This is a genomic window from Sinanaerobacter sp. ZZT-01 (assembly GCF_035621135.1).
Lineage (GTDB): Bacteria > Bacillota > Clostridia > Peptostreptococcales > Anaerovoracaceae > IOR16.
This window is the reverse complement of record NZ_CP141728.1, coordinates 2,074,849-2,132,519: the sequence shown is the minus strand read 5'-3', so window position 1 is coordinate 2,132,519 and position 57,671 is coordinate 2,074,849. Positions and strand designations below refer to the sequence as shown.

General features: G+C 39.4%; 45 protein-coding genes, 2 CRISPR repeat arrays and 1 riboswitch (2 of these 48 only partly in view). Of the genes, 6 read left to right on the top strand and 39 right to left on the bottom strand.

Annotated elements, in window-relative coordinates; all coding sequences use genetic code 11:
* From U5921_RS10200 to U5921_RS10170, 7 genes are all read right to left on the bottom strand, one after another.
* Positions 1–388, bottom strand: the 5' end (the start) of a protein-coding gene (locus U5921_RS10200; protein WP_324823019.1) for a DUF1848 domain-containing protein. 557 nt of this gene lie to the left of the window's left edge; the window shows 388 of its 945 coding nt (coding positions 1–388); its start codon is at positions 386–388; the stop codon falls past the left edge of the window.
* Positions 389–481: 93 nt separating this feature from the next.
* Complete coding sequence (locus U5921_RS10195) at positions 482–1,249, bottom strand: CPBP family intramembrane glutamic endopeptidase (protein WP_324823017.1); 768 nt, start codon at positions 1,247–1,249, stop codon at positions 482–484.
* Positions 1,250–1,432: 183 nt separating this feature from the next.
* Positions 1,433–3,481 carry a hypothetical protein gene (locus tag U5921_RS10190; RefSeq protein ID WP_324823015.1) on the bottom strand — a complete coding sequence of 683 codons (2,049 nt, stop codon included), beginning with the start codon at positions 3,479–3,481 and terminating at the stop codon, positions 1,433–1,435.
* 164 nt (positions 3,482–3,645) lie between these two features.
* Positions 3,646–4,644, bottom strand: coding sequence for a hypothetical protein (locus U5921_RS10185; RefSeq protein ID WP_324823013.1), 999 nt, complete (start codon positions 4,642–4,644; stop codon positions 3,646–3,648).
* 123 nt (positions 4,645–4,767) lie between these two features.
* Positions 4,768–6,420 (bottom strand): hydroxylamine reductase, encoded by a 1,653-nt coding sequence (gene hcp, locus U5921_RS10180; protein WP_324823011.1) that lies wholly within the window; start codon positions 6,418–6,420, stop codon positions 4,768–4,770.
* Between the two features lie 293 nt (positions 6,421–6,713).
* Positions 6,714–8,198 (bottom strand): flotillin family protein, encoded by a 1,485-nt coding sequence (locus tag U5921_RS10175; RefSeq protein WP_324823009.1) that lies wholly within the window; start codon positions 8,196–8,198, stop codon positions 6,714–6,716.
* Between the two features lie 25 nt (positions 8,199–8,223).
* Positions 8,224–8,883: an NfeD-like protein gene (locus tag U5921_RS10170; RefSeq protein WP_324823007.1), complete on the bottom strand. Its 660-nt coding sequence runs from the start codon at positions 8,881–8,883 to the stop codon at positions 8,224–8,226.
* Between the two features lie 275 nt (positions 8,884–9,158).
* On the opposite strand from U5921_RS10170, the gene U5921_RS10165 reads away from it, so the two are divergent.
* The gene (locus tag U5921_RS10165; RefSeq protein ID WP_324823005.1) at positions 9,159–9,677 is read left to right on the top strand and encodes a helix-turn-helix transcriptional regulator; all 519 of its coding nucleotides are present in this window, start codon (positions 9,159–9,161) and stop codon (positions 9,675–9,677) included.
* 117 nt (positions 9,678–9,794) lie between these two features.
* Here U5921_RS10165 and U5921_RS10160 read toward each other — a convergent pair whose 3' ends face one another.
* The 10 genes from U5921_RS10160 to U5921_RS10115 form a co-directional block, all read right to left on the bottom strand.
* Complete coding sequence (locus tag U5921_RS10160) at positions 9,795–10,154, bottom strand: arsenate reductase family protein (protein ID WP_324823003.1); 360 nt, start codon at positions 10,152–10,154, stop codon at positions 9,795–9,797.
* Positions 10,155–10,228: 74 nt separating this feature from the next.
* Positions 10,229–10,783 carry a TIGR01440 family protein gene (locus U5921_RS10155; protein WP_324823001.1) on the bottom strand — a complete coding sequence of 185 codons (555 nt, stop codon included), beginning with the start codon at positions 10,781–10,783 and terminating at the stop codon, positions 10,229–10,231.
* 59 nt (positions 10,784–10,842) lie between these two features.
* Positions 10,843–11,931, bottom strand: coding sequence for a DUF2971 domain-containing protein (locus U5921_RS10150; RefSeq protein ID WP_324822999.1), 1,089 nt, complete (start codon positions 11,929–11,931; stop codon positions 10,843–10,845).
* A 24-nt stretch (positions 11,932–11,955) separates the two neighbouring features.
* On the bottom strand, positions 11,956–13,383 hold the full coding sequence (gene pyk / locus U5921_RS10145; RefSeq protein ID WP_324822997.1) for a pyruvate kinase: 1,428 nt from the start codon (positions 13,381–13,383) through the stop codon (positions 11,956–11,958).
* Between the two features lie 159 nt (positions 13,384–13,542).
* Positions 13,543–15,402, bottom strand: a complete 1,860-nt coding sequence (locus U5921_RS10140) for an ABC transporter ATP-binding protein (protein ID WP_324822995.1) — start codon at positions 15,400–15,402, stop codon at positions 13,543–13,545.
* Positions 15,402–17,159, bottom strand: a complete 1,758-nt coding sequence (locus U5921_RS10135; RefSeq protein ID WP_324822993.1) for an ABC transporter ATP-binding protein — start codon at positions 17,157–17,159, stop codon at positions 15,402–15,404. The genes U5921_RS10140 and U5921_RS10135 overlap by 1 nt, the downstream gene beginning before the upstream one ends.
* A gap of 3 nt (positions 17,160–17,162) precedes the next feature.
* Positions 17,163–17,633: a MarR family transcriptional regulator gene (locus U5921_RS10130; RefSeq protein WP_324822991.1), complete on the bottom strand. Its 471-nt coding sequence runs from the start codon at positions 17,631–17,633 to the stop codon at positions 17,163–17,165.
* Between the two features lie 243 nt (positions 17,634–17,876).
* On the bottom strand, positions 17,877–26,129 hold the full coding sequence (locus tag U5921_RS10125; protein WP_324822989.1) for a leucine-rich repeat protein: 8,253 nt from the start codon (positions 26,127–26,129) through the stop codon (positions 17,877–17,879).
* A gap of 362 nt (positions 26,130–26,491) precedes the next feature.
* Complete coding sequence (locus U5921_RS10120; protein WP_417765058.1) at positions 26,492–27,877, bottom strand: alanine/glycine:cation symporter family protein; 1,386 nt, start codon at positions 27,875–27,877, stop codon at positions 26,492–26,494.
* A gap of 129 nt (positions 27,878–28,006) precedes the next feature.
* Positions 28,007–28,105, bottom strand: a riboswitch (glycine riboswitch).
* A 79-nt stretch (positions 28,106–28,184) separates the two neighbouring features.
* Positions 28,185–28,706 (bottom strand): O-acetyl-ADP-ribose deacetylase, encoded by a 522-nt coding sequence (locus U5921_RS10115; RefSeq protein WP_324822985.1) that lies wholly within the window; start codon positions 28,704–28,706, stop codon positions 28,185–28,187.
* A 207-nt stretch (positions 28,707–28,913) separates the two neighbouring features.
* On the opposite strand from U5921_RS10115, the gene U5921_RS10110 reads away from it, so the two are divergent.
* Positions 28,914–29,039 (top strand): CDIF630_02480 family spore surface protein, encoded by a 126-nt coding sequence (locus U5921_RS10110; RefSeq protein ID WP_324822983.1) that lies wholly within the window; start codon positions 28,914–28,916, stop codon positions 29,037–29,039.
* Positions 29,040–29,089: 50 nt separating this feature from the next.
* On the opposite strand, the gene U5921_RS10105 is transcribed toward U5921_RS10110, so the two are convergent.
* Both U5921_RS10105 and U5921_RS10100 read right to left on the bottom strand, forming a co-directional pair.
* A complete protein-coding gene (locus U5921_RS10105; protein WP_324822981.1) occupies positions 29,090–29,890 on the bottom strand; it encodes a YibE/F family protein in 801 nt (266 codons plus the stop codon).
* Entirely contained in the window at positions 29,887–30,954 is a 1,068-nt protein-coding gene (locus U5921_RS10100; RefSeq protein WP_324822979.1) for a YibE/F family protein, read from the bottom strand. Before U5921_RS10100 ends, U5921_RS10105 begins: the two co-directional genes overlap by 4 nt.
* A 455-nt stretch (positions 30,955–31,409) precedes the next feature.
* Between U5921_RS10100 and U5921_RS10095 the strand changes: the two genes are divergently transcribed.
* Together U5921_RS10095 and U5921_RS10090 are read left to right on the top strand one after the other, a co-directional pair.
* Positions 31,410–32,057: a bifunctional 2-keto-4-hydroxyglutarate aldolase/2-keto-3-deoxy-6-phosphogluconate aldolase gene (locus tag U5921_RS10095; RefSeq protein WP_324822977.1), complete on the top strand. Its 648-nt coding sequence runs from the start codon at positions 31,410–31,412 to the stop codon at positions 32,055–32,057.
* 19 nt (positions 32,058–32,076) lie between these two features.
* Positions 32,077–33,099, top strand: a complete 1,023-nt coding sequence (locus tag U5921_RS10090) for a sugar kinase (RefSeq protein ID WP_324822975.1) — start codon at positions 32,077–32,079, stop codon at positions 33,097–33,099.
* Positions 33,100–33,257: 158 nt separating this feature from the next.
* Here the strand turns inward: U5921_RS10090 and U5921_RS10085 are convergent, their stop codons facing one another.
* Together U5921_RS10085 and U5921_RS10080 are read right to left on the bottom strand one after the other, a co-directional pair.
* A complete protein-coding gene (locus tag U5921_RS10085) occupies positions 33,258–34,427 on the bottom strand; it encodes a pyridoxal phosphate-dependent aminotransferase (RefSeq protein ID WP_324822972.1) in 1,170 nt (389 codons plus the stop codon).
* 56 nt (positions 34,428–34,483) lie between these two features.
* Positions 34,484–35,704 carry a dicarboxylate/amino acid:cation symporter gene (locus U5921_RS10080; protein ID WP_324822970.1) on the bottom strand — a complete coding sequence of 407 codons (1,221 nt, stop codon included), beginning with the start codon at positions 35,702–35,704 and terminating at the stop codon, positions 34,484–34,486.
* Between the two features lie 332 nt (positions 35,705–36,036).
* Between U5921_RS10080 and U5921_RS10075 the strand changes: the two genes are divergently transcribed.
* Positions 36,037–36,816: an IclR family transcriptional regulator gene (locus U5921_RS10075; protein ID WP_324822969.1), complete on the top strand. Its 780-nt coding sequence runs from the start codon at positions 36,037–36,039 to the stop codon at positions 36,814–36,816.
* 150 nt (positions 36,817–36,966) lie between these two features.
* On the opposite strand, the gene U5921_RS10070 is transcribed toward U5921_RS10075, so the two are convergent.
* Genes U5921_RS10070 through U5921_RS10060 form a run of 3 tightly spaced genes read right to left on the bottom strand, consistent with a single transcriptional unit; the run spans position 36,967 to position 38,933 of the window.
* A complete protein-coding gene (locus U5921_RS10070; RefSeq protein WP_324822967.1) occupies positions 36,967–37,482 on the bottom strand; it encodes a VanZ family protein in 516 nt (171 codons plus the stop codon).
* Positions 37,479–38,423, bottom strand: coding sequence for a nucleotidyltransferase family protein (locus U5921_RS10065; RefSeq protein ID WP_417765005.1), 945 nt, complete (start codon positions 38,421–38,423; stop codon positions 37,479–37,481). Before U5921_RS10065 ends, U5921_RS10070 begins: the two co-directional genes overlap by 4 nt.
* A gap of 27 nt (positions 38,424–38,450) precedes the next feature.
* Positions 38,451–38,933: a small multi-drug export protein gene (locus tag U5921_RS10060; protein ID WP_324822965.1), complete on the bottom strand. Its 483-nt coding sequence runs from the start codon at positions 38,931–38,933 to the stop codon at positions 38,451–38,453.
* A gap of 216 nt (positions 38,934–39,149) precedes the next feature.
* Positions 39,150–39,662: a CRISPR direct-repeat array (repeat unit 34 nt; unit sequence ATTTCAATCCACGCCCTCCTTGCGGAGAGCGACT).
* A gap of 602 nt (positions 39,663–40,264) precedes the next feature.
* On the opposite strand from U5921_RS10060, the gene U5921_RS10055 reads away from it, so the two are divergent.
* Positions 40,265–40,981, top strand: coding sequence for a polysaccharide deacetylase family protein (locus tag U5921_RS10055; protein WP_324822963.1), 717 nt, complete (start codon positions 40,265–40,267; stop codon positions 40,979–40,981).
* Between the two features lie 200 nt (positions 40,982–41,181).
* Positions 41,182–42,098: a CRISPR direct-repeat array (repeat unit 33 nt; unit sequence ATTTCAATCCACGCCCTCCTTGCGGAGAGCGAC).
* Positions 42,099–42,400: 302 nt separating this feature from the next.
* On the opposite strand, the gene U5921_RS10050 is transcribed toward U5921_RS10055, so the two are convergent.
* From U5921_RS10050 to U5921_RS09980, 15 genes are all read right to left on the bottom strand, one after another.
* The gene (locus U5921_RS10050; RefSeq protein WP_324822962.1) at positions 42,401–43,630 is read right to left on the bottom strand and encodes an ATP-binding protein; all 1,230 of its coding nucleotides are present in this window, start codon (positions 43,628–43,630) and stop codon (positions 42,401–42,403) included.
* Positions 43,631–43,785: 155 nt separating this feature from the next.
* Positions 43,786–43,941, bottom strand: coding sequence for a hypothetical protein (locus U5921_RS10045; protein ID WP_324822960.1), 156 nt, complete (start codon positions 43,939–43,941; stop codon positions 43,786–43,788).
* Between the two features lie 15 nt (positions 43,942–43,956).
* On the bottom strand, positions 43,957–44,322 hold the full coding sequence (locus tag U5921_RS10040; RefSeq protein ID WP_324825984.1) for an ATP-binding protein: 366 nt from the start codon (positions 44,320–44,322) through the stop codon (positions 43,957–43,959).
* Positions 44,323–44,804: 482 nt separating this feature from the next.
* Positions 44,805–45,590 carry a hypothetical protein gene (locus tag U5921_RS10035; protein WP_324822958.1) on the bottom strand — a complete coding sequence of 262 codons (786 nt, stop codon included), beginning with the start codon at positions 45,588–45,590 and terminating at the stop codon, positions 44,805–44,807.
* A gap of 23 nt (positions 45,591–45,613) precedes the next feature.
* The gene (locus U5921_RS10030) at positions 45,614–46,663 is read right to left on the bottom strand and encodes a DUF5050 domain-containing protein (RefSeq protein ID WP_324822956.1); all 1,050 of its coding nucleotides are present in this window, start codon (positions 46,661–46,663) and stop codon (positions 45,614–45,616) included.
* A gap of 10 nt (positions 46,664–46,673) precedes the next feature.
* Complete coding sequence (locus U5921_RS10025; protein WP_324822954.1) at positions 46,674–47,444, bottom strand: hypothetical protein; 771 nt, start codon at positions 47,442–47,444, stop codon at positions 46,674–46,676.
* 52 nt (positions 47,445–47,496) lie between these two features.
* Positions 47,497–47,943: a His-Xaa-Ser repeat protein HxsA3 gene (gene hxsA3, locus U5921_RS10020; protein WP_324822952.1), complete on the bottom strand. Its 447-nt coding sequence runs from the start codon at positions 47,941–47,943 to the stop codon at positions 47,497–47,499.
* A gap of 6 nt (positions 47,944–47,949) precedes the next feature.
* Complete coding sequence (locus tag U5921_RS10015) at positions 47,950–48,843, bottom strand: hypothetical protein (RefSeq protein ID WP_324822950.1); 894 nt, start codon at positions 48,841–48,843, stop codon at positions 47,950–47,952.
* Positions 48,827–50,239 carry a His-Xaa-Ser system radical SAM maturase HxsB gene (hxsB, locus tag U5921_RS10010; RefSeq protein WP_324822948.1) on the bottom strand — a complete coding sequence of 471 codons (1,413 nt, stop codon included), beginning with the start codon at positions 50,237–50,239 and terminating at the stop codon, positions 48,827–48,829. Before hxsB ends, U5921_RS10015 begins: the two co-directional genes overlap by 17 nt.
* Complete coding sequence (hxsC, locus tag U5921_RS10005; protein WP_324822946.1) at positions 50,233–51,354, bottom strand: His-Xaa-Ser system radical SAM maturase HxsC; 1,122 nt, start codon at positions 51,352–51,354, stop codon at positions 50,233–50,235. Before hxsC ends, hxsB begins: the two co-directional genes overlap by 7 nt.
* Positions 51,351–52,424 (bottom strand): prepilin peptidase, encoded by a 1,074-nt coding sequence (locus U5921_RS10000; RefSeq protein ID WP_324822944.1) that lies wholly within the window; start codon positions 52,422–52,424, stop codon positions 51,351–51,353. Before U5921_RS10000 ends, hxsC begins: the two co-directional genes overlap by 4 nt.
* Entirely contained in the window at positions 52,378–52,734 is a 357-nt protein-coding gene (hxsD, locus tag U5921_RS09995) for a His-Xaa-Ser system protein HxsD (protein WP_324822942.1), read from the bottom strand. The genes U5921_RS10000 and hxsD overlap by 47 nt, the downstream gene beginning before the upstream one ends.
* A gap of 396 nt (positions 52,735–53,130) precedes the next feature.
* On the bottom strand, positions 53,131–54,033 hold the full coding sequence (locus U5921_RS09990; protein ID WP_324822940.1) for a 4Fe-4S binding protein: 903 nt from the start codon (positions 54,031–54,033) through the stop codon (positions 53,131–53,133).
* Positions 54,033–54,176 carry a CD1871A family CXXC motif-containing protein gene (locus U5921_RS09985; protein WP_417765004.1) on the bottom strand — a complete coding sequence of 48 codons (144 nt, stop codon included), beginning with the start codon at positions 54,174–54,176 and terminating at the stop codon, positions 54,033–54,035. The genes U5921_RS09990 and U5921_RS09985 overlap by 1 nt, the downstream gene beginning before the upstream one ends.
* Before the next feature lie 221 nt (positions 54,177–54,397).
* A protein-coding gene (locus U5921_RS09980; RefSeq protein ID WP_324822938.1) for a cobaltochelatase subunit CobN crosses the window boundary here: on the bottom strand, positions 54,398–57,671 show its 3' portion. The gene runs 1,268 nt beyond the window's last position; the window shows 3,274 of its 4,542 coding nt (coding positions 1,269–4,542); the start codon falls outside the window, past its right edge — the gene reads right to left on this strand; the stop codon is at positions 54,398–54,400.

The following is a 57,671-nucleotide window of genomic DNA, read 5'->3' as shown; positions in this document are numbered from 1 at the left end:
ATTCCTTTGTATATAAGTGACTTAATAAAATTGGATCATATCGCCAAATGACTCTCTGCCTCCCAATCTGTTTCGACAATGCGATAAAAGCCGCAACTAAATCTTTTTTTGTCGTGAGATACCTTTCTATTGTTTTATCATAAGACGTCAAGGTAAACTGAAAATAATATTGGTACTCTTGCAATTCTTTCAGTCTCCTCAACATCGGTATTGGGTTTTTGGTCCAAAAAACGATACAGTCAACTACGTCAGGAGATACATCGATTTTACTGATCTGGTGTGGATTCATCGGATTACGTACGAGTATGTATCCTTCTTTTATCCGATTGAAAAACCAATCTGTATAAAAGGCAGGAATGTCCGTTCTTCTGCTTGCACTAATAATCAAAATTCCACTCCTAACTTTAAGAACCTGTATGAGCTGTCAAAGCTCATTGATTCGATCCTGAACACCTAAGAAATCAGATAATTTCTTAGAAAATCAACAGTACTCCTCCGTTGTGTATCGATAGAGCTGTATTGACTTTACCAATCCCGTAATCGCTGCCAGCACGCAGAAAAGCATCAGCAAAATACAAATCCTCTTATCCATAGTACGCAGTGTTTCTAGCATCCATGGCTTGAACTGTAAAAGCAGGTTCCAAGTAAAATGAACCGCTATCGTCAGATATAGACTGCAATGCTTTATCATCAATACGCCAAACATGACTCCCACAAATATGGTCAACACATTTAGTATATTAAAATGAATTGCATAAAACAAGAGAGCCGACAACCATACTGCTTTTTTTACAGAGTATTTTTTCAAAAATCGTTGAAGAATCATTCCCCTGCAAATAAATTCCTCTGCAATTGGAGCAAGCACCGCCAAAACAAGAACTCTCTGCCACTCTATCTCAGCATACGCAATTTCACCATTCTGAAACAGCAAAGCCTCTAACAATATAATTGCTGCGGAAACACCTATAAATAAAAGCCATACAAAAAAGGTATCTTCCAACGCTTTTACCTGTATGCTGGCTGTCCATAACCGAAGGGAAATGTGCTCTTTTTTCAGTTTCCAAAAAATCCATGCAGAAGGAAGGATGTAAAACACCATGCCTGATAATAATACTGCAAATTCTCCTCCTTTTACACGTAAAAAGGCGGCACATACTATTGCCAAAAAATATATTCCTATTAATTGGGTTAATTTTATTTTTCCATAGTCAGCCTTTTGTTCATTTTCTTTCATTTTACAATCACTCATTTTAATTGATTTTCCTGCCCTCTTATTTCAGCTACAACAGCAAATGATCTTATAAAAACTATAATACACCCTGTTTTCATGACCTTATATACCTTTTTTCCTGTCCTATTATAGCAACGAATTATTAAGAAATTCTTTCTTTATTATAAAAAAAATGGCTGCACCACTTTTTCTTATCATTCATTAAAAGATATCCTCTAAAAGCACCTCCGGCACACCCGCCTTGTGCAGTCGAAACCGCTGTACTTTAGAAAGCGGTATTTTATAAGGGTGTTTTTCCCCGGGAAAAAGGCTCTCCGTATTCGGAAATTTTCTATCTGTAATCCGCTTATACAGTTCTTCCATAAATGGCAGCCACCCCTGCATTCCAGGCGCATCTTCTTCTAAAAAACGGTGCAGCAAATAGCTGTATCCATCTGCCAGATAAAAAATATTCAGTGCAAGGGAGAGGTCGCATCCCGCATCGTTTAATAAAGAACTCGGAAACGAAAAATCATGGTTCCAATTAAAGCAGTCAAGCTGTCGGCAATATTCTTTATATTCTTCATTATTAAAAAGCAGTTTTGCATCATTTTCATTATTCTTCAAACTCTCTTTTGCGCTTGCATCTTCACCATTTTCATTCTCTTGTTTCAACGAAGACACATATCCAAAGCGCCGTTTAAGAGCGCTTTCCGCATCATTACTCCCCCACTCAGCAGCGGTGCAATAAAACTCATAATCTTCTTCACACAGCGTCCCCTTTAAGTAAACCTCCCCTAAATCACACATTGCCGGTGAGTAGCCCTGTTCACCAGAAAACGTATAAAGTTCCATTGCTCTTTGCAGATTGGGCTTTACCCCCCAGCCAAACTGATAACATTCGCCTAATAAATACTGCGCTCCAGCGTGTTCTTGTTTCGCTGCTTTTTCAAGCCATTTTAGCCCTATTTTCTGTTTATTTTTCTGCTTACTCAAATAAAATAACAGGCCAAGGCTGTACTGACACTCCATATCTCCTTGTTCTGCACCCTTACGATAAAATTCAATCGCCTTTATTCCGTCTGGTTTTACGCCAAAGCCATATTGGTAACATCCTCCCAGCATATTGAATGCGCCTAAAAACCCTTTATCCGCAGCACTCTGATAAAGGATAACCGCTTGATTCAAGTCCTTTTTTACGCCATAACCATACTTGTAGCATTCTGCTAAGAGAAATTCCGCACGGGCATATCCCCGCTTTGCAGCCGAAGAAAACCAGCGAATGGCTTCTTCATTGTTTTCCTGAACTCCAATACCTCTGTAATATAAGTATCCCAAATTGCACTGAGCCGGCGCATAATCTTGTTCTGCGGACAAGCGGTATAATTCCTGTGCATTATGTAAGTCCGGTTCTGTTCCATAACCAAATTCATAGCATTTTCCCAAAAGACACTGAGCAGAAGCTTCTCTTTTCTGTGCTCCACGAAAAAGCCATCCAAAAGCCTCCGTATAACTCTGCTCCACCCCTTCCCCTCGCAGATATAAATAACCTAGTCGGCTTTGAGCCGGCGCAAAATCTTGTTCCGCTGCAAGACGATAAAGTTCAATCGCTTTTACTGTATCTTTTTCGACATGATAGCCATAATCAAAGCACTCTCCCAATAAAAACTGTGCACGAGGGTACTTCTGATTCGCCGCTTCTGAAAACCAATACACAGCTTCTGCTTCATCTTCCTCTATAGCTATCCCGTGATAATAGAAAAAGCCTAAGTTGCATTGTGCGGGAGCATAACCCTGTTCGGCTGACATCCGATAGAGCTGCATGGACTCTTGCTTATTCATTTCCACGCCTTTTCCCAGCTCCAAAAACCAGCCCAATACGCATTGTGCAATCGAAAAACCTTGTTTTGCCGATTCTCGGTACCACACTGCTGCCTGCTTATCATCTTTTTCTACGCCAAAACCATTTTCATAGCAGATACCTAAATAATAAGCTGCCACAGCGTGTTTTTGTTCAGCAGCACGCCGAAACCAATACAAAGCTCTCTTATAATCCTGTTTAACATACTCTCCTTTGTAATAACAAAATGCCAATTCATATTGTGCGTGTGAATCTTTTTTTTCTGCATCCTTTACGAGATTCTGTAAATGCTCCTTCTGTTGCTTCATTTCCGCTACTGCATCTGCAATCAGCCGAGGAACTAAAATAAAAGCAGCAACGGCACTATTTTGTTTGATTTCAATATTCTCAAGAATATTTTTATCTTCCATTATGTAAAAGCTCCTTTATCCTATCAATTTTAAAATTTATCCTGAGGATAAGATCAGTAGTAAACAACATATTTCAATTCATCATAAATGAAAGTGTATTCCTTTATTTAGTATAGCATAATGGTAATATTTTGTCAGTATTTCCCTTTTTAGCATAGATTCCCCTATCTTAAGGACTCGACTACAGAATCTCTGATGCAGCTTTCCGGATCGAGCTGTATTAAACTCCATTCTCCATCTTTTTTCATATATTGTGCGATTTCAATATCTGTTCCATTTGTCAATTCATAAAACTCCACAAAATATTCCTTCCCATCCGTGCCATTAAAATAAATTTTCTTTACGTAGCCGTCTTGCTGCGTCGAAAGTCTATCTGCAACCAAACCGCACCAATCTCCATATTTAATATCTACAACAGTCTCTGCATCATAAGCCCATCCATGATAAGGTGCACATAAGTAATTTTCACCAAATAAATCGAAGTTGGCAATCTTATATGCTTCTCCTTCTTTTATTAAGTCTAAAAAACCATAATAATAAGCAAAATAAGACGCTTCTTTTTCAGAGCCTTCAATCGTTTCAAGCTCTATAAAATAGCGGATATATTTCGATGGCTCATAGGTCGGAACCTCCTTCATTTTAATTAAGTTGATGTGCAGGATATTTTGAAAGGTCTCAACATATTTTTTATAGGATAAATTTTTCTGAGCATCTGCTGATAAAAATTGATATGCAATTGGATATGGAAGCATTGCATTCCCAATGGTACCGCACCCTGCCAATTTACCTTCTTCAGGATTTGCAGCCTCTCGTAAGATGCTGAAATAATTAAGAATGGCATCTTCTTGTGTTTTAAACAACTCTTCTGGCAGCTTGATTTCAGATGTCTCTTTTCCATAAAAATCATCCATAAAGGAAGTCTCAAAATATCTATCATTTAGGATTGGCAGTTTAGAAGGTCTGAAATATTTCTCATTCTCTCGTACATCTGCCTCTATTTTGTTGCTCTGCATTTTCTGCGCATTGCCTTCTTTTAATTGGTCATGTAAGTTACCGCCCATCACCATACATGCTCGATTTGCCTCATAATAATTCAATGGCAATATTGCTAAAATAAATAGAAAAAAAACAAATAAAAGCACTCCTCTTCTCTTTTCTAACACGATAAACCTTCCTTTCATTTACCAACATTAAAGCGATCACAATATAATATATAAGGCATCGTGCTATTTTAAAACAAATAAGGCACTTGCGATGCAAATGCCTTATTTGTTTCTTTCACTATTTTATTTTTCCGTTCCCAATATTGCTTTCAAATCTTGCTCCGGAGTCGAAATTGGTTTCAATCCAAATTGATCAACCAACACCTGCATTACATTTGGAGACAAGAAAGCAGGCAGTGTTGGTCCAAGCCGAATATCTTTAATTCCAAGAGCAAGCAGTGCAAGAAGAATTCCAACTGCTTTCTGCTCATACCAAGATAGAACCAAAGAAAGGGGCAATTCATTCACTTCACATTGAAAGGCTTCCGCTAATGCCACTGCCACCTTAATCGCCGAATAAGAATCACTGCATTGTCCGCAATCCAAAACCTTTGGAAAACCGGCAACTGTCCCTAGATCAAGCTTATTAAATCGGAATTTTCCGCAAGCCAAGGTTAAAATAATCGTATCATCCGGTGTTTTTTCTGCAAACTCTGTATAATAGTTTCTGCCAGGCCTTGCTCCATCACATCCTCCAATTAAGAAGAAATGTCTGATCGCTCCACCTTTTACTGCTTCCACAATTTCATTTGCATGACTTAATATTGCATGATGTGCAAACCCAATTGTAATTTTCTTTTCCGGTTCGTCTTCTTTCCAGCCGCCTAATTCCAATGCTTTATTAATGATGGGTGAGAAATCCTTTTTCCCCTCTCGTTCTTCAATATGAGGGCAGTCTGGCATTCCCACTATACTCGTTGTAAACAAGCGGTCTTTATAACTATCTCGTGGCTTTTGTACACAGTTTGTTGTCATTAGAATGCATCCAGGAATCCCGTCAAATTCTTCTTGCTGTTTTTGCCACGCGCCGCCGTAGTTTCCGATTAAATGTTTGTGCCTCTTTAATTCCGGATACGCATTGGCCGGAAGCATTTCACAGTGTGTGTAAATATTGATCCCTGTTCCTTCTGTCTGCTCCAGTAATTCTTTTAAATCTTTCAAATCGTGACCCGATACAATAATGAACGGCCCCTTTTTGTATGTGACTAATACCTCCGTCGGTTCTGGATTTCCATAAGCGTCAGTAACCGCAGAATCCAATAACTCCATACATTTAAGATTCGTGTTTCCCAGTTCCATATTAAGCTTTAATAAGTCTTCAACAGTCAGACTGTCATCAATCGTTCCTGCTAATCCCTTATAGAAAAAATGATTCACCTCATCATCAAATTTACCTAAAATATAAGCATGGTGTGCATACGCCGCCATTCCTTTAAAGGCGTAAATCAAAAGCTCTCTTAAGGAACGAATATCCATATCTAACTGCTGATTAGACATGATGCCAACCGTGTTTTGCTCTTCTTCCATCTCTTCAATTGTATTTGGAGCTTTATAATTTGCAGCTTCCGGTACATTTTCAAGATTCCCTGCATTTTGTTTCAGCTCTTCTTTTATTTCTTCTGCTTTTTTGATATATTCCAAGAATCTGCTTGGATCAAAATTTACATTTGTTAAAGTAGAAAACATGGTATCTACTACAAATTTATTGATTTCACTTCTTATTTTTAATCCTTTTTCTAAGTTTTTCTGTCCAAAATAGCCAATTCCTTTTAGTTCATGTATCAAAACATCCTGCAAATTGGCCACATCAGCACTTTTTCCGCAGACACCCGATTTGACACAGCCTTTTCCACCTAATGTCTGTTCGCATTGGTAGCAAAACATTTGACTCTCCATTTCAAATCCTCCTATATAAGTGTTTTCTTATTTATATAGCTTCTCAAACTCTGGAAAATCTATTCTTTTAATTCTCGATAAAAAAATCTTTATTTGTATAAACTGTAAAAGTATTAACCCCAGATTCTCTCTCTTTTTATTAGAGGAGATAAGTACCCTAATAAAAAACCTCCTGAATCACGTAATCCAATTACGTCAATCAGGAGGAAAGATTTTTATATACCCCATTTAATTTTGATGAACCAATTTTAACCGCTTATGACTTTATTTTGTCTTCCCCTGGTCAAGCTTTTTTATCTTGTTTCGCCACTCTCAGCGTCAGTTCTTTCAGCTACAGCTTCTGTATGAATAGATTCACCTTTTTCATCCATATATTCTGCTGTATCTTCGATTATATCTTCTGCTTTTTTCATCCCATCCAGCTCTTTACCTAGAATTTCCGGAAGTTCCATACCTGCCTGATGAAATAACTCATTCATCGGCGGAACGGATTTCAGCAAACCTGATAAAAAGTTGGCTGTTGAAGTTTTCCCCTGTTCACTGCCTCCATTACTGTCCCAAACAGTAATCTTATCAATTTTAATATTCTTAATTGCTTCAACTTGAATTTTAGTCAATTCTTCCAGCTTATCGGCAATAATCAGCTTAACAGCTGCATCTGCATCTTTTCCGGCTGCGTCAACCAGCAGTTTCATACCTTCTGCCTGTTTTGCAAGTATTTCTCTGGAACCTCGTGCTTCTGCTTCCAATTTAGCATAGATAGCATCCGCTTCACCGCGAGCTTTTCGTCTCATTACTTCCGCTTCTGCTTCCGCAGCAATCTCAGCCTGTTCTTTTGAAATCTGTGCTGCTACGATAACGTCGGCTGTCTGCGTTGCTTTTTCTAATTCTGCACGTGTATGTTCTGCTTCCTGTTGCGCGATGTAAGCTTCCTGCTTTGCCTTAGCAGCCTGAACCGCTTCTGCAGCCATAGCAATCTTCAATGCTTCTGCTTCCTTTTCTCTACGTCTTGCTTCTGACTGCGAAATCTCAACCTTTGCTGTATTTTCACCGTCTACTGCCGATGCATTCGCTGCAGCCACGCTGACACGCTGGTCTCTATGTGCATTCGCCTGACCAATTTCACCGTCTCTATTTTTCTCTGCAACGCTCTTCTTCGCATCATTGATTGCTTTTGCAGCAGCCTCTTTACCAAGTGCTTCGATATATCCAGATTCATCGTTAATATCGGTAACATTTACGTTGATTAGTCTTAAACCGATTTTCTTCAGCTCGATTTCTACATTGTTAGATACTGCAAGCAGGAATTTATCTCTGTCTGTATTAATCTCCTCAATTTCCATCGTAGCAATAACCAAACGAAGCTGTCCGAATATAATGTCTTTTGCAAGCTCCTGAATTTCTTTCAGTCCAAGCCCTAAAAGTCTTTCGGCTGCGTTTTGCATCACGCCTGATTCTGTCGAAATACCAACAGTGAATCTGGATGGCACATCAATACGGATATTTTGCTTTGAAAGAGCCTGTGTCAAATCCACACTAATTGAAATCGGTGTCAAATCCAAATACTGATAAGATTGCAAAACCGGGATAATAAATGCGGCGCCTCCATGAATGCACCTTGCACTTCTTACCTGGCCTTGCTTATCCGATCCAACTTTTCCATAAATAACCATTATCTTATCAGATGGACATTTCCGATATCTTGACAAAATAATAATAATGGTTGCCAATAAGATTACTGCAATAATGCATACTGCGACTAAAACTTGAATTCCCATAAAATTTCCTCCCTTTTTCCTTTACTTATTTATCTATTTCTACAATAAGGACACCGTTTCTTACATCGGTAATCCTCACCATTGTCCCTGTGGCAATTTGCTCTTTTTCAAATGTAATTGCATCGCATTCCGCATATCTTCCTTGTAAATAAAGAGTCACTTTCCCTTCTCCGGTTGATTCCGCCGGAATCGGTATGTACACTTTTCCATTCTCACCGATCGCATTATTCAGGTTCAAAGTACCGTTCTCAGTTAATTTTCCTGAAATATGAATCAGCTTTGCCACGGCGAACATAGAAACAAAGCCAAGCGCGACTCCCACGATGATACTGATCGCCGCTGGCGTACCCGCACCAATGGCTACAATGGAAGTCCAGCCCATTACCGTAAGGAATGTTACAATACCTTGAAGGGTAAACATACTCATAATGGAAAAATCCGCTGGATTTCCTCCATCGCCTAAAAAATCATCTCCTCCCAAATCGGAAGCATCTGAAAGATCACCGATATCGGATCCTCCGTTAAAGTCAATGCCGGATGTATCACTGAAGTCAACACCGGCTCCACCTTCAAATCCTCCCACTAGGGAAAGAATCGTTTGTATTACCATAATTAAAGTTGCTGGTATTGCAATACAGTATAATATTTTCAGTATTTCATCCAGTTCATTCCACCATTCCACCATATCGTTTCCTCCTCGATCCTTACTCAATCTTTATATAAACTTATACAAAATATTTTTTTCAAATAACTATTTTATATATTAACATAAATATCATGAATAATAAATAAATTTCAATCGTGCTAAGGGGTAAATCAAATTTACCATAATTATATATTCATTTATAATATCTGTCAATATCTATCCTGAAAATAATAATAGTCATTAAAAACATTGATTTATCGGATAATACCTGATAAAATTTAAGTAAATTACATTTACGTATTTAAGGTGATAGTATGAATTCCATTGAATTAGGTAAAAGAATAAAAGAAGCTAGAATTGCTAAAAAAATGACTCAAAGCGAGCTTGTCGGTGATTTTATTACGCGGAATATGTTAAGTCAAATAGAAAATGGCAGTGCAACACCATCAATCAAAACATTAGCCTATCTTTCTGATGTCCTCGAAGTACCGCTCAACGAGCTTATGCCAAGTCCAACCGAAAGTGCACTGTCTCAGCTTACTTCTGCAAAGAGACATCTTTCAGATGGTGAGAATCAAAAAGTCATTGAGATGGAAAACACTTTTCCGCCAGAGCTTTCCGATGAATTTTCTGCCTTGCTTTCCTACGCTTATCGGAATCTCGCAAAGAAAACGCTGGAAGCCGAGCAGTATTTAAAATCTGCACAGTTTGCTCAAAAAGCAATCGAATTTTCCGCCAAAGGGCTGTATGCAAACGATATGGTCAAATCTGAAAGTATCCTTCTTCTCAAGCAATCTACAGAAGAATATAATTCTATCTATAGTAATCTATAAGAACTCACCGCCTACATCGTAAAATTCTTCAGTTATTTGGCACAAAAAAACCTCCTGACATTGTTCCTTACACAAGCAGGAGGTTTTTATGATAAGACTCATCTCTATATGATTTAATTATTTTTTTAAAGCGGATGTCCAGTCTGCTTCTTTAAATCCAATCAATATCTTTTCGTTTCCTAGCAAAATAGGCCGTTTCACAAGCATCCCATCGGATGCCAAAAGCTGTAACTGTTCTTCTTCACTCATATTTGGCAGCTTATCCTTTAACGCAAGCTCTTTATATAATTTTCCGCTTGTGTTAAAAAATTTTTTCAGAGGCAGTCCGCTCATTTTATAAAATGCACTCATTTCCGACTGATTCGGATTTTGAAGCTTAATGTCCCTAAACTGATAGGAAATTCCATTTTCCTTCAACCATTTTTTTGCCTTAAGGCACGTCGTGCATTTCGGATAACATATAAACTGATATTCCATTTCCCCTTCTCCTTTTGGTTTTTATGAAGAAGAGCAGGCACAAAATGTGTCTGCTCTTCTTAAAAATTCTAATTTTATTTTAAGGATTCATCGTAATGTGCACGCTCTCCACCTACAAATTTCAGGCGGGTGCGAGCGCAGACTAAATGTGCTTCTCCGATTTTTTTCACATTGAGCCTTACCGGAACTGCAACCTTTTTCAAATGCATGCCAATCAGGGTATTTCCGATATCCATCCCTGCTTTCGCACAATGCATTTCTTCTACTGCTACCGGATCAGAAAAAGTCTTATATGCATTGGCAGAAAAAGCTCCTCCTGCTTTTGGTTGCGGGATTACATTTACAATCTCTAAATTATATTTCTCCGCAGCTTCCCGTTCAACAATCAAAGCTCGATTCAGATGTTCACAGCACTGTGTTGCTAAAAATAGCTTTTTTTCTTTTACAATCGGGTAAATCCCGTCAAATACCGCTTTTGCAATTTCCACACTGGAATCCGATCCAATCTTATGCCCGCCTACCTCACTGGAAGAACAGCCTACTACAAGGATGTCCTGTTCTTTAAGGTTTGCAATTTCTAACAATTCACACACCGCATCGTGTGCTTCTTTTATAATTTCTTCATACATTATATTCACCTCTTTTCTTTCCATCTTATCACAAAATAAGAGAGAGAAACAGATCGATTTTAAAAACGCAGCGGGATTTCCGAACGTTTAATCTGACTGTATTTTAAATCATAGCCATAAATACGCAGAAACTCGTGAACTCCATATTGCAGAACATCTCTCATTTCCATTCCATCATCTGTATGAATCTGTTCTTCTCTCAGACGATATTCAGTTACGTACTTTTCACAGAGAGGACTCATACAAACGCCTTTCACTCCGGACGGCTTGAAACCCAGTTTTACATAAGGTGTAAACATATTGTTTGTAAATCGAATTTTATAAAGTTTCTCCACACCAGGCTCTCTACAAGAGCAGTACTTCGTCAGCTTACTATTGGGAAGTGCTAGGATAATCCGGTATTCTCTTTCAATTGCAAAACATTCATGTTTAAAAAATATACTCAGCCAGCGAGCTGCCGTTTTGATTGCACCTAAAAGCAATTTTTTTTGACTCTCGTTTTGATCTGGATTTGCTTTGTCCTGCTCTTCAGCCATTATCCAAGCTTCGTTTAATTCGGATAAGAAGGAATAAATAATACGGATTTTAGTTTCTTCATCGTATATGATGCGTCCAAAAGATAAGCTCATATCTTCCCCATAAAAGTTTCGATTGCACCTTTCAAAGGAATTCACTAACTCCTGTTGGTCAAAGGTAATATTGTATCCACCGTCATTTTCATTTCCTTTTGTATAGTAATTCCAAAGATTTAAGGAGTCTTCTTCGTAAGAACAGGCAAGAACAAAATATCGTTGGAAATCCTTCTCTTCGCTCCCAAAAAACAGATAATCAAAATCATCATGTTCAAGTAAATCAATCAGGCAGCAATAAAATTCTTCATCCAAGCTTGGCCGCAGAGTCTTTACTGTTGATTGAAATACGGTAATGATATTCGCCATTTCAGTGCTGTCATTTAAAAAAGCAACGTCTGTCAAAAAAAATTGTTTATTACGAATAATATTATGAAATCCTTCTGCGGAAGTATAATGAAAAATTTGTTTTCCTTTCCCATCTTCTATTTCATTGCACAGCCTGCTTCGTGCACGGCAATAGCACTGCTGGATCTTTTCCTGCATGCGTGCTGTAAACTCTTCTTCCCGATACTGCATTCTTACCTCCAGAATATATTTCTTTTATATTTCTTTTCCAACCTCGTGAATCCGCATCATATTTGTATTTCCGCTTTGAAGCATCGGAATCCCTGCTGTGAGAATTACGGTATCACCTTCATGAATATATCCTTTTTCTACCGCCATCTTAATCGCTAGATCAAACATTTCCGTTTCGCTTTCTACCGGTGAAAGAACTAAAGGTTCGGCGCCCCAGCAAAGAGCAAGACGTCTCGCAACCTTGTCATTGCCTGCAAAAGCTAGAATCGGTGTTTCCGGGCGGAATTTTGCAACTACAAATGCCGTATATCCGGAAGTTGTCGGAGTCAGTATCGCACTGGCTTCTAATCCATGTGCACTTGTGCAGGTTGCATGGCCAATTGCATTCGTAATACTATAATCTCTCATCAATCTACGTTCATGCAGAATCTCCTCATAATTTAAGGCTTTTTCTGCTTCCTCTGCGATTCGCACCATCGTCTTTACTGTTTCAATCGGATATTTTCCGGAAGCAGTTTCTCCTGAAAGCATAATTGCATCTGTGCCATCTAAGATCGCATTTGCCACATCGGTCACCTCGGCTCTTGTCGGACGGGGATTCCGTACCATCGAATCCAGCATTTGTGTCGCAGTTACGACAATATTTCCTTCAAAATTGCAAGAGCGAATAATCTTCTTTTGGATCATGGGCACCTGCTCTTCCGGAATTTCAACACCCAAATCTCCTCTTGCAACCATGATTCCATCCGCACAGTTTATAATTTCATGAATGTTTTTTACGCCTTCTTTATTTTCTATCTTTGCAATAATTTTAATGTCTTCTGCATGATTTTCCGTTAAAATATCTTTTATGGACTGTACATCTGAAGCTTTCCGAATAAATGAAGCAGCGATATAATCAATCTCATTTTTGATTCCAAATCGAATATCATCCTCGTCCTTTTCGGTAATCGGAGGCAATTGAATCTTAACTCCCGGTATATTGATTCCCTTATTATCTTTAACAATTCCTGCATTGCGAACAATACAGTGAATATTTTCTTTTTCTACCCGTTCTACCTGCAAAGCGATCAAGCCATCATCAATTAAAATCGTATTTCCTTCCTTCACATCTTTAGAAAGATTCTTGTACGTAACGCTGCAAATATCTTGATTTCCTTCAACCTCTTTCGTCGTCAGGGTAAATTTCTGTCCTTCTTTCAGCAATACCTGTGATTCAGAGAATTTTCCGGTACGGATTTCAGGTCCTTTTGTATCAAGCAAAATTGCAACCGGCAATCCCAGCTCTTCTCGAACCTCTTTGATCAAATTTATCTTTTGTTGATGATCCTTATGATTTCCATGTGAAAAATTCAGTCTTGCTACATTCATTCCGGCAAGCATCAGCTGCCGCAAAATTTCTTTATTATCACTCGCAGGACCAATCGTACATATAATTTTTGTTTTCCTCATGATACAGTCTCCCTTTCGCCTTTTTTCTATCATAGCAGGTCTTTGTTATGATATTATAAAAGCCGTGTAAAGAAACAGCTTTATGAATTATCTTGTCCACTCTTTTTATTTTATCATAAATTTTTAATAATGAAAATCTTTCCAAACCTTCTATGACTTTTAATCCAATTCCAAAACGCCGGTATACAGTTGATAATACCTTCCTTTCAACGCAAGAAGATCTTCATGTGTACCACGTTCTACAATTTCTCCTTGTTCCATTACCATAATCGCATTTGAATTACAAACTGTAGAAAGACGATGGGCAATAATAAATGTCGTTCGATTTTTCATGAGACGATCTAAGCCTTTTTCTATATGACGCTCTGTCCTTGTATCAACTGAGCTTGTTGCTTCATCTAAAACTAAAATCGGTGCATCTGCAATTGCTGCTCTTGCAATGTTCAAAAGCTGGCGCTGCCCCTGGCTGAGATTTGCGCCATCTCCTTCAATCACTGTATCATACCCATCCGGTAGTCTGCGTATAAAAGAATGCGCACTTGCCAGCTTTGCCGCCTGAAATACTTCTTCATCGATTGCCTCCGGTCTTCCGTAGCGAATGTTCTCTTTTACTGTCCCTGTAAATAGATGGGTATCTTGTAAAACAACCGACATTGCTCTTCTCAGTTCATCCTTCGGAATGGATTTGATTGGAATCCCATCAATTGTAATCATCCCTTCATTCACATCATAAAAACGAGTCAGCAGATTGATAACAGTCGTTTTTCCGGCTCCGGTCGAACCTACAAATGCAATTTTCTGTCCCGGCTTTGCATAAAGCGAAATATCTTTTAAAATAGTCTTTTCTTCATTATAGGAAAATGTCACATTTAAAAAACGAACATCGCCCTTAACCGGTACGCTGTGCTTTCCATTTTTCCAAAAATATTGATTGCCTTTTTCGCAAACTAAACAATACTCTTCTTCCGTCTGCTGAACTTCCGGTTTTTCTTCTATAACCTGAAAAATTCGTTCCGCACCTGCAATGGCAGTCACCACTGCATTATACTGATTGGATGCCTCGTTAATTGGCCGTCCAAATGCTTGCACCAATTGTAAAAAAACAACTAAGCTTCCCACAGTCATGTGCCCAAAAATAGTCAAAAGTCCTCCAACTGCCGCTACCATTGCATAATTCGTACTGTTAATATTTTTTGAAAGAGGCATCATCATGCCTGCATATCCCTGCGCTACGGTAGCTGCCTCTTGCAGTTTCTCATTTCTTTTTTGGAATCCTTGCATGGCGAGCTCTTCATAACAAAATGTTTTAACTACTTTCTGTCCAGTCATGATCTCTTCAATGTAGCCATTTACTTCTCCCAGGCTTTCCTGCTGCTCTTTAAAGTACTTGCTGCTCATCTTCATGACTTTTCCTGTTGCAAAGAGTAAAATGGGAGCAACCAAGACCGTGATTAAGGTCAAAATCCAGCTTTTATATAACATCAGCCCCAAGATACCGACCAGTGTAATTCCACTGGAAAAGAAGGTGGTCAAGCTGTTTTGCATCGCATCGTTTAAAGTATCTACATCGTTTGTAAAACGGCTCATTAGTTCCCCGTTGGTATGAGAGTCAAAATAAGGAATCGGAAGATTTTGCAAATGGTTAAATAAGTCTTCACGAATCTCTCTTATCGTCTTTTGAGTGAGCGAAACCATAATACGATTTTGCGCATAAGCTGCGACGATAGATACCAAATAAATACAAGCTAAAACTAAAACACCGTGAACCAGTCCCGCCAGCCGTTCTTCAACTGACAAACCCGATGCGACCGGCTGTAAAAAGCGGTCTATGATGGGCTGAAGATAGTTGGTTGCTGAAAGGGATGCTCCGATGTTGAGCAATACCATGAAAAATGCAAAAAATAGAAGAAGTTTTCTCTTTCTTATATAACCCCATAATTTTGCAATCGTACCCTTCGTATCTTGTGGTTTCTGTTTTATCAATACACGGTTTGATCCGTGCTTTCTGCCTCCTGCCATTATGCACTCGCCTCCTTTCCCGCTTGTGATTCATAAATTTCCTGATAAGTTTGACAGCGTTTCAATAACTGGTCATGTGTTCCAATATCTAAAATTTTGCCTTCATCCAATACAATAATTTTATCCGCATCTTGTACCGAACTGATTCTCTGTGCAATTAAGAACGTCGTTGTCTCCTTTAAGGATTCATGAAAGGATTCACGAATCTTTGCTTCTGTCGCCGTATCCACTGCACTCGTACTGTCATCTAGAATGAGAATTGCGGGCTTTTTCAACATTGCCCGCGCAATACATAGACGCTGTTTTTGTCCGCCGGATACATTGACACCACCTTGGTCAATCCAAGTGTCATATCCTTTTGGAAAGCTCATAATAAAACCGTGTGCTTGTGCGTTTTTTGCAGCGAGAATCACTTCCTCATCTGTTGCATTCGGGTCGCCCCATTTTAGATTATCTCGTATTGTTCCGGAAAACAGCGTATTTTTTTGCAGCACCATTCCAATTTGACTTCTCAATGTATGCAGATTATATTCTCTGACATCTTTTCCATCAATTAAAACGTTTCCTGCTGTGACATCATATAATCTAGGAATCAACTGCACAAAAGAGCTTTTTCCTGCTCCTGTACTTCCAATAATTGCAATCACTTCACCCTGCTTTGCAGAAAAATTGATGTCAGAGAGAATTTCGTCTCCCTGGCCTTTTAAATCATACGAAAAAGAGACATGTTCAAATGCTACATCGCCTTTTATCTTCTCTTCCACTTCCTGCTGTATAACATCTGAATGCGTTTCGTCATAATGGTCTGTCAAATCCACCTCTGCATCCAATACCTCACGTATTCTCTGATAAGATGCACTCGCTCTTGTAAATAAAATAAACATCATTGAAATCATAATCAACGACATGAGAATCATCATGATGTAGTTGATAAAAGCTGACATGGTTGCAACATCCATATAGCCATTGATAATGCGTGTTCCTCCAATCCAAACAATGGAAACGATGGATGTATTCATAAGCAGCATCATCATTGGCATACTGATAATCACCAAATTCATTGCATGAAGAGAAGCTTTCATCAAATTTGTATTGGAATCACGGAATTTTTCTTTTTCATACGCACCGCGGACAAATGATTTTACAACTCTTACATTCGTTACGTTTTCCTGAATATTTTGGTTTAAAATATCCACACGTTTTTGCATGAGTTTAAATCTTGGCATGGCATAATGAACCATAATCGCAACAAAAACTAAAAGAATCGGTACAATTACAGCCAGTACAATCGAAAGAGATACGCTCAAACGTACTGCCATAATAATAGAAAACAGCAGCATGAGCGGTGCCCGTATCAAGATTCGCATTCCCGTAATCACTGTATTCTGCAATAAAGTAACGTCGTTTGTCAATCTTGTGCTGAGCGAAGCAGTGGAAAAGGTATCAATGTTTCGAAAAGAAAAGCTCTGTACCTTTTTAAATAGGGTCTGACGCAGCTCTGCTGCAAAGCCAACTCCCGATTTTGCCGAGTATTTGGAATTTCCGATTCCTGCCGCAATCGAAACTAACGCTAAGAGAATCATAGAGAGCCCGATTTTAAGAATAAAACTCACATCTCCCAATAAAATTCCTTTTCCTATGATCTGCGCCATTAGTAAAGGCTGCATAATTTCTGCAACCACATCCAGCAACATAAATAAAACAGCATAAAAAATGTATTTCTTATATGGCTTAAGACAATTCCTGATTTGATTCAAACTTTATTCCCCCTCATGATCGAAAAAATCGCTCTGTTTTTCTTCCAGCCGTTTTTCTTCTAAATTTGTACATATTTTTTCTAGCAAATGATTATACGACTCCAATTCCTCCTGTGAAAAATCCCGCAGCATTTCTCTCGTAAGCAGTTCTATCATCTCCTTGCTTTTTTTAGTAGCAAGCTCTCCTCTTTCTGTTAACTGCACCCTACTTGACCGTGAATCAACTTCACTTGTCTCTTTTTTTACAAACCCTGATTTTTCCAAACGACGAATGGAAACACCAATGGAAGCAGGACTGCAATGCATTTTTTCCGCTAATTCCCTTTGGCTACAGCTTCCCATATTACTAATTGCGGTCAATATCATCGGCTGCTTCGGATGAAGCCCATATTTTTTCATCATCTTATAGCCCCACTTTACCCGAAGGTTACGAACTCTAAAATCAAGTTCCAGCGCTTTTCTCCAAAGATCCATTTTCTCCTCCATTCTCATCCCTTTCCATTCTATCTTTTCTATCTTTAAAATAGTAAACCAGTTTATTATAAATCGATTTATTATTTTAGCCTTCTTTGTAAACTTTGTCAATATAGTTTTCCACTATTTCATAAAAATAACACAATTAAAGTGCCTTATCTTTCCTAATAGATCCTACAATTTTACATATAAAAACCGCAGGATCTATTAAAAGATATCCTGCGGTCAAGTTTAAAGATGAAATCAGTTTGTAATAAAATTTTGCATCATCGCTGCAATTTCTGCCCTCGTGGCAGAAGCAGACGGTTCCAGATTCCCATTGCCTTTTCCTGAAATAATATGATTTTCAACTGCCCAGCGCATTGCATCGGCAGACCAGGAAGACACAGCATCTGCGTCATAAAACTTACCCAGCTCACTTGTCGCTTTAGGCGTTCCTGCATAACGATAAAGCATTGATACCAACTGCTCTCTGGTAATCTTGCTGTCTGGATTTAAACCATCTGAGATTCGTTGAGAAACGGCCCATTCGGAAGCTTTTGCATACCAGGTTTCTCCACCCGATACATCCTGCCCGTCAAGACGAGCCAAAACAGTAAAGATCATTGCTCTGCTCGCATCCTCATTTGGGCTGAATTGCTCCTTTCCTGTTCCAGCAAACAATTCACGTGCCGCAACAAACTGCACTGCATCAGCATGCCAATCAGAAGATGAAATATCTGAGAATTTTTTGCTGTTGTCTATAATTTCTACATCCATATCAGAATCCGCTGTAAATGCGATTCCATCCTTTAGCGGAATGCTTGTTTTAACAATTTCTCGGGTTCCGTCTCCACGAACAAGGACGGCAACAAGTCCTGCACCGGTTTTTGCCCCTGTAGGAACAATTACCCGAACTCCCTTTTCCTTTTTTAAGCTTTTCGACAGCTGAATCTTCGCAGTTACTTTTCCGCTAGAAGAAACTTCTGTGGTAATTTGTGTCCCATCTGCTCGTTTTTCTGTATTGGAAATGGAACCGTCAGGCTTAATGATTACTTTTGTAACGGTACCGTCTTTTTCTGTAACGGTTTTTTCTGATGTGCCGTCAGAGTATATTTTTTTCTCTGTAACGGCTCCGGTTACTTCATCTACAGATTTGGTGGTTTTCGTTTCCTCAGCAGTGGATTTTGATTTTGAAGAACTTCCTTTGCCTCCACTGCTTCCTCCACTGCTTCCCCCACTGCTTCCAGTTACCTGAACCGGTATATTATTTGCAATTGCATAACGGTAAATCGTACTGTTACTGGAATCTGTTATAATGCATAATGCTTTATTGCAGCCAGTGAACAAATCCTCACCGACGTTTTTAAGCATAGAAGGAATTGTAACTTTCTTTAACTGCAAACTTGCACTGAATACTCGATCACCTAGTGATACCACACTGGAAGGTAATTCTATGCTGGTAAGATTTGAGCCGGAAAGTGCGAATGTTCCAATTGAAGTGACACCGGAAGGGATTTTCAGCTCGGTCAAGCTGACACACTCTGCCAATGCGCCATATTCAATTGTTTCCAATCCCTGAGGGAGATTAATCTCTTTCAATTTTTCACAAAGGTGAAATGCATTTTTGTCCAGCTTGCGAATGCTGCTTGGAAGCGTAACGCTTTCCAGCTTCAAACAGAAGAAGAACGCAGAGTCACCAATTATTACCGTTCCTTCTTGCACCGAAGCAGAGGTACGGCCTCTAGGGCAAAATAACAATGTTTTACCATCTGCACTGTAAAGCAGATTATCCTTGGACGAGTAAACAGAATTTCCTTCTGCTACAGTGATCGTTTCAAGATGATCGCATCCGAGTACGCTTGCACTCTGTTCAAAAACATCGCCTGCATATTCATTACCGAAAGTTTTTAAGGTAGAAGGCAAATAGATTGTCTTCATATCCGTGCAGCTCATAAAGGCTTCTTTTTCAATTGAAACCACGCCTTCCGGTATACGTGCTTCTTCTAAACTTACACAAGCGGTAAACGCTCCTTCCTGAATGTTCTTCAGCGTATTTGGCAAAACAAGAGTCTCCATCGCCTCGCATTCATAAAAAGCATCCTCTCCAATTACTTCCACACCCTCTGGAAGCTCTACTTTCAGCAATCTCCAGCAAGTTAAAAAGGCCTTAGCCGGAATCTCCTTCAAGGTCGAAGGAAAGCTAACTCTTTCTAATTTCTCGCAATTCATGAAGACGCCTTCACCCATGTTTTTTAATCCTTCCGGTAAATGAACTTCCGAAAGATAGCCGCAGTTATGGAAAGCCTCTTTACCGATACTCTGCAATCCAGTTGAAAAATTAATTTCCCCTAGATTAATACAATTTTCAAAAGCACCGTCTCCGATGTATTTTATATTGGAAGGCAAAGTAATCGATGTGATTCGATTGTTTTTAGAAAATGCGTAATCTGCAATTCCGACAACGGTCACTTCGTTTACTGTATCCGGAAAGATCAAATCTTTATCAGTCCCGTAATATCCGGTAATTTCACCTTGATTGTTTATCGTGTAATCGCTGTCCGTCTCTCCTTTTTCTACAACTACGGTACAGCTCACGGATGGTCCATCAGAAGAAAGTACCTGTATTTCGGTTGTTCCTGAAGAAATTGCTGTGATTTTTCCTGTGCTGTCAACAGTTGCCACATCGCTATTTAGCGATTTAAAGATCATATCTTTATGCGTCGCATCGTCAGGAAGAACGGTCACTTCTAGGTTAAAGGTCTCAAACCGCTTTAATTGAACGGACTTTGTGTTCAAATCAATTTGAGTAACCGGAACAAAGGTATCCAGCAAAGCAAATGACAGCTTACAAGATTCTCCTTTTTCTGCTTTTGTTTCCGTCACATAGCTTTCAGCGGTTGAACCCTTCTCACCATAGATTGTCAAAGGTTTATAGTAAGATATGAAATCTTTTTCTAAAATGGTATCCCTGCCTTTTACAAAAACCCAACTCTGCACATTGTCGAATGCATATTCACCGACAGATTCAACTGTGGCGGGAATAGTTACACTGCTTAAAGGGGATTCAGAAAATGCTCCGTAAGAAATTTTCTTTAGGCCGTCATTAAGCAAAACACTCTTTAAATTGCTGCACCAGAAAAATGCATTATTTCCGATGCTTTCAACACTGGCAGGAATCTCTACGCTGGAGATGCTGCTTGTGGAAAAAGCATTTTCGCCAATGCTTTTCAAACTCTCGGGCAGTGCAATATGATCCAGTTTACTGCGAATCAATGCGTTGTTTCCAATCGTTTCAGTTCCTTCTTTTACAATTACGGTCCCCGTTTTTGCAGATGGAACATATAATAAAGATTTTTTATCTGCTGTATAAACAGAGCCATTCCAAGAAGAATAAACCGTATTTCCCTCTGCAATATTGATTTCTAAAAGGCTGTCTGATCCGCTTTGCGTTGAATTCCCAACGGCAGCAAAAACTGCCGGGACAGAGCTTCCCAGTTTTGTAAGTGTAGATGGAAGAGATATGCGTTCAAATGTTTTACTGATTCGAAAAGCCTGATCTCCTACTTCCGTAACTCCCTCCGGAATGTCCAGTTCAGAGAGACGGAAACAATTATAGAAAGCTCCTTCTCCAATTGTTTTTAAATTGGAAGAGGCTGCAAAGGTAACCTTGCGAAGTCCCGTGCAAACATTAAATGCCTTATCTCCAATGGATGTAACGGATGCGGGTATTGCAATCTCACCAAGTAAGCTGTCACCATCAAACGCACTCGCTCCGATCTCTGTAACCGTTTCCGGCAATGAAATGGCAGGCAGCTTTGTGCAATAAGCAAATGCTGATTCCCCAATGGTTTTTAATTGACTCCCTTCAGAGAACAGAACCTCTGTTACACCAGAGCCGTGAAATGCTTCCTTACCTATTTTGGTTACAGTAGATGGTATGATAACCTTTTTCAATCTGCTATTTAAATTTTCTTCAGCCAAGGCTCCCTCTCCAATTTCTATTACCGTGTTTGGAATCACAACTTCTGAAGCACTTCCTTCATAACGAACCAGAACTCCGTCTTCAACTACAAAATCTGTTTCTGAATCTCCTTCAATACGTAAAAGATGCCCGTTTGCCACTGCATAAGCGGCAGCTGCATCTCCATACTGATCTGTCACAATTGTAAGATTATCGCCATAGTTTTTAAAAGCATTTTCTCCAATGGAGGTTACATTGCTTGAAATAAAAATTTCTTTTAATGCATTGGATTCGGAAGAACCGATAAAGGCTTCTTTTCCAATTATTTTTAAAGTAGAAGGTAACGTGATACTCTCTAAAGCATCACATCTTCCAAATGCTTGCGAACCAATCTCTGTGACTCCTTCCGGAATCACAATTTCTTTTACTTTTTTTGTCCAAGCAAAAGCAGAATCGCCAATATATTCTAATGTTGATGGTAATGTAATTTTCTCAAGTGTGTCTTCGTATCCCCAAAAAGTGAACGCTTCAATTCTTTTAATTCCTTCTGGTACCACAATTTCTTTTGCCGCACACTCAGTAAATCCATAAGCATCAATACGTTGAACGGAAGACGGTATTGTGAAATCTGCCCATTTTTCACAACCGAAAAATGCAGAATTTTCTACAATCAAAAGACCCTGCGGTAAGGTGCAATCTGTCAAAGCCTCGCAGTAATGAAATGCTTGGCTCCCTACTTCTTCCAATGTGGAAGGCATTTTAACAGATACGAGATCGAAGCACATAAAGAACGCATAGTCATTAATTCTTGTTACGCCTTCACGAATCTCTGCTTCTGTTCGTCCACGTGGGCAAAACATAACCTTTGTTCCCGTTGCATCATAAAGCAGACCATCGTAAGCAGTGAAATTTGTATTTCCCGCTTCTACTGTAATTGTCTTCATTGTTGTATTAGCCGGATTCTGCCCCGGAATTTCAAAAACTTCTCCAATATATTCATTTCCGAGTTTTTCTAGAGAAGCCGGTAAATGCAATGTGGAAATCGGGCACCCCAAAAAAGCCTGCTTTTCAATTGACACCAATCCTTCCGGCAGTGATATTTCAGTAAGCTTTGTACAAGAACGGAATGCCGCTTCACCAATTGTTTTTAAAGAGGAAGGCAATGTAATCTCTTGAAGCATACTGCAACTTGTAAATGCATTTGCTGAAATGACTTCAATTCCTTCGGGAATCACAATTGACTCAATTTTATCACAGCCATTAAAAACAGACTCTCCTATTCTTTCAATTCCCTCATTAAGCGCTACCGCTGTAATTCCTGTGCATTGCTGAAAAGCTCCATTTCCGATTTCTTTTACGTGTCCACCAATGATGAGCGTTTTAATATCATTTTGTCTGTAGAACGCTTTATCTGCAATTCCTGTCACTTTTTTTCCATTCACCGTCTCAGGAATAACCAGATCTCTCATATCCAGCCCTATGAAGCCGGTAATTTTACCTTCTTCATCAATGGTAAAATCACTTTCTCCTTCTTCCTTTTCTACAGTGACTACACACTTTGCAATATGGCCGCTTACCTCCGCTGTAATTTCAGTTACACCCGGCTGCACCGCAGTAACCAGTCCATTTTGATCTACCGTTGCGACCTCAGGCTTACTGGAACTCCATGCTATCAATGTAGCCTGACTTCTGTCGGGATTAATTGTAACCGTGAGCGCCGCCGTCTCTGTTCGTTTTAATTGTGCAGTCTCTTGATTTAAAGAAATGTCATTCACTTCTATGAAACTACTTACCTCACAGAAGATCAGTTTACAAGACGCACCTTTTTCTTCTTGTTTATCCTTTATGTATTGTTCTGCGCTCGATCCCCTCTGTGCATAAACAGAGATACCGTAATAATATGGTATAAATTCATTATCAAAGATAGTATCATTTCCCTTTATCCGAATCCAGTGATTCGCACCATACTCAAAATCAAATGCATTCCTTTTAATTTCTTTCACACTTGCCGGAATCGAAATTCCCGTGATCCGGCTTTGTGAAAATGCATTTTCACCAATGGTTTCTAACCCTTCTTCAAAGGTAATGCTTCGTATTTGTGCATTAAAAAATCCAAGCTTTCCAATGCTTTTTACGGAGCCTGGAATCGTAATAGACATGAGCTTTGTTTCATAAAAAGCAGAATCATCAATTTTCAAAAGTGAATATGGCAAAATCACCTGTTGAATCTTTCCTTTTGCCATTGCGTAAGGAGCGATTCTCTCCGTACCCTCTGCAACTGTTAAGCTTCCCATTCTAGCGTGAGGGCAGAACAGCAAATTTTTCCCGTCTGCAGAATAAACGACTCCATTTTTTGAAGCATATACCGGATTTCCTTCCGCTACATTAATTTCAGTTAATGTATCATGACCTTTTGAAGCGGCATAAATAAAAGCTGCATCAAAGCGGTCATTTTCAGCACCGAATCTGACTAGTGTAGCCGGCAGTGAAACACTCGTCAAGCTGTGAGTACCAACAAACGCCTGTGTTCCAATTTCTGTCACCCCTTCTGGAATTTCAATTTCTTTAAGAGCAGTCGCTAATTGAAAGGAAGATGCGCCGATTTCTTTCAAATTCTTCTCGGAAGAAAAATTGATTTCTTTAAGGGTGTTTGCGTAATAAAACGCCTTATCTGAAATCTTTGTTACGGAACCCGGAATGGTTACGGAAACAACCTTAGAATCGTTTCCAAATACCGCATCCGTTCCATTTCCGATTATCGTAACACTGTCGGGTATCGTAATGCTTTCTTCACTTCCGGTATAGGAAACCAAAACATTATCTTGGATCACAAAATCAGATGCTGCGGTCACAATAACCTCGCACTGATCGAAAAGGCCGTTTACTGAAGTCGCTTGAACGATTGCGCTTCCTTCTGCAACGGCTTTTACGATTCCTCTTTGGTCTACCGTTACAATCGTCTCATCGGATACATTCCACGTCAAGGATGGATTCGTGGCATTCAACGGTGAAACGCTTCCCGTAAGCGTTTCCGTATTCCCTACAGAAAGAGATAATGTGTTTTTATCCAACGAAACACTTTGAACTTCTGTTTCGGTCTCTTCTTGCAGCAACTCAAACTTCACTTTACAGCGATCTCCTTTTTCTGCCGCAAGTTCCGATACATACGTTTGCGCTGTAGAATTTTCCAATCCATAGACAGTAATGTTTTTATAATATTCTATAAACCCGCTTCCCAAATTTGTTTCTGCATTTAAGATTCGGATTTCCCCTCCAAAATCTTCAAACGCACCGCTTCCGATTGCTGTAACTGTTTTGGGAATCGTCAGAGAGGTAAAATGGCCTCCCCCAAAAGCATATTGCTCGATAATTTGAAGCCCTTCATTAAGATTGACTGTACCCATTTTCGCACTATAAAATGCATTTTTCCCAATTTGCTTGACAGAACCTGGTATTGAGATACTGGTCACTTGCGCCCCGCTGAAAGCATTTTCTCCGATCTCCTCCACGGAATCAGCAATCACCACCTGCTGTAATGCGGAACTGCGAAAAGCATAAGGTGCAATTATTTTTGTGCCATCTGAAATTTCATAACTCCCTGTTATTCCGGATGGATAATAAAACAGCGTTTCTTCTTCTTTATCATACACGGCGCCGTTTTTTTCACTGTAAACACGATTTTCCTGCGCAATCTCCACTTTGAACGAAGATTTCGGTGCTGTTCCGCTGGTTGAAGCAAATGCATAATAAACCGAAGTATCCCCTAATTTTTCCAAAGTGGCCGGAAGGGATATTGCTTGCAATGTACTTCCATAAAGTGCGGAATCACCAATTTCTGTTACCCCTTCGGGGATTACTAAAGAAGTAAGCCTTGTATTAAAAAAGGCTGATTTTCCTATTTTTTGTAAATTAATTTTGTCGGAAAAGTTGATTTCTGTAAGCTCAGTACAAGCATAAAAAGCTTTGTCCGCAATTTCTGTCACAGAATCAGAAATGGTTACAGCTGTCACGGCAGAGTTATTAGTAAAAATCGTTCTACTTCCATCACCAATTACCAAAACGCCTTCCGGAATTACAACTTCTGTGTCCGTCCCTGTATAAGCAAGCAAAATACCATCCTCTATTGTGAAATCCTCTGATGCATTCAAAAAAGAAGGTACCTCCAGTTCGCTTTCCACTTCTGAACTCAAATTATTTATTTGATCCGATTGATCTATATCATTATTAACATCTGATTTATTTTCTTCATTATCTGTATCTATATTGCCCTTTGCATCGGATACGTCCTCCGCTTCTATACTGTCCTCTGCTTTGGCTTTATCCTCTGCTTCTATACTGTCCTCTGCTTTGGCTTCATCCTTCGTCGCTATACTCTCTTCTGCATCGGATTCATTGTTTATATCCGTTCCATTCTCTTCATTATAAACCTGAACATCTACAGCTTCTGTATCAGCGGAAAGTTCGTCGCCCAATGCCATAACTGGCATTGTACTATTTATTATCATTGCAAAAGTCAGAAATACGGTTCCTGCATTTCTTATAAATCTTTGCACCAATTATCACTCTCGCTTTCTTTTAATATTTTATAAAATTCTTCCAATTTAACTATAACTATTGTTGTTTATTGCTGTTGTTACAGATACGTATTTTTATGCATGATGCCATTAAATATTTTTATGTCTTCAAATAAGCCACCTCCCGAATTGTTAGTTAAATCTAACTTTTTAACAAAAAAAGCCCACTAAAAATTCAATAGATTTACACGAATCGATTTCACACGAAGTTAGCTAGTGCTAACTATTGTTTATTTTAGCACCATGATTTTGTATTGTCAAACTATAAATGCGACAGTTGAGAAAAGTTTTTTAACCTTCCCACTTGCCGCATTTATATTTTAATAAAATTTTAGAATCTTTTATAATTCCTTCATATATTTTTTAGTCTCACTAACGATGACACCGCTAAGCGCTAAAATTGCAATTAGATTTGGAAATGCCATCAATCCGTTAAAGATGTCGGCAATGTTCCATACTGCTTCAATCGTCATAAATGGCCCGATAAAAATCGCTAATATGTAAAGCCAGCGATAAGACATAACCATTTTCTTATTTCCATCTGATAAGTATTCCAAGCAGCGTTCTCCATAGTAATTCCAGCCTAAAATCGTTGTAAAGGCAAAGAAAACAAGACATGCCATCAGCAGAAAAGAAGCGATCTGCGGATGAAACGGAAGTCCAGACTGAAACGCATTTGTCGTGACAGAAACTCCCTTCAATCCAATATTCCAAGACCCTGTGATTACGATACAAAGTCCAGTCATCGTACATACAATAATCGTATCAATAAAAGTTCCTGTCATAGATACCAAACCCTGCCGTACCGGATTTTTTGTCTGTGCCGCCGCAGCTGCAATTGGCGCGCTTCCAAGACCAGCTTCGTTGGAGAAGATACCCCGTGCAACTCCTTTTTGCATGGCGATAATCATGGATCCCATCGCCCCTCCTGCCATGGCTTTTATCCCAAAGGCTCCTTGTATGATCTCTGTAAAAGCGGCTGGTATCGCTTTATAATTGACTACTAATATCAAAATACTTGCCATTACGTAAATCACTGCCATAAATGGCACAATAATTTGTGAAACACTTGCAATCCTCTTGATTCCTCCGATTACAACCAATCCAACGCAAAGCGTCAAAATAATACCGGCTGTCAACACCGTCCAAGAGTATTCTCGATTAAAAAGAACCATCGTCCACTCATTATTCGGATCAAAAAAATTGTTTACAGCCGATGCGATTCCGTTGACTTGTGTAAATGTGCCGATTCCTAGTAAACCAACTCCTGCACCAAAGAAAGCAAATATTTTTGCAAGCCATCTCCATTGCACTCCCATTCCATTTTCAATGTAATAAAACGGACCTCCTAAGACATGCCCGTCTGCATCAATCTTTCGGTATTTGATCGCAAGCAACCCTTCTGCATACTTTGTTGCCATACCAAAAAAAGCTGCCAGCCACATCCAAAATAGCGCACCCGGCCCGCCTTCTACTAATGCAGTCGCTACACCAACAATATTTCCGGTACCGATTGTAGCAGACAAAGCTGTACATAATGCTCCGAAGCTGGTCACTTCACCGATTCCGCCCTCTTCATTTTTTACCATAAACTTGAGTGCTTTCGGCAGATGAACAATCTGCAAAAGTCCTAACCGAATCGTTAGATAGATTCCGACCGCTAAAATAAATACAATAAGCGGTACACCCCATACCAAGCCATCAAACCACTCAATGGCATCATTCATTTTTTCAAACACGTTATCATTCCTCTCTTAATAGAAAATTTTTGCATTCACAAAATGCAACAAAAAAAAGCCGAAACAAAATTGTTCGACTTTCTAGAGAAAAGACAATAGATAGAATAGTTTTATTGACTAATTCACTCTGTCCTTTTGCCTGAGAGATAAGCAGACGTGGTTTTCAATCTGCCGTACACCTTCGGCGCCCTTACGAGACTCTCCAGAGAATCGAGATACCATAAAAAACTGGCATCGACGTACAATAAAATATCATATTTTCTGTTATTTTTCAACTATTTTTTCAAAAATTCTGCTATTTCCGCCTTTCTCTGTAAGTATGTAATGCCTGATCGTAAGCACATTTCACCGAATCACTGAAGCAAACCATAATTACCTGCTCAATCCATTCACTCTTTTCCGCTTCCTTCATGATAGTTTGAACTGCAATTTCAGCAGCTTCGGAAATCGGATACGCATATACTCCGGTACTAATAGATGGAAATGCGACAATCCTGCATTGATACTGCTCAGCTATTGCAATGCAGGAGCGGTAACAGCTTGCAAGAAGTTCAGCCTCGTTTTGCTTGCCACCTCTGTAAATCGGTCCGGGTGTATGGATTACATAGCTGGCAGGCAGCTGGTAGGCTTTTGTTATCTTCGCCTGCCCCGTTTCACAACCATGAAGCTTTCTACATTCTTCCAATAGTTCTTTTCCGGCTGCGCGGTGAATGGCTCCATCCACACCGCCTCCTCCCAGTAGAGAACAATTGGCCGCATTCACGATGGCATCCACCTTCTGTTTTGTAATATCTCCTTTAATTATTTCAAATTTCATTTCTTCTCTCCAAAAAATTCTATTACTGATATTTATTTTTCATTATAATTTATATTCAATTTTTTCCCTTTTAAAATCATTCAAACTATTTTTTATTTATATAAGTATATACCTATAAGATAGCTCTATCCAGTATTTTCACCATAGCATAAACTCTAGCATCCTCGGAAATACTATATAACATTCAAAATGAAAGGAGTGGATGTCATGGAAAAGTTTAAAACATTTCCTCTCGCTGACGAATATGAGCAAGAGCCGGAATCAAAAGAAGCAATTCCATCTGAGGATGATGTAAAGGAAGCCAAGGATTGGGTCGACTTTAACGAAAAATAAAAACAATATTAACAAGAGATCCGGATGCATGCTTACTTTGGCATGCATCCTTATTTTTTTTCTATGAACAGTTCATCCTCGTCTAAATATCTCTTAAATTTATCTGCATTTGTCAATAGATAAGAGATAACCGCCGCAGTTACCGGAATAATTGCAACACAGCCAATGGCACTGAAAACAATACAGATCACTTCTTGAAAGAATGCCTTTGAATTGATAATCTCTGACAGAGTATAGTGAAAATTTTTAAACAAGACAAATAACGTCAAAGCTTCTCCAATGTATGCAAAGTATAGGGTGTTCACCGTAGTTCCTAAAATATCTCCTCCGATGCTCATACCCGATTTCATGAGCTCCTTTCCGTTTAAATGCCGGTTATTGTTGTATACCTCATAAACGCCGGAAGAGACGGCTATCGATGTATCTATAATTGCCCCCATTAATCCAATCAGAATCATCGCTACACCAATACTTCCCATATTGATATGAATATCCGTAGACAAATAAAAAATCATATCGTCATTCTTCATCAGTTCATTCAACCCGCCTGTATGTGATTGATATGCCATCACATAAATGAAAAAAAATAAAATCAGCATAATGATAACTACGGATACAAATGAAGAAATTGTCTTTGCATTTTTCCCATTTTGATAAAACAAAGTGCCGCTGCAAATCAAAAGGCAGCCAATAAAAGTGAGTACTAACGGATTCAATCCCCATGTCATAAGAACAAATAGAACTGCTAATACAAATAAATTCCAAATAAGCGAAATCATTGTAAACAGACCACGCTCTCCGCCGATTAAAACAAGCAATGCAACCAATATCAAAACCAATAATTCAATCATACTGCTGTCCTCCATCGTTTTAATAATAGAAATGAAATGAGAAGAGCAACCGGTATCGCTAAAAGGATTCCGATACTTCCGACTAAAAAGCGATACACTTCAAACGGCATATGGATCATTACAATGGTCCGCAGATTTATTTCATTTTTCATCTTTAGTATAATCAGAGGAATGGATCCACAGATATAGGTGAATAGCATAACATTGATCATTGTTCCCATAATATCATGTCCCAGCTCTCTTCCGGATCGGATTAAATTTTTAACGGTTATATGATTATCCCGCATAAGCAATTCATTAATCGTAGCTGACATGGTAATGGATACATCCATTATGGCCCCCAGCCCTCCAAGTAAAATTTGTGACAGGAATATTTCCGGCAAATCACTCGGACTGGTAACGTATTCCATAAAGGTATAATCTACTCCACTCGTATGCTGCATTACTATTTTTAAAAGAAGCATCATAATCCATACACAAATCAGCGTAGATAAAACCGCCGCCCACGTTTTCTTATTGAACCCGCTGATCAGCAGCAATGACAAGATGGTAAAGCATAGCACCATTGCAATGCTCAAAGACCATATATTTTTTCCCTCTTCATACAAATACAGCGCATACCAAAATACTGAAATATTAGCTAACAGTGAAAGCACGACAAAGAGGCCTTTCTCCTTCGCTGTCAATAATATAATTAAAATTAAGACTGAAAAAAGTATTGCTAAGTATTTGTCTCTTTTTAATCCTAAAATTAAGCCCGTGACAGCAGAGCTACCGCCTTGCTTCATTTGAATAAAAACTTCATCTCCCTTTTTATATTTTTCATCATGGACTTGCGAGTATGAATAGCTATTCTTCAATTGTATTTCCTGTCCTTTGTAAGTTCCATTCATCACAATCCCGGTTATTGCTTGTTCATAATAAGTCTCTTTTTCTCCATGGTATCCTTCCGCTTCATTATATTTATGATCTTCTGCCGTTGTTATTTTTACAATTGGCGTACTATACCATTGATAATCGTGGAATACCAAAACAATTCCTGTCAATAACAAGATGCTAATCATACAAAATGCCCCTAGCCTCTTTTTATCTATTTCTACTTTTCGAATCTTTTGTAACCATATTTCTCTATTCCACATAACTTTTCCCTTGTTTCCGATCAGAATTTTATTATTTGAAAATCGCAAAATTGCAAAATGAATATTCAACTTTATTATTATAGCACCATAATTTTAAATTGCAAAAATATGATCTGATTTCATTGAAAATCAAAATTCAACGTTGATTGTGTAATTTCCACCTCATCTTTGTAAGATTGAACCTTTTAGTGTTGTCACAAATGATATATTCTACAATACTTTACAAAGAAGTTAAAAACAGTATTGGAATTTAGAATTAAAATTTTATCGAATATCTCAAAATTATCTTTTATTTGAATTCCTATTGTTTTTATAATATGAATTTGATATAATTTATGAAACTCAGTTTCATAATACGAAACCAAAAAGGATGGTGTAACATGATTCGTAAAATAAATACCTTGTTAAAGATTAGTGAAGTTGGTTTGGTGGCTGTAGTCCGCGCAGAAGATGCTGAAAAAGCGGAAAAAACAGCTCTGGCATGTATGGCTGGAGGTATTTCAGCAATTGAGATTACTTTTACCGTACCAGGTGCAGATCAAGTCATTAAGCATTTAAAAAAGTCATTAGCATCTGAAAATTTAATACTTGGTGCCGGAACCGTGCTTGATAGTGAAACCGCAAGAATTGCAATTCTTGCCGGTTCTGAATTTATCGTTAGTCCGACGTTTGATTTGGATACAGCCAAGCTATGCAACCGTTACCAAATTCCATATATGCCCGGCTGCATGACAACCACGGAAATGGTAAAGGCTCTTGAGGCAGGCGCCGACATCATCAAATTATTCCCGGGTGATGCTTATGGTCCTAATTTCGTAAAATCCGTTAGAGGACCACTGCCGCATGTAGCAATCATGCCTACCGGTGGTGTCAATTTGGAAAACGTCGGTTCCTGGATTAAAAACGGATGCATTGCCGTTGGTGTGGGCGGTGAATTAACCAAGGAAGCCAAAAACGGACGATATGACCTGGTCACAGAAACTGCAAAACAATTTGTAAAGAAAATTCAAGAGGCCAGAGGCCGTTAAATAGGAAAGGAGAATCGGTATGAAAAAAGTCGTTACACTTGGAGAAATTATGCTTCGCTTGTCAGCGCCATCCTATAAGAGATTTGTTCAGTCAGAAAGTTTTGACGTCTGCTATGGCGGTGGCGAAGCAAATGTTTGTGTATCGCTTGCTAATTATGGTTTAGAAGCTTCTTTTATCTCTAAAGTGCCTTCAAATGAAATTGGTCAAAGTGCAATCAATGCTTTAAGAAGGTACGGCGTACATACACAATTTATTGCTAGAGGCGGTAACAGGCTGGGTATCTATTTTTTAGAAAACGGTGCATCACAGAGAGCTTCTAAAGTGATTTACGATAGGGCGAATTCTTCTATTTCAGAAGCGGACCTTTCTGATTTTGACTGGAATGAAATTTTCAAAGATGTTGACTGGTTTCATTTTACAGGAATCACACCTGCTCTGGGAGACAAAGCCGCGACGATCACGCTTGAAGCATGTAAAAAAGCAAAAGAAATGGGCCTTACTGTTTCTGCTGATTTAAACTATAGAAAAAAGCTTTGGTCACCGAAGAAAGCGAACGAGGTTATGACAAAACTGATGCCTTATGTCGACGTTTGCATCGGGAATGAAGAAGATGCTGAAAAAACATTTGGTATCAAAGCAAAAGAGACTGATGTACAATCCGGTCAAATCAATCATAACGCCTATGAAGAGGTTGCCAAAGAACTGGTCAACCGCTTTGGATTTAAGTACGTCGCTTCAACGCTGCGTGTAAGCTTATCTGCATCTGACAACGGATGGTCAGCCATGCTTTATGATGGAAAACAAGCTTATCATTCAAAAAAGTATGATCTGCGAATTGTTGACCGTGTCGGCGGCGGAGATTCCTTTGCATCGGGGCTGATTTACGGACTTATCACAGATAAGTCTGCTCAGGAAGCTTTGGAATTCGCAGCTGCCGCATCCGCATTAAAGCATTCTATTCCTGGAGATTTTAATCTGGTAAGCCTAGAAGAAGCAGAAGCACTTTCAAAAGGTGAAGGCTCTGGACGAGTTCAAAGATAACAAAGAATCGAAACCTACAAAAAGGGTTGAGAGCAATGAACAGCTCTCAACCCTTTTCTTATTATATTCGGACAAATAATATTGCTTCATGTTAAAGCATTACTCCGCTGGAAATGATATCAAGAGGAAAACAAGAAGACAACAAAAACATTCTCTTTTTATACGCTTTCTTTTAACGAATTAACGTAGGTCTTGATACGATCAAATGCTTCCATTAAAATATCATCCGAAGCAGCAAAAACAACTCTAATATAGCCCTCTCCCATCGGTCCAAATGCAGACCCCGGCACTACTATCACTTTTGCATTTCTTATCAGATCTTCTGCAAATTCTTGTGAAGATTTTCCGAAAGCAGTTATATTAATAAATGCATAAAAGCTTCCCGCAGATCCTTGGTATATCATTCCATCAATCTCTTCAATGGCTTCTATAACAATGCTTCTTTTCCGTTCATACTCGCTTCTCATGTATTGAATCGCTTCGGCGCCGTGCTCAATAGCTTCGATTGCTGCAAGCTGTACAAATGGCGGAACGCAAGATGCGATCCCTTCTTGTAATTGAGGCATCACCTCGATAATCTTTTCGTTTCCAACCACATAGCCCACTCTCCAGCCAGTCATCGCATATGTTTTTGACAGGCTATTGACTATCAACACATTCTCGCTGATCTTTGAAAATTCAGCAAGACTATGGTGTTGAAAATCTCCATAAATGATCTCCTCATACACCTCATCTGATATTACAAATAAATCATGTTTTTCAACAACTGCTGCAATTTCAGCCAGCTCTTTCTTCCCTAATACGGAGCCCAAAGGATTACTCGGGGAATTTATAATCAGCACCTTAGTTTTTTCTGTAATCGCTTTCTCAATATCCTCTGCTTTTATATTAAAATTATTCTTTTCAAAGATCGGAACCCTCACAGGCTTTGCTCCCAGAATTGTAATCTGTCCTTCATAGTTTGGATATCCAGGGTCTGGTATCAAAACTTCGTCTCCGGGATTAACCGTAGCCAAAAGAGCTAAAAAAATAGCCTCCATGCCGCCAAAAGCAACCATGACGTTATTTTCCGTATATCCGCTTTGGATTCTCTTGTTGTATTTGTCAGCAATTACACGTCTTAATTCAGGCAATCCTGCATTTGATACATAATGAGTATAATTTTCATCCATTGCTTTTTTCGCAATTTCTTTAATATTCAAAGGTGTATCAAAGCTTGGTTCACCAACAGTCAAGCTGATAACATTTTGATAATTTTTCGCTAGTTCAAACATTTTTCGGATGCCTGATGCCGGATAGTTTTCAGTAATGATCGATAAATTCTTCAATTCTTACCTCCAATTATTGAGTTTACATCATAATTAACTGTTAAGATAATTAACTGTTAAGCCACTTTGTTTGCATTAAATTTTGATGCATCCAATTTTCCTTCTGTCTTTGCAACCATGGCCACGCAGACTGCATCTCCCCAAATGTTGATTGTAGTCCCTGTAACGTCCAAATAAAAAAATACAGAAGAAATAAGACCAACAATTGCCACAGGAAGTCCAAATGCATTCACAAGTATTGCTGCAACTGCTAATCCCCCCCCTGGCACACCTGCTGTACCAATCGAAAAAACAACTCCCATCAAGCAGAATAAAATGAGCTGAGCAATGTTGGGTGTAACCCCAGATACGAACATACCCAGCATTATGTAAATGGGAATTTGAATTGCCATCGAGTCCATATTAAATGTAACTCCCAGTGGAACTCCAAAATCAGCAATCTCTTCATCCACACCTGCATCTTTGACGCCTTGTAAGGTTAAAGGCATTGTAGCCGCAGAGCTTGTTGTAGAAAATGCAGTCAATAAAGCCGGTAAGATCATTTTAAGGAATTTAAATGGGTTAAGCTTTGTAATCTTCCAAAACATCAGGAAATAAACCAAAATAATATGTGTAACAAAAGCTAAAGTAATTGCTAATATGAATGTGCCCATTTCGCTTAAAATAGAGCCACGTAAATCTCCGATCGAAGAAGCCATTAAAGAGAAAATACCTATAGGAGCATAGTACATAATTCCTTTAATGATAGTTAGAAATAAATCTTGTCCGGTGTTTAAAACGGTTCTCATTACCTCTTTATGTTTTACATTTTTCATAAATATAACTGCGATTCCAACAAACATGGACAAAAACACGATTTGAATGATATCTCCGGCAGCAAGTGAACCAAATGCATTATTGGGAATCCACTGTAAAAAAGTATCTGCTGTAATTTTTGTGAGTGATATTTCTGCATCTGGGATGGATAACCCTTTACCGGGTTTAAACAAGATTCCATAGAAAGTTCCTATTAGAGTTCCTATAATCGTACTCATGATAAACCATCCGACAGTTTTACCCGCCCAACGGCTCAAAGTCTTAACATTTCCGATATTCGCAAACGAAGATGCAATCGAGAAAAATACAATAGCAGGGACAACCATAAATAATAACCGTGTGAATAACATGCCTAATGGTTGTAAAATTTGTGCACTTTCACCAAAAATTACACCAACTGCTAGACCAAGTAATGCTGATAGGAGTAAGATAAAAGCGAAATTTTTTAATAATTTTTTCATAGATAAGGCCTCCTTTTTCATGATTTAATGTCAAACGTTTGGGCTAACTAATAAATATAATCCATATGTTTCTCATTATGAAACTGTGTTTCATTTATTTTATATTTTATTTGATTTTCAGTCAAGCATTCTTTTATAAAAATACCAAGATATTTCAATCTAATAGCCCTTGTCTTTTAAAATGATGCTATAATATATAGAAAAGATGCAACAAAGCCAAAAATATTTGATCTTAATCGACTGATTGCATTGATCGATATAAAGCAAAATGGCAGATTATGTCCGATATAATAATCACTAAGTTTATTCTAATTACTCAAAGGAGCTTTAAAATGAAAATAGAAACAAATACTGTACAGTCAATTGACCGCGCAATATATATACTTGAGCTGCTGTCCACGCACACAGATGGACTGGCATTGACAGAAATCAGTAAATCCATCGATTTGCACAAAAGCACAGTTCATCGTTTGCTTTTAACATTAATCCATCACGGTTATGTGAGCCAAAATGCGCAGACACAACATTATCATTTAAGTCTTAAAATGTTTGAAATTGGAAGCCGGATGATCGAAAATATCGATTTACCAAAGATTGCAAGACCTTACCTTGAATTGTTGAGTCAATTAACAAATGAAGTTGTGCATGTCGTCATTCCTGATGGTTCGGACATCGTCTATATCGATAAAGTCGAATCCGATAACAATATCCGAATGCATTCCCGGATTGGAGCCAAAAGTCCCATGTACAGCACTTCAGCAGGAAAAGCTATGCTGGCTTTTTTACCTGAATCAAAGGTTAAAGAAATATGGAATAAAAGTAATATTGAAAAAAAGACACCCCATACAATTACTGTATATGAAGAACTGCTTGAGCGATTAGAGAAAGTAAAAATGGATGGATATGCACTGGATGAAGAAGAAAACGAAAATGGAATCCAATGTGTAGGTGCACCAATATTTGATTATAAAAACAACATAGTCGGTGCAATCAGCATTTCAGGCCCTGCCATGCGTGTTACTTATGACTTTATCGACAAATTTAAGGGTCAGCTATTAACTTACAGTCGCCAAATTTCAAAAGAACTTGGTTGGAAGGGATACGTGTTATAGTCCTATATAAAAAACAAAGTCTTATGACTGCTTTCACAGCCATAAGACTTTGTTTTTTTATACTATTTGCTTTTATCAATCAACTTTAAAATTCTGAATAAACAGATGCCCGCAAGCCCAGATCCACCATACCAATAATAGTAAAAGAGCTCACTGTTTGTGCCGTATATTTCCATGACTCCCTCCATAATGTCCCGACAATTCCAATTTCCTTTTCTTAAAAACTTGAATGATTAGGAGGCTGAGCAAGATTCCTAAAACTGCACCTGTTGTATCAATGAATACATCCTTCCATGCCGCATTTCTTCCTGGAACAAGCATCTGATGATATTCATCACTCACTGCGTATACAGCAGAAATTATCAGTGAAACAATTGATGTATAGAAGCGATTCTTAACCCATACATTTAGTACTTGCGAGATTAAGAATCCCAGTATCATGAAAAGAAAAAAATGAGCTGCCTTTCTAATCCATCTATTTGCAAGCAATAAATAAACATCGGGATCAACTTTATCCGGTAAAACAAGAAGGTTCATATCTATAATTTTTTGTGTAATTTTTAAGCTCAGCTGATTTGTCTGTTCAGCCGGCTGTGAAGAAAAATTAAAGATTAAAAACATCCATAGACAAACAAGCCCGATTACTATTGTCTTCTTCTTATTCATCTGAATAATCCTTCTCCATATACACCAGCAGCAATCAGCTTTTTAAACGATGTGATCACGGCTTCTTTATCTTCTTTATAAGTAACGCCAAACCATTTATCTTTTGTCTCCAATAGCTTGACCTTTGCTTTTTCTTCTTTTAAAAGCTTATCTATAATTGTCGGCAGTAAATATTCGGATTTGAGATCATCTTCTTCTCGCTTTTCTAAAAATTCGCAAAATCCGTTTTCCAGCACCTCAAAAAAATCGGGTGTCAATCCCCACATATTCATAGAAACATAAGCACTTGAGTCAATTTTTTCCAGCCTCCCATTTTCCGTACGTACTGCGGCACTTATGGAAAAATCCGCATCATTCACTACTTTTACGATATTATGTGTTTCTGTCACATCTTTTAAATAAAAATTTTCATCCACACGGCACAATCCTCTTGTTACTCCACCGTAATCACTCAAAGTATTTTTTAGAATAAAACCTGCCATGCAGTACTCTGCTTTTTTATTTTCTTTCATTCTTAAAGAAGGTCCATTCAAATATTCATAAACTTTTTTATATGCCTCTTTTCCATAATAGTCATCTGCATTTATAACGACAAACGGCTCATTTACGATTCCCTTACAAGCTAAAACTGCTTGTCCTGTCCCCCAAGGTTTTGTCCGCTCTTCAGGTCTTGCAAAGCCAATTGGCAGATCATCCAATTCCTGAAACGCATAAGCAACTTCACAAATTTTTTCAATGCGGTTTCCAATGATTTCTTTAAAATCTTTTTCCAAGTCCTTTCGTATAATAAAAACAACTTTATCAAAGCCTGCTTCCAATGCATCATATATGGAATAATCCATAATAATTTCGCCATTTGGACCAACCGGTTCAAGTTGTTTGATTCCACCTCCAAAACGACTTCCTATGCCTGCTGCCATAATAACCAGCGTGGTTCTCATAATCTTGCTCCCCTTTCTGCTCTTTCTTTAAAAATTTGCCGTTACGCTTAATATACTGTGACTCAATCCCGTAATCAATAATCCTGCAATGAGATTTCCAATCAATATAGCAGGGAATGCCCACTTAAATCGAAGATTCAGTAAGGCCGCTGCTAAACTCCCACTCCAAACACCGGTTCCGGGAAGCGGAATGGCTACAAAAAGAAAAAGTCCCCAAACCCCGTATTTTTGTATTCTTCCACTTTTATTCAAAGATTTCTCTGTTATTCGTCGAATCAGATTCCGAAATAAGTTTGTCTGCCTTAGCCAATTGAAAAGCGGACGAATAGTGAATAAAATAAAAGGCACCGGTATCATACTCCCAATAAAACTGATAATGAATGCATGAGTCGGTGACATCCCAAGTGAAATGCCGACAGGAATGGCCCCACGCAATTCAATCACCGGAAGCATCGCTGTAAGCAGTACCGTAATTTCTGTTGATAACAAATCCGTAATCTCTTGTATCATAATCCCTACCCTTTTATGTATCATTCTAATAGAACGGTGTTCTAGCCTAACTACACGAATGAATTCTGCTCTCTTTAAATTATAATCCTAATATTCTTGATTTAAACGCTTAGCCTATTTTTACTTAAAGTCTTTTGAATTTTTTATAAACTCCTTTGAGCTGCATCAGCGGAGAGCGACCCACAAGCAACGGCGAAAGCATTGCAAGAGTTTACCATTTCAATCCACGCCCTCCTTACGGAGAGCGACTGTAATTCACGGTAATCGTTTTTGTGCCAGACGATATTTCAATCCACGCCCTCCTTGCGGAGAGCGACTCTGATAGTTTGTTCTTTACTTCATCAGCAGACTCGATTTCAATCCACGCCCTCCTTGCGGAGAGCGACTTTGCCGGAAAGCCTTTTATATTGACTTTAAGGCAGATTTCAATCCACGCCCTCCTTGCGGAGAGCGACCATAGTATCGTGTGTATGATACTATACAGACAAGATATTTCAATCCACGCCCTCCTTACGGAGAGCGACTGTTTCTTCACCAAATCTACGGTCCACTGCAACAGAATTTCAATCCACGCCCTCCTTACGGAGAGCGACACATAGAGGATAAACAAGCCCGCTTCATCATCAAATTTCAATCCACGCCCTCCTTACGGAGAGCGACAATACCCCGTATTTGATACACACATTCGCTATTCGATTTCAATCCACGCCCTCCTTACGGAGAGCGACTGCAAAATAAGGCAAAATCATGCTTATATATTACAATTAATCCATCTTTAACATGTATATTCCAGTAATTTTTTACCTTATTTTTAATTATAAGTATTCTTTTACATTTAATCTTGGTGCGAATCTCCCGGGATTTTCTGTTAGCTTGGCATTCGCACCATATTTTTAGCATGAGAGCATCTTTATACGTGTATTCGTTTCTTTGGTATTTGTGGGTTTAATCATTTATATTATAACAAAAAACAGGAATTTTTTCTATACTGAGTAGCAGATTCATATTGACTTTCCCGAGAGTGGAAAAGTTGAGTTAGTTATAGTTAACATCTCCTATATTCTAAAAACGAATAATAAAATCTATCATTCTATATAATAAAATTCTTTAAATTGATTGATTTTTATTTTTCATTATAGCATTACATCCAGCATACTTTTATTCCATATAAATATAAAATACATAAGAATGGTATTATTATAAAGAAAGTATGAAATATATTAACACACAAATAACATGCATGTTTCATATTCCCTTTAAAATAAATTGTTATGATTAAAATGTAGATATGATATAATTTCATATAAAAATACTTAGAGAGGTTAAGCATAATGATAAAATCAAAACGAATCATTTCGATTCTTCTATTATTCCTTATTGTTACAATCGTTCCTTATACTGCTTTTGCAACATCCGAATGCGAAACAAAGCAGGAAATTGATCCTGACAAACCAATGATAGCATTGACATTCGATGATGGCCCTTCCACATGCTATACTTCGAGAATACTTGATGTATTAGAAGAAAATAATGTGAATGCAACTTTCTTTGTCTTAGGAACTGAAGCTGAAGAGAATCAGGACCTTTTAGCACGTATGATAGAAAACGGAAATGAAATTGGTAATCACACTTTAAATCATCAAGATCTTACTAGTCTCACTGATGAAGAAATAAGCTATCAAATAAATACAACCCAGCAAATTATACAAAATGCCACCGGTACTACTTCTCAAATAATGAGAGCTCCTTATGGCTATATAGATGAAGACACAAGCCAACAAATTGATATGCCTGTCATTCTATGGTCACTTGATACGCTGGATTGGGAAAATAGAGATGCTGAAATAATATGTGACACCATTCTTAAAAATGTAAAAGATGGTGATATTGTACTTATGCATGATATATATGAAAGTACTGCTGATGCAGCTGAATATGTTATCCCTGAATTGATAAAGAGAGGATATCAGCTCGTAACAGTAAGTGAATTAAGCGAATATAAAGGAATATCATTAGAAGACGGGACAACCTATAATAACTTTTATTAAAAGTTTATGAATATATCAGAGACTCCTTTCGGAATCCTATTGAAGTCCAACTTTATGTCCGCACCCCCCGACTATGAAAAAAAGCCTGTAAATAATAAGAAGCGATCGCCTTCTATGGTAAAATCAATTATCATAGGAGGCTATTTTTATGCCAATAGCTTTAGTTTATCAAAGGACTTCTCAAGATTATCTTAATTGAAATTTCAATCCACGCCCTCCTTACGGAGAGCGACATCACAATTGCAAATGCTTAAAACCGTAACATTATTTCAATCCACGCCCTCCTTGCGGAGAGCGACCATATCGACTTATCTTTGTCAGGTTGCTTTATCATATTTCAATCCACGCCCTCCTTGCGGAGAGCGACTATAGGAGGCTTAAAATGCCATCAATAAAAAAAATCAATTTCAATCCACGCCCTCCTTGCGGAGAGCGACACTGGAATTCATATGGATTGCCTTGGATGCTTAGCATTTCAATCCACGCCCTCCTTGCGGAGAGCGACTATACCCGATATTTACGAGACAATAAAATTAGTAACATTTCAATCCACGCCCTCCTTGCGGAGAGCGACAACTGTTCTATACTTTTCCCTTTTCCATGTTTAGATTTCAATCCACGCCCTCCTTGCGGAGAGCGACACGCCGCCGCCGAAGAGGACAACAAACGCAGACAGATTTCAATCCACGCCCTCCTTGCGGAGAGCGACTTTTAAACTGGTTTATTTAACTTGCACCCTTACTGATTTCAATCCACGCCCTCCTTGCGGAGAGCGACCAAAGCCTTTTAAATTAGGCAGGATACCGATTTATTTCAATCCACGCCCTCCTTGCGGAGAGCGACTTGTAAAAGCCCCTATAAATGCGGTTATAGCAATTATATTTCAATCCACGCCCTCCTTGCGGAGAGCGACCTGAATCAGAGCGCGAAAACGCGGCGTTCAAAGTATTTCAATCCACGCCCTCCTTGCGGAGAGCGACTCTTTCGTAGGTCACATGAACTACTATGTTCTACCTATTTCAATCCACGCCCTCCTTGCGGAGAGCGACTATCCTAAAGCAGAAACGAGGGTGAGCAGATGGAAATTTCAATCCACGCCCTCCTTGCGGAGAGCGACTGCAAAATAAGGCAAAATCATGCTTATATATTACAATTAATCCATCTTTAACATGTATATTCCAGTAATTTTCTACCTTATTTTTAATTATAAGTATTCTTTTACATTTAATCTTGGTGCGAATCTCCCGGGATTTTCTGTTAGCTTGGCATTCGCACCATATTTTTAGCATGGTAGATAGAAGTTGATTTGCCTTACGGTGGGACTACAACAATTCGTACATCCGTGCCAGAATTTTGCTTTTACTTCTTTCCATCTGCAAAATAGCACATGGACTGTAGGTTGATATCCTTTCAACCTTATTATATTCCCCAAATAGGAACAATCAAATTTTGGCGATCGAATGCTGAAAGTCGGTCGGTGGTACAAAGAACGGCTCCAATCCCGCGCCCTAGGGAAGCTTTATCAATCACGCTAAACACACGCGTAAGCTGGCTCTGTGGCGTAGCTGTCTTCTTAATTTCCATAGGGTATAGCTTACCGCTATCTTCCAGCAAAATGTCGATCTCTTTCGTATCCTTATCCCGATAATAATAAATAAACGCTTCCCGTCCACAATTCTGATAGCTCTTGAGAATCTCTGACACTACAAAATTTTCAAGAATCGCGCCACTCATAGCACCATTCATTAGGGTATCGCTATCGCTCCATTTGGTCAAATATGCTACCAAACCACAGTCATAGAAATACAACTTTGGTTTCGTCACCATCCGCTTAAGCATATTGTTAGAATACGGATGGAGATAAAACACAATTCCAAGCCGTTCTAAAATTCCAAGCCATTTCTTCGCAGTAACCTGGTCAATCCCAGAAGCATCAGAAATGGTCTTATAATTCACCATTTGCCCGCACAAAGCGGCAGCTGATGTAATGAAATCCATAAATTTAAGAGAATCAATCGAACCGGATATCTCTTTTACATCACGGTCAATGTAGGTACTGATATAGCTAGAATAAAGCGCTCGGTAATCACTGTATTTCCCACTGATAAGAGCAGGCATCCCCCCTCTGAAAATACGTTTATAAAGTGCAGGCGTATCAACAGGATTCCTTTCCTTTACCCGCTGTGACAAATGCTCCAAATCCAACACAAAGGGCACTGAAACAACACCGCAAACTTCAGCCTGTGACAGCGGAGACATATGCAGTAGGCAGACACGTCCGGCCAGTGATTCCTGGATTCCATCCATCAGTTTAAAGACCTGTGAGCCTGTCAACCAAAAATCACCGGCGCGGTGATTCTGATCAACATGTATTTTAATATAGGTGAATAGCTCCGGTGCATATTGTACCTCGTCGATAAAAACTGGAGGCTTATGAATTTCCAGAAACATCTTTGGATCATTCTTCGCCATTTGTCGCTCAGTCAAATCGTCCAGTGTAACATATTCCCGATCTAAGTTCTCCTCTGCAGCTAGTCTTTGCAACATCGTTGTTTTACCGACTTGCCTCGGGCCGGTGAGTAACAAAGCAGGGAACTCTTTGGAAAGACGGAGAAAGGTATCCTCCATTGCCCTGTGTATATAATTCATAAAATCACCCTTTCGTCTAAAATGTTTACATAATATATTATAACCGATACAAGACGAGCAATCAATGTCAATTTCGGCTATTCTTCATTCTGCTTATATTTTAGACGATATTCTTGTAATGTATACCGTTCCGATCGCTGCTGTATACAGATGTGTTATCGTTTGGCTTGTCTCCACTTTTTATTGCGATCTTCATCATACGTGTAAACTGCTGCTCCACTTTGCGGCACATTGATAGCAAGTACATTAATGGCAAGACTATGCAATTCGCGACCCGATTTGTATTTATAATCTGCTATCATCAATGTCACTGGTTTCCCGACATCTTAATATTCTTGACTCAAGAGAAAATCTGCCACATGCATCGTTTTGATTCCTTCATAATTGCCTCCTGCAAATTCATCTGTCAAATAAGTGGAAATTTCTGAGGACATCATTCTGGAATTTGAACACGTGACAAAAATGTCTACATTAAAATCCATCATAAATGAGTTGATCGCCTTCTCCCAATCTTTTACTTCTTGTACTTCATCTAAAAATAAATAAGTCCTCGCCTCCGAAATAATCTTTTTCTCTATTTCTTTGTACAACTTAGAAGCAGTATCTATTTCTTCATAACGCAAGCTGTCAAATTTATAGGAAAGAACTTGCTCCGGCAAGACACCTCCCTTTTTTAACTCTTCCTGCAGCATCAATAAAATCGTGGATTTCCCACACCGACGTACACCCGTCAATATTTTAACAAATGGGGTGTCAATAAACGAACAATTTTATCCATGTATTGCTTTCTATAAATCATGTGGCATTCCTCCTTTGACTTATACCAGAGACTGCGAATAATCAGCCTCTATATAAGTCCACGCTCTCCCTGCGGTGAGCGACTTTACAGCCTCATAACCCTATTCCTGAGGCTAAGATTTCGATTAATCCTCTTTATTTGAAAGATAAGCATCTACACGCCTTAAGTATAACATAACATATCATATATATTTTTCAATCCACGCCCTCCTTGCGGAGAGCGACCTCTGATAGTGCAAGAGTGCAAGCAACTTGGAATAATTTCAATCCACGCCCTCCTTACGGAGAGCGACTGCAAAATAAGTATTTTTTTACATTTAATCTTGGTGCGAATCTCCCGGAATTTTCTGTTAACTTGGCATCCGCATCGATTGCTTCACACTACTTTTTCGTAGGTATTCATCCAATCAGTGACGGACTTTTTATAGCCCAGTGAATAAATCCACATGAGAAATCGTTTATCGGACACCAATTCGCTGCATGCTTTAGCGAGTTGTTCTTCCTCATTTTTTTCCAAGTCCGCAACAAAGGATTCTAAACTCGCATATTGTTTTCCTTTATACTCAAACCCAAGCACTGGACAAAGCAAGTACATAAGCGCAAAATAAAACGCATCTTCCTTCTCCATTATTTTTTGTGTGATTGCAGAAACCGCTTCTTTGAATCTTTCGTCATATTCCGTTTGATCTACATATTTTTTCAAGCATCCGCTCGAAAGCAACTGGTATATATCTGCATCTTGATTTGGTGTCTGTGCCTGCATCGCTTCCCCCAAGCCCTTTAAATCCGGATACAGCGTTCCCTTAAAACAAAGTGGCGCATTCGGGTTCAATACATAAATCATTGAAAATACCGCAGCATCCTTATCTTCTATCTCCTTTAACTCCCTTATTTTATTTACGTATTCCTCCCCATATTGTGCGATATTTTTTTCAACATGCCCACGGTATAAATGCTTTGTTGCATTGCCCCAGTCCTGTGCAAACGCCATGCTGATTTCGTCAAGCCCATAATATTTATGGTAGTTGAAGGTATATGCTTTCCATCCTTTAGGATCCTTTTTCTCTTTTTTTTCAGCGGTATGGAAGGTCTCACCATCCAGTCTCTCAGCCAGTTCATGCCCTTTTCCAACAATCCAATCAATCCCCTTTTTCTCAGCCATTGCCCGGTTCCTCCTTACCCCCACTAAGTTTCACTGATCGTTCCGCCCAAAACTATGATTTTCCCATCTATTTTATAAACACCTTTAAAATAATCAAAAGAATACGGAAGCTCTGTTGTCTTATCCGCACCCATATTATAAGCATAGACTTTGTTTTTTACTGAGTAATAAACAGTCTCCGCATCGACACCCAGCAGCTCCGAAACGCCGGACACCACATCTTTGGGATCATGCTTATTCAAGTTAAAGGAAATGACTTTATCATTATTTTGTACAAAGATTCTACCGTTAAAATAGAATTTATCTACCTGCTCTAAAGTCCAATGCGGCACGCCATCCAAGGAAACCGAATGAAGACAATTCTCATAATCCAAATACAATACGGTATCCGCGGCAACGGTAAAAGTCTTAATGTCTTCTTTCAATACGCAAACGGACTTCTCCTCCGTTAAATGATATTGATACAGGTTATTTCCTTTTGTGTAATTTACAAAATAAATATCCTGCCCCACTGAAAGGACAGTCCCCACTTTATCTTCTACTATGACCGTTTTTTTTGAGCCGTCATGCCTGCTCCTATATAGCTTTTTATCAGCACCCCGATAAATCACGCTATCGCTTGTAATGTTTATTTGTGAAATTGGCTTTTTCGAAAGAATCGTTTCTTTGCCTTTCACATTTAATACCGTTTCCTTCTGCCCGTTCATTGATGTATAGCCATACCGGTTCTCAGCCAGCAATCCATAATTCATTGCGTGAGAGCCTTTATTCCCCAAGCACGCAGCTTCATATTTTTCATATAAATCCGTATGCCCCAGCAATTCTGAGGATGTCGCGATTTCAGCCATTCCGTTCGGATCTGTCACCCTTGTATTCTTCAACGCCTCATAAGAACGATCTCTGGTATTAAAATCAATGACAAATAGGACAATGAGCAACGCTAAAAAAACACTTCCAAAAATAATGCTTTTCTTCTGAAAACTTGTCTTTCTTTTTTCCATCTTCGTGTTTTTTTCCTGAAAATCGTCCTCTTGTTCTTTTATATACTCTGCAAGACTTTTTCCTGTCGCCATATTGTCCCCCTTACCCAATCAAAAAATAGAGTACTGTTAACCCCGCAGACAACAAGGTTGCCAATGTACCAGCTCCCAGACTCAATAATTCGAAAGAATTTATAAGAGTTAAAAGAAGGATTACCAGCCCAACCGCTGCAAGCTTTTTCAATTGCAACGCTCTTTTTGTTCTCTTTATGCCTGCCAGCTTCTCCTTGATTGCAGAAACTTTTTCATCATATTCGTTTTGGATGGCAATGAGGTCTGTTTGCTTTATACAATAAGTGCATTGCCCCAGATTTCTTTTCATTGCTTCGACAAGATTTTTTATATCCTCTACTGTAATTGCTTTTAAGGCTTCTGTCGGATTTGTTACCGTCTTTTCTGAAAAGATATCCATAAAGTGATTCTTTGTTATATTCGTTATATTTTTATGCTCTTGCTCTATCTTCAGCTTCGCAGAGAAACGCTTTAATGATGCTGCGGAAGAAAAGTCCGGTATATCCCTTTCTGTTAATTCCATCGCATTTCCAAAACAGATTGCATGAAACAGCGTTTCAATGGCAGGAATAACGTTCGGAATTGTCTTTCTCTGCTCACTTAATTGCGCAGCTCCATACTCCAATAATTTTTCCTTTGAAAAGAAAGTGTCAAAATACGGATAAAACGGCTCATATTCCTTTAATTTTATGTATTCCTGTGATTCTAAAATCTCATTTAAATATAGTCTTTTTTGCACTTGTTCGTTCTCCGGTAAACAAGCATGAAAAAGTGTATATACTCTGCTCACTGCCGTCTTCATAATACGCTCCCTTCCTCCCTTACAATTTTTGCGGTTCATCTACTTCTAGGTCTTATTTTACCTTCGGGGTATCCGGCAAAACAAAGCTTGTTGCAATCGGATCGGCCATCGCCGTAGCTTCGCTTGCCGGCGGCGTTTTCAGTGCCACACCAGACATAGAAGGCATCGGGTCAACCGGTACGACATTAGAGTGTGACGTTGCCGCACTGCTATGGGAGCTGTGAGAGCCTCCTGAGCCTGAAACGTGTGAGGTGTGGGAAACGTGCGAAACATGAGAGGAATGCCCTCCCGATCCCGAGCTATGCGAACGATGCGAGCTATGGGAGCTATGCGACCTGTGAGAACTGTGTGCTGCAAACGCCTCTGTTCCCAGAATCACACCCATAATCAGAACCATGGAGCCGATCGTAATCACCTTGTTTCTTGTAATGTTTCCTTCTTCCTCGAAAAGAAAATCTTCAATTGATTTTTTGATCTCAGGTAACAGCTTTTCACTCACTTTTCCTTACTCCTTTTCAATCTTTGTACATCTGCCATTCGTCCACTGCGTCGTATAATTTCCCTTTGAATTATGGTAGGTGTAGGTTCCGTTTAACGTGCCGTTTACAAATTGGCCTTTGATATAAGTTGCGCTGTCAAACTTGTAGACTCCCTCTCCGTTCATCGAATCCGCGCTCCATGCCCCTGTGTACTCCGCACCATCGGACCAAGTGAATACCCCTTCCCCTTCTCTTTTCCCATTTGAAAAAGACCCGGCGTATTTTCCCACACCGTCAAAGGTCATCGTTCCTTTTCCAGATAATACTGCGCCTGAATATTCACCGGCATACCTTGTCCCAGAAGTAAATTCGATATGAATGGTATCGGTCAAGCCACCTTTTTCAGCTGTTAATTGATAGGTACCTGTTTTACCCGCAATCGTAATATCGCCTTCGATAAATTTGTTCTCTTCAAACGTTCCTTCATATACGGTTTCACCAGAGGTCAATTTCCCATCCCCAGACAGCTTGTCGCTGCTCCAAGCACCTGCATATACCGCTCCGTCAGACCAAGTGAAGGTTCCCTCCCCCTCTCTTTTGGACTGCACAAAACTTCCCTCATAGGTTCCAGTCGTATATGTAAATTTGCCATCACCCGACAGTTCATTCAAGCTCCACTCGCCTTGGTAACGCTCACCGGTATCGAAATAGAATGTGCCGTTTCCGGTTAAAGTACCCAGTGCGGTATCCCCTGCATAGGTACCCGAGGGCAGTTCCAAATATCTCGTAGATACAAGTTCCGCATTCAGCTGCTCTAACGTCGGCGTATTGAGCGTACTCAACAAAGAAACTACAATGACGAATAGAAATAGCGCACCCAGTACTTTTAAAGTATTTACCACTTTACTCGTTCTCTTCATTCCACTCAACTCCTAACCACTTATAAAAGACCTTCCTCTCTTCCGGTTTGTTTTCCTGTAAGATAGAGAAGATGCAATCTAACATGCCCCCGTATACCTTGCATCGAAACGATTGTGCACTCTTGAAAAACAAGTCATTTTCCTGTGCCAGATTGATCACCGGGCAAGTCCCGCAATACGGCTGGTATACACAATCACAGCAATTTAACTGCCCCTCTAAAAGAGAGGCGACACATACCGTCTTGCAGGTCGGGGATTGTATTAAGTCATCGTAGGTATGTTCAAACACACTGCCTAATTGAAACGCAGGATTTCCCATTTCGTACAGCATTCTCCCCTCGTCACAGGTAAAGACACTGCCATCATAAAAATAAGCCATCTGCCCGATTGCCGCCCCGCAAGGAGAGCGGAGCTCCATATAATTTTCAGAAAACCCATCCAAAATTTTTTTAAGAAAGATCACCGCATGCCGTTCACAAATGTCCGTTCCTTCTTGATTCAGTCGGATTATATATCTTAAGCATTCTTCATAAAATGCTAAAAATTCTTCTGCAGTATAACCAACCTTGTCCCAAGCCCGATCTGCCGTTCCCAGCCTAGTCAAAGGCCTTATAAAGATACTGGTTTGCTTGCAGCTCACATATATATCTATAATTTCTTTTGCGCAGCCTAAGCTCGCACGCGTCGTCGTTTGAATTGCACCGACTTCGTAATTCTCCTCTTGAATTTTTTTGATTTTCTCGATTACCGTATCAAACGTGTCGCCCCCATTTTGAAAGGAGCGGTTTTTATTATGCAATGCCTTTGCTCCGTCTAACGAAGTTGAAATATTGACATGATGCTCGATTAAAAAATCCAAAATCTCTTGTGTCAACAACGATAAATTTGTGACAAGACTATAGCTGATATTTTTGCCTTTCTTCCGTTTCTCTGTATAGTTTATGATGTGTTTCAGCACTTCAAAATTTGTCAGCGGTTCTCCGCCCTGAAATTCAAAACCCAGATAACGGGAAGGGGAAGACAGCGCAATATCCACACTTTTTTCGGCAACCTCTTTTGACATTCTATGAGGAACACTCTTTGTATCATCCTTTGCCTGACAATACACACAACTCATATTGCAAACATTCGTTAAGACAAAAATATGTAAGGAAGTGGCACTGAAAAGATAATTCTTGTTATCCCTTATATAGTACTTAATCTTTTCCGAAAAAACATGCTCATGCTCATCGTAGAGAAAAAAATTATCCTTTAATTCGTGATAGATTTCCTCCGGCAAGCTCTTTTCCTGAAGAAACGCAGCAAATACTTCTTCACTTAAGAATTGATATTTCCCCGTATCATTGGTAATTAGATACTGACTGCCTATTTTTTTGAAATTAAAATAATTCAGCAATTGACTTCCCTCTTTATTGGCGTACCTTTAAACTTTGTAACCTGTTTTGTACTATCAAATACCCCGCCGCAAATTTCTTTTACATCGCAATCCTGACATTCTTCACTGTACTTCACCTTATAATCAGAAATACTTTTGGCACAAATGCTCCAATACTCCTTTTTGACGGCACAAAGAGGCAGGTTGAATAATTGAACATCAATCCCATGAGCAATTAAGATTCGAATTGCCTTTTCTGATTTTCGAAACATTTCATCATAAGGCAACCAGACCGTTTCCCGGTTCTTTGCGGCATTGCCTAACAGTTCCAGTCCCATAAAATTCACGCTATGGACACCTTGAAAATACTTTGCGATGTATCTTGCAACCTGATCGATATACTCCATATTGAGCTTGGTTAGCACAATCCGTATTTCAACGGCTATATTGTAATGCAGGAGATTATGAATGCCGATTACTGTTTGTTTGAAACTGCCCGGTGCCTGTGTGATTGCGTCATGCGTTTCTTCACTATACCCGTAGAGTGGAATGCCTACACGAATCTGATCCGGCAATACCTCCACAAAACGATTTGTAAAACGGTAATCACCAAACGCCCTGCCGTTGGTTAAAAGCAAAAAATAAGTTTCATCGTAGCCATACTGTAAACATTCCATCAGACCAAAAAAATCATCTCTTAATAAGGTCGGCTCTCCGCCTGTGATGGTTAAATAACGTGGGGATTTCGGAAAATAACGCAGAAGCTCCTTTAATTCATCCAAATGCGCGCGTTGGCTGAGTCGCCTCGAGTTTTCACTGCAGGGACACATGACACAGTTTGAATTACATTGCAGCGTCAGCACCAGTGCATTGTCATCTGAGCTTGCGTTATATTGCTCGTATACAATGCCGTTGCTGTCTATTGAAAAAACATCTTCACAGCTGTGATTCTCAAACAACTCACCCGCGCCCTGGTGAAGCATAATATACCCATCGTAGGTATAAAGCTTATAAGTCTCTCCATCCTTATAAATGTGATTTAACCCATTTTGCATCAGTGCAGTATGTTCTTCCTGACAATACGCCAGCCGGAACACATAGTATGCATCCTGATAGTCCTCAATGTATCTTTTCATCGAATTAAAATCCTCATGACGGTATAGAGTACCGCTCCCATCGAAATAAAGACGGCAAACGGCATTTTTCTTACGATCACTATCGTGGGTTGTCCGTATTTAGAATTTTCCCACCTTTTTATACTCTCCGCTTCCACGAAAGACAACCTTGCCCTGATATCCTCTGTCGTAGAACGCGGCAGTCCTTTTACGGTGGAAGGAAGAAAGGAAATAACGGTAGAATAAGCCAGCACCATTCCTTCTTTCACCTGATTTGCAGGTATCTTCCTATAGTTATATTTTTCTACGAATAACCGGAGCAGCAGCACCACGATTACCACCAAATATATTTTAGGGTTGATGGAAACAGCGGTACTTTGGAGAAAGAAATAACTTGCAGCCGTTGCAAGCACCAACAAAAGGAGCGGCAGGCCCCGGTCAAAAAATTTAAAATGAAAGCTCCATAAGATGAGAATCATGTTAAGCAGCATCACAAGTTCTAAGTTTGCATCATAAAATTCCGGCATAAGAAAACGCAGAACCATCCCAAATGAAGTAACGAGACAGGTGCACTTGATATACTGCTTCACCATCTGGCGCATGTCCGTCTTTAACACACTCCATTGAAAGAAGTTTTTTTCTTTTATCCCTAAATAAATGGACTCCAAAATGATATAGATATAGGCGATTGAAAATATCAAAATCATTATAATGACGGTTGCCGTCACGTTATTTCCTTCATAATAAATCCGCGCAGGAATCAGAAACACCGCCAGCATCAACAGCTTACTATCCCCGGCCGCCCAAATATGCAGCGCATAAAAGGCAATGGAGATCGCCGCCATTACTGCGACATTTAGAACAAAGGCGATTAAAAACACTTCTGCAAATACCGTATAATAAATAAGATTTGCCAGAAACCCTAACAGGCCTGCCCCAGCAATCACTTTATTTTGGATCAGCCCATGCCGAATATCTGTTACCGTCACATAAATACACGAATAGATTAATAAGGTAATAAGAAACGCTTCATTGAGTACCATGCTATTTATCATACCGATCAAACCAATTAAATAAAATATCCTCTGCATTTATTGTTTCGTCATCCGTAAATCCGGTGTCCGTATCATCAACAACGGTAGAAGCCAAGGCTCTTCCCAGTATTAATTCCCTAATGTTCTTAGTCTGCTGCATGACACAATACCTTGCAGTCTGCGTGATGACTTCATTTCGAAACTTCTTGTCGATATCAAGCTCTGCGTTTCCCTCTTTTTCTGAAATCCCTATGTAGTAATACCTTTCATCGGTATCCAGTGACATAAAATATCTGTCGGTGAAAAAGTATGCCGCTTTTAAGATGGCTTCCTTCGGATACATTTCTTTTGTGAGTTTTACGTTCATAATGGTTAGCTCCAATCTGGTGTATAGTGTGGTTAGATTTGGAAATAAGCAAAATTCTACAAAAACGCTGGAATATTAGATTTTCTACCTATATGCCTTTGCAATTACAGCTAAGTCGATCTGCCACTATCAGTGCCCCGCCACGTAATTCATGCACATCATTATTTAATTAGAAAATCAAATTTTGTAGCTTATTCACCCCGAAACTTCTATTAGTAATTATATCATAATTTCCATAATAGTACATATTTTTACCTTATTTTTAGATTCATTTGAAAATTATGCGTTTTACGCCTTTACAATTTCCGCAAGCCTCCTTCACGTTTCATTGAAATTTCAACTTTTTATCTACATCCTTGATACAAAGATTTTTTTATTATCTTATTTCCATCTTTCTTATGCAATGTTATGATGTTTTTCATGGTCGGAATCAGCATCGTTAAAAGTTTTCTTTGTAAAATAGAATCCGGATTGAATTGCGCCTTCCTCACAGGCTTCCTTACAGGCACCGCATCGAATGCATTCCAAGGAGTTAATATTTTTTGTGACCTCCACGTTCATTTTGCAGGCCCTTTCACAAGCCTTGCATCCAGTACATCTTTGAGAGTCCACATGCATCTGATAAAAGCTGAAGCGGTTGAGCAAAGAATAAAACGCACCCAATGGACAAAAATATTTACAAAATGGTCTATATATTAATATCGACAAAAAAATGATGAAAAGGAGTAAAGCCAACTTCCAATGAAAAAGAAAACCAACCATCTGTCTCAGATTCTCATTATTTGCAAGCAAAGGAATTCCTCCCTCTAATGTTCCAACCGGACAAATCCACTGACAAAAATAAGGGGAAGCCATTCCGAATTGGTTGATTAAAAATATCGGAAGTAAAAAAACAGGAAGCAGAAGCATCCCATATTTTATAAAGCGCATCAGGCGATCCAGTTTTTTCGGAACATTAACTTTTGGCACTTTTATTTTATAAAGCAAATCTTGAAAAAAACCAAATGGACATAAAAATCCACAAATCCACCTTCCAAAGATAATCCCGAAAAAGAAAAGAGTTCCTAATATGTAATAAGTGAATCGATAATCTCTTCCTCCTAAAACAGCCTGCATCGCTCCGATGGGACAAGACCCCACCGCACCGGGGCACGAATAACAATTTAAACCCGGCACACATGCCATCTTTGAATTTCCCGTATAAATTCTACCCTCTGCAAATCCTTTCAAATTTGCATTATGCAAAAGTGTAGAAATGATCTGAATCACTGTTCTTTTAAACTTGTATTTTCCTCTCATCACCCGACTCCTATGCATTCCAAACAAATTTTAACCGCTTTCTGTAACACAATAAGATGTTCCTCTCTCGCAACACCAGCTGCAATAAACCCTAAGGCTAATATAAAAATCCCATACTTTAGCTTTGATTCCATCTGTTTCATACGCATCCTCACATGACCAAACACTTTTTTCCATAATCCCCTATATTTTCTCTTTTTTATTTTACAGTGACCTCCCTACAAAAGCAAAGGCTTTTCACGTCACACTCTGCCCAATTCCTTTTTTGCTAATTTTTTTTGCTTTTATATGCAAAGCCAGTCAATGATAAGAGAAGAGACCGGACAAAAATATCCAGTCTCCAAATTAATATTGCTAAGTCAAGCTATTTCCCCTTTGCCAGGTACCCCTTAAGGAACAGACCTACAACCGACATCGCCATTACAATCGCTCCGGCTGCAACTGCCTTTTTGCCCGTATTGCTCTGTGCATTCTCCTTCTCGGTTAGCTCATATGCCTTGGTCGTTATTTCCTGGGCATTCTCCCCATCTTCCGGTTTTGCCGTTTCCGGCTGTTTTCCGGCACTGGATGCATTCTCTGCAATAAGGGTATTCTCCTTCTCTTCCTGTCCAGCCGCCGGTTTTACCGATTTCTGAGAAATTTGCATTTCTTCATTGGAAGTCTGCTTAAGCTCTTCCGCTGCCGGTATGCTTGCCACTGGTTGTGTGTCCGTTTTTGGAGCAGGCTCAGTTTCAGCCGTCTGTACAGGTTCCTTTGATACCTCCTGTGTCACCGGAACCGTTGTTTCTTGTTGTTCCTTCTTCGATTTTGTTTTCGTTGTATCTTCTATTTTAATGTTTACATCTTTATTGGTTGCCTCAGCCAGCATTGTTTCAAATTGCTTTAATGTATCTTTATCTAAAGTAGAATATTCCGCAACCCACTCATTAAATACAATATTCCCACAAGTATGATGACAGCATACCACCCCGTTTTTCACCAGAGTTTGCACATAAGTGTCGGCCAATTTTTCAAGGGTTGCTTTATCCGTACTCCACATGTCTCTTCTGGCAGCCTCCATATTCCATCCAATGATAGACTGTACAATGTACGGATCTAATTGCGCTCTGATTTCATCATTAAATATGTAGGTTTCCGCAATTTCTTGCCAGGACCAATCGTCAATGGCCCCTGCCGTTGCATCCATCAAGAACATGTTTTTAATATGATCGCCAATCTCTGCGGCACCTGCATAGCCGTCTTTCAGCATACCCTCAATCCATTTCGGATTAAGCACCCTCGAACGAATTTCTGTACGAACAAATTCTTCCAGGGTTTGTACATTCGGATCTCCGTTTTCACGGGTATTGATGATGTAGGTCAGGAGATCTTTTCCCGAATATTTTTCGGCAGCCAACTTCAATCCACCCAAATATTGCGCTACGTCATCATTGTCTAAGGTTCCCCAAATGGAATCTCTTACCTGTGTAATCGTAGAAACGTTCTTTAAATTTTCAATAAAGCTCTCCGTCGCCTGTTTTCCGAAAACACCTTTTCCATAGATATACGACATGCGATTCATATACGCCTCAATCAGATCGTCCTGCTTTTCCCAAGCACTTGTCGTTTCGGTCAGATCGGATACTCCTGTTCCATAGCTTCCCGGTGCAGAACCATAAATTCTCGAAGCCGCAAGAGACTCCGCCTCTGTTTCTTCAACACCGCTATTTACGAGTTTATCCTTTAATGCAAGATAATTTTTGCGAACCTTATTTTGATCGCTACTCTCATCGAGTGCGGCAACCTTACGAAATGCATCGTCCAAGACATCGATGGTCGTCCCAAACGTATCTCTGAATAGTCCTGAAATGGTAACCAACACGTCAATTCTGGGCCGATTCAGTTCTTCAATCGGCGTCACCTTCACTTCCGTCACCTTATCGCCTGAGCCGTATACTGGCTCTACTCCGATCAATCTCATGATCACTGCAACGGTCTCTCCTCTTGTTCTCATGGTCTCGATTGCCCATAGCACCACACCGACGGAATCCGGATATTCACCTTTTTCCTGCTTATATGCTTCAATCAGTGCATCGGCTGCCTTTTTCCCGGTTTCCCAAGCCGCCCGGTCAGGAACCTGCCTCGGGTCAAACGGAACGAGATTACGCCCAGTCGGCATTGCATCCAAAACACGGATTGGATCTCTGGCCGGACCCGGTTCAATGTAACTGCCGTTCAGTGCCGCAATTATAGCATCAAGTTCAGATGGAACCGCCAATAACCCTGCCCGAATAGAATCTCTTAAAGGCTCCCTGTTTTCTTTATCGTAATTTACGATGGAGTCAACCATTTGATCTAAAACGTTTCCGGACATCGCCGTCCCCAAGGTATGCAGACCATAAGGCATCAGTTCTTCCGCAAGCTCCTCAAGCTCATGATGAAGCTGCTCAACCGCCTTATCAAAGTCGGTTTCAAACGCATCGCCGTATTGAGCCTCATAGCCTAACGCTTTTACCTTTTCTAGAATAAAGTCTTTTTTTACGTTTGCCTGTTCCGTTAGTCCGTCGCTTACTAAAGTACGGTAATCAATCATTAAGGTTTGAAGTTCTTGCAGCTCACCGTAAAGCCCCGCCTGAAGCATAGGTGGTATCATATGACCAATGGTAACACCGTAGCTTCTTCTTTTTGCCTGAACCGCCTCTCCCGGATTGTTGACAATATAAGGGTAAACATTGACCATGTTTCCGATCAATTGATCAGAATAATCATCCTCTCCCTGTCCTACAATTCTTCCCGGCAGCCATTCCAGCGTTCCGTGTGTTCCCAAATGGATCACGGCGTCGGCTTCAAATTCATTTTGCAGCCACAAGTAGAAAGCTAAGTATTGGTGTGTCGGAGGCAAGGTTGCAGAATGCGTAATGGAATCCGGATCGTCCCCCCAGCCTCTCATCGGTTGAGGTCCAAAAAAGACATTTCCCATTTTCGTTCCGGGAATCACAATTTCTCCATTCTGCACCATGACATTTCCGGGAGCTTCTCCCCACTGCGTTTCAACCTCTGCTCTCATCGATGCCGGTAATTTCTGATACCAGCTTAAATAATCCTCTAAAGGAATCGTGATTGCACCCGCTTGTACCAGAGTGTCCAAGCAACCAGGTGCCCAGCTTCCAATGTTTCGACCCTTCTCGTCGATGAGTTTCTTTAAGCCCTCCGAGCTCAAATCAAGATCGCCGTCAAAGTTATAACCTTCTGTCTTTAGTCTCGTTAATACGTTTGAGGCACTATCGGCAACATTCAGATAAGATGCCTTGATTCCGTCCTTTCCGCCATCATGGTTATAGTAAATGAGAGCAACCTTTTTATCTGCATTCTCTGCCTTTTTCATTTTTGCCCAGGCAAGTGCCCGTCCCGCTAAGCGGTCAGTATTATAATCCAGAGGCATTCTTTTTTCAATATAGTTTCCGTCCTTGTCTTCCACCTCTTTGATTCCGCCTAAAAAGATCGGTTCGATTCGACCGTCCAGCTCCGGCAAAGCTACCTGCGTAGTTAAACTAACTTGGTTTCCATATTTATCTTTTTCCCATTCATCTAAGCTGTCCGTCTGCGTAGGAGCCAAAACCGGCACGCCTAATTCTTTAAATAGATCCACGCTTTTCTCC

Excerpts from the sequence above, each read along its gene's own strand:
- U5921_RS10195 (WP_324823017.1), bottom strand. The coding sequence starts at position 1,249 with ATGAGTGATTGTAAAATGAAAGAAAATGAACAAAAGGCTGACTATGGA.
- U5921_RS10190 (WP_324823015.1), bottom strand. The coding sequence starts at position 3,481 with ATGGAAGATAAAAATATTCTTGAGAATATTGAAATCAAACAAAATAGT.
- hcp (WP_324823011.1), bottom strand. The coding sequence starts at position 6,420 with ATGGAGAGTCAAATGTTTTGCTACCAATGCGAACAGACATTAGGTGGA.
- U5921_RS10175 (WP_324823009.1), bottom strand. The coding sequence starts at position 8,198 with ATGGGAATTCAAGTTTTAGTCGCAGTATGCATTATTGCAGTAATCTTA.
- U5921_RS10170 (WP_324823007.1), bottom strand. The coding sequence starts at position 8,883 with ATGGTGGAATGGTGGAATGAACTGGATGAAATACTGAAAATATTATAC.
- U5921_RS10165 (WP_324823005.1), top strand. The coding sequence starts at position 9,159 with ATGAATTCCATTGAATTAGGTAAAAGAATAAAAGAAGCTAGAATTGCT.
- U5921_RS10160 (WP_324823003.1), bottom strand. The coding sequence starts at position 10,154 with ATGGAATATCAGTTTATATGTTATCCGAAATGCACGACGTGCCTTAAG.
- U5921_RS10155 (WP_324823001.1), bottom strand. The coding sequence starts at position 10,783 with ATGTATGAAGAAATTATAAAAGAAGCACACGATGCGGTGTGTGAATTG.
- U5921_RS10150 (WP_324822999.1), bottom strand. The coding sequence starts at position 11,931 with ATGCAGTATCGGGAAGAAGAGTTTACAGCACGCATGCAGGAAAAGATC.
- pyk (WP_324822997.1), bottom strand. The coding sequence starts at position 13,383 with ATGAGGAAAACAAAAATTATATGTACGATTGGTCCTGCGAGTGATAAT.
- U5921_RS10140 (WP_324822995.1), bottom strand. The coding sequence starts at position 15,402 with ATGGCAGGAGGCAGAAAGCACGGATCAAACCGTGTATTGATAAAACAG.
- U5921_RS10130 (WP_324822991.1), bottom strand. The coding sequence starts at position 17,633 with ATGGATCTTTGGAGAAAAGCGCTGGAACTTGATTTTAGAGTTCGTAAC.
- U5921_RS10120 (WP_417765058.1), bottom strand. The coding sequence starts at position 27,877 with ATGAATGATGCCATTGAGTGGTTTGATGGCTTGGTATGGGGTGTACCG.
- U5921_RS10115 (WP_324822985.1), bottom strand. The coding sequence starts at position 28,706 with ATGAAATTTGAAATAATTAAAGGAGATATTACAAAACAGAAGGTGGAT.
- U5921_RS10110 (WP_324822983.1), top strand. The coding sequence starts at position 28,914 with ATGGAAAAGTTTAAAACATTTCCTCTCGCTGACGAATATGAGCAAGAG.
- U5921_RS10105 (WP_324822981.1), bottom strand. The coding sequence starts at position 29,890 with ATGATTGAATTATTGGTTTTGATATTGGTTGCATTGCTTGTTTTAATC.
- U5921_RS10100 (WP_324822979.1), bottom strand. The coding sequence starts at position 30,954 with ATGATTAGCATCTTGTTATTGACAGGAATTGTTTTGGTATTCCACGAT.
- U5921_RS10095 (WP_324822977.1), top strand. The coding sequence starts at position 31,410 with ATGATTCGTAAAATAAATACCTTGTTAAAGATTAGTGAAGTTGGTTTG.
- U5921_RS10090 (WP_324822975.1), top strand. The coding sequence starts at position 32,077 with ATGAAAAAAGTCGTTACACTTGGAGAAATTATGCTTCGCTTGTCAGCG.
- U5921_RS10080 (WP_324822970.1), bottom strand. The coding sequence starts at position 35,704 with ATGAAAAAATTATTAAAAAATTTCGCTTTTATCTTACTCCTATCAGCA.
- U5921_RS10075 (WP_324822969.1), top strand. The coding sequence starts at position 36,037 with ATGAAAATAGAAACAAATACTGTACAGTCAATTGACCGCGCAATATAT.
- U5921_RS10070 (WP_324822967.1), bottom strand. The coding sequence starts at position 37,482 with ATGAATAAGAAGAAGACAATAGTAATCGGGCTTGTTTGTCTATGGATG.
- U5921_RS10065 (WP_417765005.1), bottom strand. The coding sequence starts at position 38,423 with ATGAGAACCACGCTGGTTATTATGGCAGCAGGCATAGGAAGTCGTTTT.
- U5921_RS10060 (WP_324822965.1), bottom strand. The coding sequence starts at position 38,933 with ATGATACAAGAGATTACGGATTTGTTATCAACAGAAATTACGGTACTG.
- U5921_RS10055 (WP_324822963.1), top strand. The coding sequence starts at position 40,265 with ATGATAAAATCAAAACGAATCATTTCGATTCTTCTATTATTCCTTATT.
- U5921_RS10050 (WP_324822962.1), bottom strand. The coding sequence starts at position 43,630 with ATGAATTATATACACAGGGCAATGGAGGATACCTTTCTCCGTCTTTCC.
- U5921_RS10040 (WP_324825984.1), bottom strand. The coding sequence starts at position 44,322 with ATGCTGCAGGAAGAGTTAAAAAAGGGAGGTGTCTTGCCGGAGCAAGTT.
- U5921_RS10035 (WP_324822958.1), bottom strand. The coding sequence starts at position 45,590 with ATGGCTGAGAAAAAGGGGATTGATTGGATTGTTGGAAAAGGGCATGAA.
- U5921_RS10030 (WP_324822956.1), bottom strand. The coding sequence starts at position 46,663 with ATGGCGACAGGAAAAAGTCTTGCAGAGTATATAAAAGAACAAGAGGAC.
- U5921_RS10025 (WP_324822954.1), bottom strand. The coding sequence starts at position 47,444 with ATGAAGACGGCAGTGAGCAGAGTATATACACTTTTTCATGCTTGTTTA.
- U5921_RS10015 (WP_324822950.1), bottom strand. The coding sequence starts at position 48,843 with ATGAAGAGAACGAGTAAAGTGGTAAATACTTTAAAAGTACTGGGTGCG.
- hxsC (WP_324822946.1), bottom strand. The coding sequence starts at position 51,354 with ATGAAAAGATACATTGAGGACTATCAGGATGCATACTATGTGTTCCGG.
- U5921_RS10000 (WP_324822944.1), bottom strand. The coding sequence starts at position 52,424 with ATGCAGAGGATATTTTATTTAATTGGTTTGATCGGTATGATAAATAGC.
- hxsD (WP_324822942.1), bottom strand. The coding sequence starts at position 52,734 with ATGAACGTAAAACTCACAAAAGAAATGTATCCGAAGGAAGCCATCTTA.
- U5921_RS09990 (WP_324822940.1), bottom strand. The coding sequence starts at position 54,033 with ATGAGAGGAAAATACAAGTTTAAAAGAACAGTGATTCAGATCATTTCT.
- U5921_RS09985 (WP_417765004.1), bottom strand. The coding sequence starts at position 54,176 with ATGAAACAGATGGAATCAAAGCTAAAGTATGGGATTTTTATATTAGCC.